Raw genomic sequence first — 56552 nt, 5'->3', positions numbered from 1 at the left:
TCAACGACTCCGCATGCTGCGCGCACAGATCGTAGGAGTGCGGCTCGGCATACGTAGCCAAGGGACCAAGCACCGCCGTGGATTCGGCGTAGACGTACGTCAAAGTGGCCACCGCGGATTGGCGGCAGGCTGATCTGGAACACTGACGAATTGCACCCACAACATCCCAGATTAGCCGCACTTCGCCGCGGCGCGGTGCATTGCCCCTTTGCGGGCATTATGTCGCGTTGGCCGAATCACGGGTCTAAAGTCGATATATGCAGTCACAGCACCACGTTCCGGGCTTTACGGTCCATTTGTCCGACACCGGGGACAGCCAGGAAACGACGACGGCGGGCTCGTCCGCACGCGGCTTCAGGGAGCGCCGCAGGAACCGCCACGGGCGGGGATTGCGGGGCGAAATCATCCTGCCCAACCTTCCGGGCTACCGGACGCGTGCCGAGAGGTTCGACGACCTTGTGCTCGATTCCGCGGAACGGCTGCAGGATATGTGGGGCAAACGGCTCGACGGCGTCGCGTTCGCCGTCGAAGAGATCCCGCCGAACCTTGAACAACTGGTGGCCGAAGGAACCGCGGCGCCGCTGGGTTCCTACACCCCGGCGGCCCACGGTGCCGGACCCGTCATCACGCTCTATCGGCGCGTCGTCGAGCACACTACCGGCGGCCGCGAGGACCTGCAGGACCTGGTGCACGACGTGGTCGTCGAGTACACCGCCGAGATGCTCGGAGTGCCGCCGGAGACCTTGGATCCCGTGTACCGCCGTCGTTATCAGTAACCCAGGGTGACCTGTACTTTTTCGTGGCCGGCAGCGCCGTCCTGGATGGTCAGGACCGAAATCCCGGGCTGATCGCCTTGGCCCAGCACGAGCGCGCCGTAGGCCGCGTCCCCTGACGCCGACACGATGTAGCCCGAAACCGCCGCGCCGTCGGACTTGTCCGGAACGCCGATGACCGAAGTGGTCCCCCCGGCAATGTCCACGGTTTCCGTTTTGTGCACCTTGCCGTCCGAGGTGACGGGCGTGTAACTGACCGTCGCACGGCCCGTCGGCACGCCGAAGCTCAGGAAGCGGGTGCCGCCTTGAGGTACTGCCACCATGTGCTGGCTTCCGAGACGGACCGCGGCCGGAGACCAGGCGAAATCAACAGGATCCGCGGACTTCAGTCCCCGCGTCACGCGTGAGGACGCGGCGAAGGAAACATCCGAGGTGGCGCTCACGGTGTACATGCCGGCCGGGACGCCCGTGAGCGGTACTTCGGTGACCGAACCCGCTTTGGCGGTCACTGCTCCCCCGCCGGGCAACGCGCGCTGGCCGTTCGGCCCGAACAACCGCACATCCACCACGGCGTCGACGGGACCCGGGACCGTGATCTGCAAGGCAGGAACGACCTCGGCAAACCCGGGCTTGTCCGCGAGCGACTTCACGGCGGCCGGGTCCTGGATGTCCACCCCGGTCATGACCTGGGAATCGGCGACGCCGGCACCGGGAGTAATGAGTTCGACGCCACCGGCCGTGAGGCCACGAAGGACGCTTTGCTGGATGGTTGCCGCGACGGGGCCTCCACCGCTGCGCAGATGGACGGAGAGCTGACCCTCGTTCGGGGCCAGTCCGGCCAAGTTGATGGAACGGGTCGTTCCGGGCGAAACCAGCAAGCCACGGCTATCCGGGGCTTGGATCTGGCCACGGGCGCCGAACAAGTCGAGATTGACGGTGGCCGGCGTGCCCGAGGCATTGCTGATGTTCAAAACCGCCGTCCGCCCCAGCGCGGTGTTGGCGCCAAGGAGCCATGCATCGTTGACCGGCTGTTGGCAGGGCGCCGCAGCCAGTCCGCGGAGATCGCCGTCGCCTGCGGTGTAGCTCATCAAGCCCGCTACCGCGGCCTGCTGCCCGCTGATGGGATCGGCGTCCACCACAGTGACGTCGCCCGCGGGCCTCTGTGCCACGACGCCGGCATTCAGGACGGGAGGTCCTGACGCCGGCGGCTGCGCGGCAGCTGGGGGTTTGGCAATGCCGGCGATCGCGGAGCCACCGAGCGCGGCGAGATTGCTCCCTGGGACGGATCCGGTGGCGTCACTGAGGACCACCGCATCGAGGAAGCTCTTTGCCGAGCGTGAAACAGGATTGAACTGGGTGTCGGTGCCCGCCGGGGTTCCTTCGGCGAGGCGGGGAGGTGCCGGGCACACCGCGGTTGTCTTTCCTACCGGGACATCCGCGAGGGACATGTCCAGGGTTTTGTTCCCTGCCGGGGACGGCACGATGGATGCTGCCGACACCATCCCGGCCCCTGCGGCAAGGAGCAGCGTTGCGGAAAGCGCTCCCAACACAACAGCTTTGTTCTTGTTCTGGCCTTTGTTCCGGCCCTGGGCTTTGTTCCGGCTCTCGGCTTTGCGCTGGCCGCGCCTCCGCGACCCCGCGCCGGCCTCGGGGGCCGGGCCTTGGTTGTCAGACACTGCTGTACTCCTCACGGAGAGAGTTTTGTTCCTTCAGGAGGCCCGCCTTCGGCCTGCGGGCGGGCATGGGGATGGCCAGCAGGACGGTCAATCCAATGACCACGGCCTGCAGGATGCTGAGCCAAGGCTCCCAGACGGTGGTGTAGCGGATCTCGATCTGGCCGCCTGCGGGCGGCAAGGTGAACGCTTGCGCCCATCCCGACGTCGTCGGGGTCAGTTGACGCCCATCCAACCAGGCGCTCCAGCCGGAGTCCGCCCGCTCGGCGAGCACTACCTGGCGTCCGTCCGTGCCTGCCGGGATGCTGCCGACGGAAGACGTCCCGAGGGATGGCAAGAGGGCAACAACGGCACCCTTGGCGTCCACCACCCTGGCACGGTGCGCCGTCTCGGCGTCGGCTGCAGCGGCCTGGTTGAGCGGCGTGACCCGCCACAGCCAGCCGGAATCGGTCTTGCCCACGGCGACCAGGCCGGGAACGGAATCGATCCGGTTGGCCGTCAACTGCGCAGCCGTGTCCGACGACTTCAGAACCACGAATCCGGCACCAAGCTGCTCAAGGCCGGGCCGGGGGTCCACGCCCGTTCCCGCGACAATCGTGGCTACGGCGTTACGGATGGACGCGGTGGCGTCGTCGTCGGCCACCAGGCGTTCCTGTCCGGGTGATCCGACGATGGAACGTGCGGCAGCAACAGTGGAGAGCGAATCCAAGGTAGTTCCGGCGCCGCGCATAAGTGAGGACGTGTAGCCACCACTGTCATCCGCGGTGATGACCAGCGTCCGTGTCTGTTCCGGGCCTTGGCCGTGGTCGACGGCGGTGGCAGGCAACGTGCCCTGCCCGGACGGCTGGACAAGCCGCGGCGTGCCAAGCGCGCCGCTGGCCGAAGGCGAAGTGCCGGCGCCGGCCAGGGCATTCTGGGTTGCCCACAGGCCCATGCTGGCCAAGGGCCCGGCAATGAGGAGGAGGGTTGCGACAGCGGAGACGATCCGTACTGCCGCGCGCTGGACCGGGCGGCCGCCCTCTGCCTTGATCTTCAGCTGGAAGAGGTTTTCAGCGCCGATCAACGCCGCTCCGAGGAACGCGAAGCCCGCGGCGGAAACTGCCGGGCCCGTGAAAGGAGCCACGAGCAGGTTGCCGTCCACTCCGGTTGCCACGTGTCCGGCGAGCCATGACCAGGCGAGGAGCACAAGGGCCCCGGCCCAGAGGAAACGTGCGATGCGTGACCGTTTTCCGGGAACAAAGAGTGCGGCAATGGACAAGAGGAGGATCGGCGCACCAAGCAGCAGGGCAAGCGCCAGAGCCCACGGAATACCCGACGGGCCAAACGGCGCCAACCCGGCCAATCCGCCGTTGACGTCGAATTTCAAGGGTTGGCCAAGCAGTTGCTGCCACAGCGGTGCCGCTTGGAACCCCAGCGGGAGGCCTGGATCGGCCAGCATGGCGCGGGGTCGTTCCAGGACCGAGAGGACATACGGCGCAAAGAGCGCGGCGCTCGGAAGCAGCGACCACCAAATGGTCCGCCCGCGCCGCCCCAAGGCGATGCCGCAAAAAACAATGAGGACTACCAACGGAAGCAGCAGGGACGGCGCTGAGGCCGTCACCACCGCCAGCGCCAGGCCGGCCGCGGCAGCAGCCGTCCACGACGGAGTGCCGTTGACGCCCGGCTTGCCGGGGAACGGCTTTGTTGCGGCGTAGCCGGCGGGTTGGACCCGGTGGCTATTCAACGCAGCGTCGCGCCCGAGCGCAGAACCAGTGGCCCGGAAGAGGGCCAGCACCAGCAGGGGCATCGCCACGTGTGCCAGGAGGGCGCCGGCCCGTCCCTGGTTCAGTGCGACCTGGAGGGCCGGTGCTCCGGCCCAGATCAGCGCCGCAATGAAACGGTATCGGCGCAGCGTGGTCATGGCGCCCGCCGCAAACCATGCGCCCAGGCCGGACAACGGCATGGCCAGCAACAACAGCCACACGATGGCTGTGCTGGAGTCTCCTCCCCCGAGCAATGAAACAAGCCACAGGATGTAGGCGAACGGATCACCGTGCCCGGGCAAGCCTGCCCCCAAGTTGATCCACCAACTGGACGCGGACCGCCAAATGTCAGCGGCCGCGGACAACGGCAAGAGGCCGCCGCCGGTCACCGCGCTGGCCCCCAGGAGCCCCAGCAGCCCCACGATGGAGGCGGCCAGCGCAACAAATCCGGCGGCCACTGCGCCCGTTCCGATCCAACCCCGCTCGTTCGTCGCGAGGGCCACGAAATCGTCGCCGGCGTCGCCGCTCGGTTCAGGAGCGAGGGAATCCGTCTCCTGGAATTCGTCGGCGCCAATCGCCTCGATGAGGGAGCGGCGGTGGGCCCGGACCTCGCGGCGCGGGGTCTGAAGGCCCTTGACCATCGAGCGGCGTACGCGTCGCGTCCGGGCGGCGTTCTGCCTGGACCGCCAAATCGCCCGGGGACGGCCGAGGGCCGCGATGGTGGCGCCGAGCTGGGAAATTCCGTAACCGGGCTCTTTGACCAGGATGCTCACGACGAGCCTCACCATGCTTCCGAGCAACGCGCCGAGCGCATGCAGGGGAACCTTCCACGGCGAAGCATGGGTAAGCCTCAAATGGATCTGGCTCTTGCGGGCGGCGGCGGTTGTCGCAAGGCCGTGGGGACGATGCTCGACATGGAACATGCGCGCGGCCGGGACCACGACAACCCTGTTGCCCGCAAGCCAGTTGCGCCAGCAGAAATCGACGTCGTCTCCCACGCCGGGATACGCGGGGTCGAAGCCGCCCAGTTGCTCCCAGGCGTCGCGGCGGATCAACATGCCCGCGGAATTCACCGCGAAAGTGTCCGTGCGCCCGTCGTACTGGCCTTGGTCGAGCTCGTCGGCTTCAATGAGCGTCAGACGCTCGGCCCAGCGGCTCGTGGAAAGACCGGCGTCGATGAGCCTGCGCTCCGCGTCCCAGGCCAACTGCTTGCAACCGGCCACTGTGACCGACGGCGCGCGCTCGACTGCCTGAAGCAGCTCGGCGAGTGCGTCCGGGGCCGGAGCGGCGTCGTCGTGCAACAACCAAATCCATTCAACGGCCCCCGGCTCCCGCGAAGGGGCCGAACGGGCCAGGCCAGCCAGGACGGCAGCACCGAAACCTACTTTGTGTTCGCCGGTGCTGGTGACGTTGGCCGCGCCGAGGGCCCGCTGCAGCAACGCTGCGGACTTGTCGCGGGAGCCCGTATCAATGCCAATGGCGGCATCTGCCGGACGCGTCTGGTCCAGCAGAGCCGCCAGGGTTCTGGGGAGATAGTTACCGCCGTCGTGCGAGACGACGACGGCGGTAACGTGTACTGCCTTGAGAATCAGACCGCTCGCTTCCTCAGCCTGCGGCGTTCACGCTCGGAGAGCCCGCCCCAGATACCAAAACGTTCATCGTTGGCGAGTGCGTATTCAAGGCACTGCGAACGGACATTGCACGCACCGCATACCTTTTTGGCATCCCGCGTGGAGCCGCCCTTCTCGGGGAAGAACGCCTCCGGGTCCGTCTGGGCGCACAAGGCGTCCGTCTGCCAGCCAAGTTCGCCTTCATCGTCGAAGTCACCTTGGCCCGGAAGTCCGATCCACACCGGCTGGGCGGGATTGTCGAGCGGACCGCGCAGCTCCATGGGAGGATCATCGAGATCGTCCTCCGGATCTACCGGCGCTCCTCCCACGAGAGCCTCGTGCGCAGCAAGAAGGGCTGTTGCCTCATCTTCCAGCGACTCCCGAGTGGCCTCGATATAGCGGTCGGCCGCCTGCGGATCTGCCGGGTCAACATACCAATCCCCCGGAACTTCGCGCGACCGGTATTTCACCGACGCATAATCCGCGACGACTGCATCTTCCTGGATACGCAACGCTTGCCCCATGGCGTCCCTCCTGATTTTTGCAGCTGCTGCCGTGCTCATTCGGTACTCGGTTATGTACCCGATACTCCCGCAGCGGCGTTCGATATCTAATTACACGTGTGTAACTACCAAGCCGTCAAGCCGCGCCGGGATAATAATCAACTTTCCGCACTAACCAGCGCCGCGCCACGCCCGGTATTTTTTCGCCCCGCCCGCGCGCCATGGCGGAAAACGGAAGCTTTGCATCACTTAAGATGTATTTTCATTGAATTTCAGGGAAATCGTTTGACCCTTCGAGCGCCGCACCCTCGCCGTCCCACAGCTCCATGTGGCGCAATTCACACGCCCCGGGACCTGATCTGACGCCCCGTGGCAAGATGTAGCCATGAGCACCCCCGCGATGAACCTGATGGCAGCCCTGCGTTCCGGACACGCCACATCCCCCCGCCTGACCTGGTACGGACCGGACGCCGAACGGGTGGAGCTCTCTGGGCGGGTCCTGGACAATTGGGTGGCCAAGACCAGCAACCTGCTCCAGGACGAGTTCGACGCCGAACCGGGCATGAGCCTTCGCCTGGACTTGCCCGCCCATTGGAAGTCCCTCGTGTGGGCGCTGGCCGGATGGCAGCTGGGCATGGAACTCGTGCTCGACGGCGGCAGCGCGGACCTGCTTGTCACGGACACCCCCGACGCCGGCGCCGGAGCCGGCTTCGGCGCCGTGGTCGCCGTGCCGCTCGCGGCACTCGCGATGCGCTGGCCGGGAGAACTGCCGGCCGGCGTCGTGGACTACGCGGCCGAAGTCCGCTCCCACGGAGACGTATTCATGGCGCACGCCGAACCCGACGCGGCACTGCCGGCCCTGCGCCGCCCTGAAACCGGGCACTCGCACGGCGAATTGCTGGACGGCTTCGCCAAGGACCATGACTCCGGCGTACGGCTGCTGGTCCGCGCGGCCGACGGCTTGGAGTCGGCCCTCGCGGACGCCCTCGGCGCATGGAACAAGGACGGTTCAGTGGTCCTGGTGCACCCGGACGTTGATGTCACCCGGCACCTGCTGGAGAACGAGCGCGTCAGCGGCGCTTGACCGCGTCTTCGCCTTCGTCGGAGCCAGCCTCGGAGCCGGCGGCATGCATGGCCTTGGCCTTGGCCCTGTGGTGGGCCTCGATGATCTCGTGGTCATGCGAGAAGGCCTCTTCTTCGTCGAGCTCCTTGTTGAACACCAGGAAGCGGTAGGCGAAGAAGCGCACCACGGTGGCCACGAGGATGCCGACAACCCCGGCTGCGAAAAGGACGTTCTTGTCCTGGATGTTCATGCCGTATTTCGCGATGGCGGTCAGGCCGGTGGAGATACCGATCCCAATGCCGTTGATGACGATGAACATCACGAACTCGCGCACCACGTTTGCCTGGCGGCGGTGGCGGAAGGTCCAGAAACGGTTGGCGACCCAGGAGAACACGGTGGCCACGGTGGCGCCGACGAAACGGGCTTTGGCCTCACTGTCGGACATCGGGCCGTGCATGAGATAGTAGGTCAAGCCGTTATCTATGACGAACGCAACACCGCCGACAGCGCCGAACTTCGCTACTTCGCGCCAAAAGAGCGAGGCGAGCCCGCGCATGCGATCTGCAAGTGTGTTGATCATGACCCTCCATGGCCGTTGTTCTAGGGGGCCGATGGGCCGAGGCTCTATTTTAGCTCCGATTCCTTGGAGCTTGCCGAATTATTCGGCCCCAAGAGCCACGGGCCAACGCTGCATGGGGCCGGCGACGGACAAAATCAAGGAACCGGCCGCTGGTTCGGTAGGCTGAACCTTGTGACTTTTCCTGTAATTGGCGTGGTTGGCGGCGGCCAGCTCGCACGAATGATGGCCCCGGCGGCAACCGCTCTTGGCTTTGAACTCCGGGTCCTTGCCGAAGGCGAGGACGTTTCCGCGGTCCGGGCCGTGGCAACGGCTCCCATTGGCGACTACAAGGACCTCGCGGCACTCCTTGAGTTCTCGGAGGGCCTGGACGTCATGACGTTCGACCACGAGCACGTCCCCACCGAGCACCTGAGGGCGCTGATCGAGGCCGGAGTCAACGTCCAGCCCGGCCCCGATGCCTTGGTGCACGCCCAGGACAAACTGGTGATGCGCGCCGCGATCGACCGCCTGGGGCTCCCCAACCCGGCGTGGGCTGCCGTCACCGGCGTCGAAGACCTGGTGGCTTTCGGCGAGCAGACCGGCTGGCCGATCGTCTTGAAAACCCCCCGGGGAGGCTATGACGGCAAGGGCGTGCGCATCATCCATTCCGCCGACGACGCCCGGAGCACCACGGACTGGTTCGACGCCATGAGCCCGCTCCTGGCCGAAGAGAAGGTCGACTTCAGCCGCGAGCTTTCCGCGCTCGTTGCGAGGACGCCCGACGGCGAATCCCGCGCATGGCCGGTTGTCCACACTGTCCAGGTGGATGGCGTCTGCGACGAAGTGATTGCGCCGGCCCAGGACATTCCCGTGGAGGTCGCTGCGGCGGCCGAAGAGGCCGCGCTGCGGATTGCCAATGAACTCGGAGTCACGGGAGTGATGGCTGCGGAACTCTTCGAAACGCCCGGCGTCGGAGTCGGGTTCCTGGTCAACGAGCTCGCCATGCGGCCGCACAACACCGGCCACTGGACGCAGGACGGCTCCGTCACCAGCCAGTTCGAGCAGCACTTGCGCGCAGTCCTCAACCTCCCGCTCGGTGCTACCGACGCCCTGGGCGCGGTGGTCGTCATGAAGAACTTCCTCGGCGGCGACAACCAGGATCTCTACAGCGCGTACCCGAAGGCCCTCGCCTACGAGCCGGCCGCAAAAGTCCATTGCTACGGCAAGTCCGTGCGGGCCGGCCGCAAGATCGGACACGTGAACCTCGTCGGCAACTCGACGGCGGACGTCGACTCCATCCGACACCGCGCCACCATAGTGGCCGACATCATCCGTGACGGCCGCATGCCGGCCGAGACCACCTCCGAGGAGACCGCATGAGCGCAGAAACAATGGATCCCGGAAACGCGGGGGCAGCGAACGCCTCCCCGATCGTGGGGCTTGTCATGGGCTCCGACTCGGACTGGCCCGTCATGGAAGCCGCGGCCGACGCCCTGGCGGAATTCGGCATCCCCTTCGAAGCCGACGTCGTCTCCGCGCACCGCATGCCCACGGAGATGATCCGCTACGGCCAGACCGCCCATGAGCGCGGTATCCGGGTCATCATCGCCGGAGCAGGCGGCGCAGCCCACTTGCCGGGCATGCTCGCCTCCGTTACCCCGCTGCCCGTCATCGGCGTCCCGGTCCCGCTGAAGACCTTGGACGGCATGGACTCCTTGCTGTCCATCGTGCAGATGCCCGCCGGCGTTCCCGTGGCCACTGTTTCCATCGGCGGCGCCCGCAACGCCGGCCTCCTGGCTGTACGAATGCTGGCGTCCGGAACCGATGACCTTGCCGTGCGGCTTCATGGCGAACTGCTCGAATTCGCGCAGGAGCTCAACAACACCGCCACGGAGAAGGGTGCCAGGCTCCGCGACAAGGTTGCCGAAGTCTTCTCGACGGCGAACGTCTCCGCCCGGAGCAGTCGTTAAGAGCCCGGGCAGCCGCACAGAGGTCATCCCCGGCAATCCCGAATGAACCGTCCCGCAATGACAAGGATCCCCCGCCGTGTACCAGCTTGAGAATGTTCTCCGCCCCTACGCATGGGGATCGACGACGGCGATCGCCGCCCTGCTGGGAAGGCCCGCCTCGGGTGGTCCGGAAGCGGAGTTGTGGATCGGAGCGCACCCGGACTCGCCGTCCGTGGCCACCCGTCCGGATGGCTCTTCCGTCGCCTTGGACGCCTTGATCAGCGTGGATCCCGTGCATTTCCTTGGTGAAACGAGCGTGGCCGAATTCGGTCCCCGCTTGCCGTTCCTCACCAAGCTCCTTGCAGCCGACAAGCCCCTGTCCTTGCAGGTCCACCCTCGCCTGCAGCAGGCCAGGGACGGCTTCGCGAAGGAAAATGCCGCGGGCATGGAAGCGGACTCACCGGAGCGCAACTACCGCGATGACAACCACAAGCCGGAGATGATCTTCGCGCTGACGCCGTTTCACGCCCTTTGCGGTTTCCGCCCGGCCGCCGATTCGCAGCGTGTCTTCGAGCACCTCGCGACCCTCCTGGACCTTGCCGCCGTCGACGTTCCGGACGTCATCGCCGGAGTCATCTCGGACCTTTCCGGCTCCGATGAGCCCTCGGCGCTCAAAGCTGCGTTCACCCGGCTGATTACCGGCGGGGAGGCCGTCTCCGCGGCCACCGATCAGGTGGTTTCCATCCTGAAATCGGGCGCGCCGATGGGGCAGCACGCCGCGGAACTCTCGACGTTGGTGGACATCAACAGCGAGTTCCCGGGCGATCCCGGTGTCCTGATTTCCCTGCTCCTGAACCTCGTGTTCCTGTCCCCGGGCGAATCGGTGTACTTGCCCGGCGGAAACGTCCACGCCTACCTGAAAGGCCTCGGCGTGGAGGTGATGGCGGCGTCGGACAACGTGCTCCGTGGCGGCCTCACCCCCAAGCACGTGGATGTTCCGGAACTCCTGAAGACCATCGAATTCGCTTCCCTCGGCGTCCCGCGCATCGAGCCCCGGATCTCCGGCTTCGGCCAGGATCTCTATGTGCCGCCCTTCAAGGAATTCCAGCTCCAGCGCATCGAGCTGGGACCCGGAGCGGAACCGGTGCCGATGGCCCAGGCGGGTCCCGCCGTCGTCGTCGTGGTTTCGGGTTCCGTGGTGCTCGACTCCCCCAAGAGCGAGCTCGCCGTCGAGCGTGGGGGGAGTGCGTTCATCCCGGCGTCGGAAGAGCCCGTCATGGTGCACCCGGTTGCCGGTGCCACGGGAACCAGCGTCGCCTTTGCCGTGACAACAGGCTTGGGGAACTAACGGTGGAGTACTTCCTGCAGACGCCCGCATGGGCGTCCTTCCAGCGATCCCTCGGACGTAGCGTGCACGAGGAATCCGGGCCGGGGTGGCGTTTCCTCGCAGTGGAGGAAACGAACCCCGCCGGCAAGGTGATCTACACGCCCTACGGACCCGTCGCCGATTCGCTGGAGGCCTTCGACGAAGCCGTAGCGGCCCTCGTGGCGATCGCGCGCCGCAGCCGCGCAGTGTTTGTCCGGATGGAACCGGTCACCGCCGGGTTCGAAGCCGCCGACGCCGGTGCGGTCCTGCGGGAACGCGGCCTGCAGCCGGCGCCGTCCAACCAGCAACCGGAATTGAGCTGGATCGTGGATCTGGAGGGCGACTTCAAGGACGTCCTTGCGGGCATGAAACCCACCAACCGGAACCTGTACCGCAACATCCACAAGAAGGGTGTCACCTTCCGGTCCTCGCAGGATCCCGAAGAGATCTCGGTGCTCCTGGACTTCCTGCACATGACCGCCGCGCGCAACGGCTTCAAGCCCCAGAGCGACGACTACCTCAGCGCCGTGGCCCAATCCCTCATGCCGGCCGGTGCCGGCACCCTGTTCATCGCGGAACTCGAAGGCGAGCCCATCGCGGCGGCCCTGGCGTACGACTCTGCCGACACGCGAACCTACGCCCACGCGGCGCTCGATGATACGCATCGCAAGCTCAGCGCCGGCATTCCGTTGCTGGTGACGCTCATGGCGGACGCCAAGGACAAGGGACTCAAGCACGTCGATTTGTGGGGCGTGGCCCCGGAAGACCAACCTGACCACAAGTGGGCCGGATTCACCGCCTTCAAGAAGTCCTTCGGCGGCCGCGAAATCGCCTACCCGGGCACATGGGACCTTCCGGTCAACAAGCTTCGCTACGGGGCCTACCAAGTAGCCCGGAAACTCCGCGACAAGCTCCGCTAGGGTTCCTCCGCGCGAACTGGCAGCAGATGACCTCAAAATCCGATTGATGTCCCTCTGGTACTGCTCAGCTTCCCCATGGTGCCGCCCGTCGTATTGGAGGGCGACCCGCTCTTTGACGTAAGCGGCATCGGGCGCCGACCCGGGGCCAGGTGAAGGGCCAGCCGGGCCTTACGTACGCCACGCATGCCGGGACGGGCTGACACCATCGCCTTCAAGTCGTCAATGGTCGCCAAGGGCTCGCGGGGCCTGGGAGGGTTGTCGCCGTGCTCGACGACGATCGAGTCGCCCGTCGCGACAGTGTCGTCGATACTCAACAATTGGGCCAGGTCCAGCCACGTCCGGGCAGGCGAGGTGAGCCGGACGCCGTCGAGCACCATCACTTCACCCGGTTTGAACGTAAGTTGGTGCCCTACAACATGCCGTCGCGGACCTTTCTCCCAGTTAGCCCGACGGAAGTCTGCGGACACGCAAAGGGCGGTGGGATCGTGACAGCGGCGTCAGAATCGACAAGGTCCGTGAGGACAAAGCCAGAGATAGCCGCCGAGCGATCGTGCCGCCCTTTTGCACTAAGCCGGGAGTTACTTGCGGGCGTAACCTTCCCACTTGCTGGCCTGGTGCTCGCCGTCGACGAAGCGGATCGTGCCGGACTTGGAGCGCATGACGATGGACTGGGTCAGGACCTTGTCCTTGGAGTAGCGCACGCCCTTGAGCAGGTCGCCGTCGGTGATGCCGGTAGCTGCGAAGTAGCAGTTGTCGCTCGTGACGAGGTCGTTCGTGGAGAGGACGCGCTCGAGGTCGTGTCCGGCGTCGATGGCCTTCTGCTTCTCGTCGTCGCTGGTGGGCCACAGGCGGCCCTGGATAACACCGCCGAGGGACTTGATGGCACATGCGGCAACGATGCCTTCCGGCGTGCCGCCGATGCCCATCAGGGCGTCGACGCCGGTGCCGGAACGTGCGGCGGCGATGGCGCCGGCAACGTCGCCATCCATGATGAACTTGGTGCGCGCACCGGCTTCGCGGATTTCCTCCACCAGCGGGCGGTGGCGGTCGCGGTCAAGGATCATGACGTTGAGCTGGTTGACCTTGACGCCCTTGGCCTTGGCGATCAGGTGCAGGTTCTGCTTCACCGGCAGGCGAAGGTCCACCATGTCGGCGGCTTCAGGACCCGTGACGAGCTTCTCCATGTAGAACACGGCGGAGGGATCGAACATGGTGCCGCGTTCGGCCACTGCAAGCACGGCGAGGGCGTTGTTGATGCCCAGGGCAGTCAGCCGGGTTCCGTCGATGGGATCGACGGCGACGTCGCACTCGGGTCCGGTGCCGTCACCGACATGCTCGCCATTGAAGAGCATCGGGGCTTCGTCCTTTTCACCCTCGCCAATGACAACGACGCCGTTGAAATGGACGGTGTGGAGGAAGGAGCGCATGGCGTCAACGGCCGCGCCGTCCGCCTTGTTCTTGTCGCCGAAACCAACCCAGTGGCCGCCGGCGATGGCAGCAGCTTCGGTGACCCGGACAAGTTCGAGGGCCAGGTTGCGGTCCGGCTCATCGGTCCCGACGGCGAGCGCCGGCGAAATAGTGGAATACTTCTGGGACATTGGCGCTGGAGACACGTGAACCTCTTCTTCGATGACGCGATTCGTGGGACCAGGAATGGCTGGGCTTGGCGGCCTGAATGATTCCTCTACAAGAGATCATAGTCGCGGCGGAGCGGCACGGTCATGGGATGACCAACTCCCGGAACGCCCCTTGCGCGGACCGGCCGATGTGTATTAGCCGCTTGGATAGGAGACTATTGAAGCGTGAGTGAAACGCAAGACAAAGCAATTGCCGCTGTCCCGCCAAGCAACGGAGGCACCAAGGCAGCAGGCAACAATGACGCCGGCCGGCCGGCCGTCAAGCCTGTAATCGCGGCAAAAGCCGCCAAACGGGCCAATGCTTCCGTCATCGGCATGCTCATCGCGTTGCTCCTGTGCGTGCTGGCGTTCCTTCCGATCGTGCTCATGAATCCGGCGCCAAAGAGCAGCGGTTACAAGCCCGACGTCGATGTGGCCGCAACGGCCGCCAATGCGAAAGATGTGGCGGGTTTCACACCTGTGGCGCCGAATACCGGCGACACATTTAGTCCGAACTACGCTCGCTGGTCATCCGGGACCGGCGACGGCGTACCCACGTGGGAGGTCGGCTACGTGACTCCCCAGCAGATGTTCATCGGGCTTGTCCAGACCCGCAAGGCCAATCCAACCTGGATTTTCCAGCAGACCGGCAGCGCTCCGGTCACCGGCACGCGGAGCGCCGGTGGCCATGACTGGGAGCTCCATGACACGGCCAAGGGCAACCGCAGCATGGTGCTGAACTACCGCGGCACCACGATCATCCTGAGCGGGAGCGCAGGACTGGACGAGTTCTCCACGTTGGCCGCCGCCGTGGTCAAGGCGATGGACGCTGCTCCTGTCGCCTCCGCGGACGCGGGCACGAAGCCCGGCGACACAGTTTCGCAGCCTGCCACCCCAAAGCCGTAAAGTAGCGCCGTGGCTACCTATCTGACTCCCGCACTTGCCTGGCGCCGTTTGCGCGAAGGAAACGAACGCTTCGTCGCCGGCGAGTCCCTGCACCCCAACCAGGACGCTTCGCGCCGGCACTCCCTCGTCGAGGACCAGCATCCATTTGCCGTGATCTTCGGCTGCTCGGATTCCCGCTTGGCCGCGGAGATTATCTTCGACCTCGGCCTGGGGGATGCCTTCGTGGTCCGCACGGCCGGGCAAGTGATCGACGACGCCGTCCTCGGTTCGCTGGAATACAGCATCTCCCAACTTCATGTTCCGCTCATCGTGATCCTTGGCCACGACAGTTGCGGCGCCGTGACTGCGACGAAGAGTGCCGTGGAGACAGGTGAAATGCCGGCAGGTTTCATCCGTTCCCTCGTGGAACGCATCACTCCCTCCGTCCTCACGGCAATGCGCAACGAGCAATCGGACGTCAACGAGATGGTGGTGGAGCACGTCAAGCAGACAGCCCGCCGATTGGCCGACAGTTCCCGTGTGATTTCCGACGCGATCGACGACGGCCGGGCCGCCGTCGTCGGGCTTTCCTACAAACTGGACGAAGGCCGCGCGGCGCTTGTTTCCGGGATCGGCAAGCTCTAAGCCGGATGCCGGGCCGCCCCCGGAGGGGCGGCACCAAGCGGCCGTAGCTTTGCTCCTCCGGTTTTCGGTCAAGCGGCTGCTCGCCATAAGCTAGCCCCATGACTTCCACTCAAGAATCCAACGCGGCCGAGTTCCGTATTGAACATGACACGATGGGCGAAGTTCGCGTTCCCGTGAACGCCCTGTACCGCGCCCAGACGCAGCGCGCCGTGGAGAATTTCCCGATCTCCGGCAAGACGCTTGAGCGCGCGCACATCGAGGCCCTGGCGCGGGTCAAGAAGGCCGCGGCCCTCGCGAACGCCGAACTTGGGGTGCTCGACGGCGAGCTCGCCGAGGCGATTGCCAACGCAGCCGATGAGGTCGCCGCCGGAAAGTACGACGGCGATTTCCCCATCGACGTCTTCCAGACCGGTTCGGGCACGTCGTCCAACATGAACACGAACGAGGTCATCGCCGAGCTGGCGACGCGTGCCCTCGCGGCCGCCGGGAGCGACAAAGTTGTCCACCCGAACGACCACGTCAACGCTTCCCAGTCCTCCAACGATGTCTTCCCGACGTCGGTCCACGTCGCCGCGACGTCGGCCCTGATCAACGACCTGATCCCGGCCCTCGAGTACCTGGCTGCTTCCCTGGACCGCAAGGCAGTGGAGTTCAAGGATGTCGTCAAGTCCGGCCGCACCCACCTCATGGACGCCACGCCCGTGACTTTGGGCCAGGAGTTCGGCGGCTACGCCGCGCAGGTCCGTTACGGCATCGAGCGCATCAACGCTGCGCTCCCCCGCGTCGCCGAGGTCCCCCTGGGCGGCACCGCGGTGGGCACCGGCATCAACACCCCGGAAGGCTTCCCGGAGCGCGTCATCGAGCTCCTCGCGGCCGACACCGGCCTGCCGCTGACCGAGGCGCGCGACCACTTCGAAGCGCAGGCCAACCGCGACGGCCTCATCGAAGGCTCCAGCCAGCTGCGCAACATCGCCATCTCCTTCATGAAGATCAACAACGACCTCCGCTGGATGGGGTCCGGCCCCAACACGGGACTCGGCGAGATCTCCATTCCGGACCTCCAGCCGGGCTCGTCGATCATGCCGGGCAAGGTCAACCCGGTCATCTGCGAAGCCTCGATCATGGTCTGCGCCCAGGTCATCGGCAACGACACCGCCATCGCCTGGTCGGGTACCAACGGCGCCTTCGAGCTCAACGTCGGCATCCCCGTGATGGCGGCCAACCTGCTCGAATCCATCCGACTCCTGGCCAACACCAGCCGCGTCATGGCCGACAAGATGATCGACGGCATCACGGCCAACGTGGAGCGCGCCCGCTTCCTGGCCGAGGCTTCCCCGTCCATCGTGACCCCGTTGAACAAGTTCATCGGTTACGAAGCAGCCGCAAAGATCGCCAAGAAGGCCGTTGCCGAGGGTTTGACCATCCGCGAAGCCGTGATCTCCCTTGGCTACCTTGAGCGTGGCGAGCTGACCGAAGAGCAGCTCGACAAGGCCCTCGACGTCACCACCATGACCCGCCCGGCCCACAAGGCCTAGCCTCCCCAGTCCGACTGGCCAGCCCGACGGCGGCCGGCGCCTTCCCCTCGGAAGGTGCCGGCCGCCGTCGTCGTTTCCTCCCGCAGAACTTTTCTTGCACTATTTAACTAAAGGTGCAAAACTTTACTTTGTGGACAATAGTGCAACCAATGACGGTGGGCTCCGGGAGCGCAAGCGCGCTCAGACCCGCGCGGCGATCTCAGCCATCGCCCGCTCCCTGACGGCCCAGCGCGGACTCAACGGCTTCACGGTCGAGGAAGCCTGCGAACAGGCCGGGATTTCGCGGCGGACCTTCTTCAACTATTTCCATACCAAGGAAGACGCGGTGATCGGCTCGTTCTCCGACGAGCTTCCCGAAGAGGCCCTGGAGGCCTTCAACCGCAACCCCGCCCGTGCCGCCGGCACCATCTCGGACTCGTTGCTGTCCGCGCTGCGCCAATTCACCCTGGCGGTCCTCGAGCGGTCCACCGTGAGTCCGTCGGAGATCCGTCAGCTCATCGCGGCAGTCACGGCCGAGCCCCAGCTCCTGGGCCGTTTGACCCGCGAAGGCGAAGTCCGCGAGCGCCAGTTCGCCGAACTCATCGCCGCCCGTGAAGGCCTCCCGGCGGATCACACGGAGGTCGTCATGGCCGCCGCAGCCTTCGGTGCGGTCACCAAGAAGACGAGCAAGCAGTTCTTTTCCGAGGAGAACACGCAGCCATACCGGGAACTGCTGGACCGGAACCTCAACGCAGCCCGCACGCTCTTCGCCCAACCGCTGGACATCAACCCCGTCGAACCCCAGAAGGATCAACCGTGAGTACCACTCTCAAGACCAAAGCGGCCGCACCGCTGCTTTTGACCCAGAGAAGGATCTGGATCATTTTCTCGGCGTTGATCGCCGGCATGCTGCTCTCGAGCCTGGACCAGACCATCGTGTCCACGGCCATGCCCACGATCGTCGGCAAGCTCGGCGGCGTGGAGAACCAGGCCTGGATCACCACGGCCTACCTGCTCGCCACCACCATCGTCATGCCGATCTACGGCAAGTTCGGTGACATCCTGGGCCGTCGGAACCTCTTCCTGATTGCCATCGGCTTGTTCACGGCAGCTTCCATCGGTTGTGCCTTCGCCACCGATTTCTGGGGCTTCGTGATCTTCCGCGCCATCCAGGGCCTGGGCGGCGGCGGACTGATGATCCTCTCGCAGGCCATCATCGCGGACATCGTGCCCGCCAAGGAACGCGGCAAGTACATGGGCCCGCTCGGTGCCATCTTCGGGCTCTCCGCCGTGGCCGGCCCGCTCCTGGGCGGCTTCTTCGTCGATCACCTGACCTGGGAATGGGCCTTCTACATCAACATCCCCATCGGCATTGCAGCCTTCACCATCGCCTGGTTCACGCTCACCCTGCCAAACAAGAAGGCCGAAAAGCGCATCGACATCCTTGGGGTCCTGCTGCTGTCCGCTGCCACGGCATGCTTGATCTTCTTCACCGATTTCGGCGGCAAGAAGGACCAGGGCTGGGACTCCCCCCTTACGTGGGCCTTCGGCGCCGGCATGGTGCTTGCCGCCTTCCTCTTCGTCCTCGTGGAGCGCAAGGCGGAAGACCCCATCATTCCGCTGAGCCTGTTCAAGAACCGGATCTTCATCAACGCAACCGCCATCGGCTTTACCCTGGGGCTGGGCATGTTCGCCGCGATCGCCTTCGTGCCGACGTTCCTGCAGATGTCCTCCGGTACTTCAGCCGCGGTTTCCGGCCTGCTCATGCTGCCGATGATGGTCGGACTCATGGGGACGTCCATCTATTCCGGTATCCGCATCTCCAAGACCGGCAAGTACAAGATGTTCCCGATCCTCGGAGCCAGCCTCACGATCGTTGCCATGTTGTGGCTCACCACGCTCACCGCGGCAACTCCGATCTGGGTCATCTGCATCCAGCTGTTCATCTTCGGCGCGGGCCTGGGCTTGATCATGCAGGTCATCGTCCTGGTGGTCCAGAATGCGGTTCCGGCCGGGCAAATCGGCACGGCAACGAGCACGAACAACTACTTCCGCGAGGTCGGTGCTTCGTTGGGCGTCGCCGTCTTCGGCTCTATCTTCACGACGCGGCTGGCCGAGTCCCTCACCAAGGCATTCACAGGCGCCGGGGCTTCCGCCGCGCAGGCTGCACAGTCAACCAGCAAGCTTGATCCGCAGACCTTGGCCCAGCTGCCAGTCCAGGTCAAGGACGCCATCGTCAATGCCTACGCCGACTCGCTGGCACCGGTGTTCTGGTACCTGATCCCGTTCATCGCGGCAGCCCTCCTGCTCGCCATCACCCTCAAGCAGATCCCGCTCTCCGACACCGCGGGAATGGTGGCCCGGGGCGAGGCTGTCGGAGGCGAGGAGGCGGAACGACTTGAAGCCGAACGCCTCGGAGTTTCCTCCGACGCGACCGTTGACGCGGTCGCCAAGCCTGAGTCCGACCCGGTGGGGCTGGTGGAGCCGGTGGAGCCGGTGGAGCCGGTGGACGACGTGGAGCCGGTGGACGACAATGACGGCGAGCTCGCCCGGCGCTGAGCCCGGGAGATGCCCAGCGTTGGCTCGGACGAGTGGACATATCCGGCACAGAGCCGCGGACATGCCCAGCGTTGCCTCGGACGAGTGGACATGCTCGGCGCTGAGCCCGGGACATGCCCGCCGCAGGCTCGGACGAGTGGACATATGAGGAATATGTCCACTGCCCGAATGCAAAGCCGGGCATGTCCACTGCGCCGCAAGTAGGGCTCGCGGGACATACGCCGGACTCGCGGGGTAGCTGGCCGGGCCAACAGGGGCGCCGCAATCTTATGGGGGTTTGCGGCGTCCCTGTGTTGTACGGCCTTGGCTCGGACGAGTGGACATGCTCGGCGCTGAGCCCGGGACATGCCCGCCGCAGGCTCGGACGAGTGCACATATGAGGAATATGTCCACTGCCCGAATGTAAAACAGGGCATGTCCACTGGGGCGAACGTGGGACTCCATGATCGAGTGGACTTGCGGAGTCTGGCCTAGGCTGGAACCCATGAGTCCAGAGCCCGAAGAATCCGCAACCATCAGTCCCGCCGTTCGATGGGGATTAGGGGCAGTCCTTTTCGGGCTTCTGGCTGTCTCCATTGCCGCCGCCAAGGGCGAATGGTGGACCATCGCCGGCGCTATTGTCTGCGGTGCAACCGCTTTCGTCTTCGCTGCCCGCGCGATCCTTGCGGCCCGTCAATCGCGCTGATACGCGACGGCGGTGCCCGGCTCCAGCGCAAGCCGGATGGTTTCGCGGTGGCCGGCGCTGATCTCAGGCAACTCGTCGAGGGCAAACCAGCCGACGGCGATTGACTCGTCGTCGTTGACGCGGGCCTCCCCCGAGAGATAGCGGCATTTGAAAGCAATATCCAGGAAGTCGCAGACGTCTCCGTTGGGATACGTGACCGGGCCGATCACGCCCACTGCCAGGATGCGCTCGGTTTCGGCGACTACGGCAGTCTCCTCGAAGATCTCGCGGATCAAACCAGGGGCTGGATGCTCACCCGGTTCGAGCATTCCGGTGATCAAGGTCCACCGGCCGTTGTCGGCCCGTTGGCACAGCAGGACCCGGTTCTCCTCGTCCAGGACCACGCCCCGCACTCCGGGCAGCCACAACGGATCATTGCCGATTTTCTCGCGGATTTCACGGATGAATTCCGGGACCGGCACGGCCTAGCCCGCTTTCGCTGAAACAGTCATCACCAACACGAACTCTGCCTCCGTTTCCGGGTCGGATCCTCCAGTAGGGCGAGTATCCCACCGGCGATGCCCGAATGACAGCGGGCCAGGCTGCTCACCCTGTCGTTTCCCGCCGCCGTGGCCCACGGCTCTCCTCACGCGGGCAGTGCAAACATCGCCGCTGCCGCACCGGCAAGCATGAATGGCCCGAATGGAATTGCCGATTTCAAGGTTCCCCTCCGGGCCGCCAGGACTCCCAGGCTCCACAACCCGCCGAAGAGGAACGCCGCAAACGTCCCGGCGAAAACATGCGCCCAACCCAGGTAGCCAAGGTAGAGGCCGAGGACACCGGCCAATTTGACGTCGCCGAAGCCCATCCCGGGCGGATACGCCAAACGCAGGATGAAGTAGAAAACCCACAGCACGGCTCCCCCGGCCACGATGCCCAAGGCGGGCACGCCGAGGAAGGAGGCACCGCCGTCGGGCGTCTTCCCTGCCGCTCCGCCGGCGCGGTCCGTCGCCTCTCCCCCAGCCAAGGTGACGGCTATCGCCGCGCCGAGCAGCAACACGCCGGCGATCGCATAGGACGGGAACACGATCCGGTTGGGCAAGAGGTGGTGGCGGACGTCGATGACGGTGAGACGGGCAGCCATGATCGCAAAGTAAACACATGCTGCCAGCAGGAGCCAGAAGGCCGGGACACTGGTTCCCCACAATTCGCCGAGTCGTCCGATCACCCTCGGATGCTATCGGTTTTCTCAAAGCTGCGCCGGTCACGCACGCTTAGACTGTGGATATGGGGCGCTACAGTGCAGAAATCCAAGGCAATCAGGACGCCGACATGTCCTCCACCTTCCGGAACCTCTGCCGTTCCTCCCCGTGGAAATGGACTAGCCTGAGGTTCGAATACCTCGACCGGCCAGGCACCCCGGAAGCCACGGTGCGCGCCTGGCTGCGCCGGCCGGGAGCGCTTCGGCTCGAAACCGTCGACGGCGCGTTGCTGCATAGCACCACGGGCATCAACGACTCCCGCGACGGACTTTATCTTGGTTCCAAGCGCAAGTCCTGGCTCTTGCCGGCCCACTTGGTGACCCCCGTTTACGATTCCGCAGGCTTGGTCCGCCGGCGCCCCGAGGCTGCGTATGGTGAACCGTCATTCGGGAACGGTCGGCTCGCGGCAGCACTCGATCCTGTCGAGCTCGCGGGCAATGCGCCGGTGCCGATGGAGTTTCCCGAGTCCAACCGGGTGTCGTTCGGGCCGATCCGGGAAGTGGATCACGAGGGGCGCCCGGCCTTGGAGACCATCGCGACGCCGGGACACAGCTACGTGGCGTCCGACGCGGCAACGCCGCTCTGCTTCCCTGGACGCACGCTCTTGCGGGTGGACTCTGGAACGGGCGTGTGCGTTTCCAGCCAATCGCTCGACGGCGACACCACCGGCCACGGGCACTGGATGCGGATACTGGGGGTGGACGAATACATGCTGGACGATCTGTTCCTCGCCGAATCGATGAACCTCACCGACGTCCGGAAGCACATCAGCTGGGACATCGGCCCCCGCGCGTAGTCGCCGGCCCCAAGGAACGCCCGCTCACATATCCGCCCCTCCCGCCCAACCCCCGCTCACATATCCGCCCGTCCCGCCGAACGCCCGCTCACCTAGGTTGCCTGTCGGCTAGGCTTCCCGGATGAACGAGCTAAATGCGATCTGGCCCCTCTTCGGTCTCACCCTGACCACTCCCCGCCTGGAGTTGCATCCTATTCGGGACGCTGACCTCCCCGCAGCGGTTGAGGCCGCACTCAGCGGCATTCACGCCCCTGGCAAGTCGCCCTTCAGCAACCCTTGGACGGAACTGCCCAACGATGAGTTGGGTGCCAACATGGCCCAATGGTATTGGCGCTGCCGTGCGGGAATGAATCCGGAATCATGGACGCTCCTTCTGGGCATCTGGCACCAAGGAGAGTTCATTGGCTGCCAGGATCTGGAGGCGAAGAGCTTCGCATCGTTGAAGACGGTCTCCACCGGCTCCTGGCTCAAGAGAGCCGCGCAAGGCCAAGGGCTCGGCAAGGAAATGCGCGCAGCCGCCCTCAGCTACGCCTTCGACTTCCTGAACGCAGAGGTAGCTACATCGGAAGCTGCCGTGTGGAACAAGCAATCCCTGGGCGTATCCACCAGCCTCGGCTATGAACCCAACGGCACTTATCGCGCCCAATGGGGCGCCGGCGTTGTCGAGGTCCAACGCGTTCGCCTCACCGCCGGCTCCTTCATCAGGCCCGATTGGAAGCTAAAGGTAGAAGGCCACGACGCCGCAGCAAAGTTCCTGGGCATGTGAGCCGGCGTCGATGAAAAACCCCACATACGTGAGCGAGCGTCCGCAGGAAACCCCACATACGTGAGCGAGCGTCCGCAGCAAAGTTCCTGGGCATGTGAGCCGGCGTCGGGGAAAAACCCCACGTACCCGAGCGAGCGTCCGCAGGAAACCCCACATACGTGAGCGAGCGTCCGCAGGAAACCCCACATACGTGAGCGCGCGTTGGGCTGGAAACGCACAAGAATCAGCGGAGGCCGTGGCCGAGGAAACCGGCCACGGCCTCCGCGCGTATGCTGCCTAGATTTCCGCCCCTTCGAGCAGTTCCGTCACGAGGGCCGCGATCGGCGAGCGTTCGGAGCGGGTCAGGGTGATGTGCCCGAACAGCGGGTGCCCCTTGAGGGTCTCGACGACGGCGGCAACTCCGTCGTGCCGACCGACGCGGAGGTTGTCCCGCTGGGCGACGTCGTGGGTCAGGACGATCTTGGAGTTCTGGCCGATACGGCTCATGACCGTGAGGAGCACGTTCTTCTCGAGCGACTGTGCCTCGTCCACGATCACGAAGGCGTCATGGAGCGAACGTCCGCGGATGTGGGTGAGCGGCATGACTTCGAGCATGCCCCGGTCCATGACTTCTTCCACGACTTCCTGGCTGACGAGTGCACCGAGGGTGTCGAAGACCGCCTGCGCCCAGGGGTTCATCTTCTCCGCCTCGGAACCGGGGAGGTACCCGAGTTCCTGTCCACCCACCGCGTACAGGGGGCGGAAGACGATCACTTTGCGGTGCTCCCGGCGCTCCAGGACTGCCTCGAGTCCCGCACACAAGGCGAGGGCCGACTTTCCAGTGCCCGCCCGGCCGCCGATCGAGACGATTCCGACGCTGGGATCCATGAGCAGGTCGATCGCAAGCCGCTGCTCCGCTGAGCGGCCGTGCAGTCCGAAGACATCACGGTCGCCCTTGACCAGCCGCACTTGCTTGTCCGCGCCCACGCGGCCCAAGGCGGAGCCCCGGTTTGAGAGCAGCACCAGTCCCGTGTTGACGGGCAACTCGGCAGCTGCCGGGATGAAAACCGGCTCGTGCCCGTACAGGGTGGTGATTTCGTCCTCGCTGGCCTCGATCTCCGCCATCCCGGTCCAGCCGGAGTCCTTGACGAGTTCATTGCGGTATTCGTCCGCGAACAGCCCCATCGCGGAGGCCTTGACGCGCATGGGGAGGTCTTTGGAGACGACCGTGACGTTGCGGCCTTCGTTGGCGAGGTTCTTGGCGACCGCCAGGATGCGGCTGTCGTTGTCCGCGCCGCGGAATCCCGCCGGCAGCACTTCGGTGGACACATGGTTCATCTCCACGCGCAGCGTGCCGCCGTCGGATCCGATCGGGATGGGTTGATTCAAGCCGCCGTGCTCGATGCGCAAGTCATCCAGGAGCCTGAGGGCCTTGCGGGCGAAGTAGCCCAACTCGGGATCGTGGCGTTTGCCTTCAAGTTCGGTGATGACCACGATCGGGACAATGACTTCGTGCTCGGCGAAACGCAACAAGGCGTGCGGATCGGAAAGCAAAACGGAAGTGTCAATCACATAGCTCCGGCCGGTCGGGGTCCCGGACTGTGCAGTCCGTCCACTGTTGGCCCGCTTGGTGCGAGAGGTAGCTGAACTTTCCCCGTCGGAAACGACTACGGGCAGTTGCTCAGAAATAGCCACATCGACTCCAGCCCCGGGCGAACCCGGCTTATTCGTGAGGCGGCTCGGCCGGAAGGCCGGGCGCGGCCCCCCCACGTAACTGGTGCGATGATCCGCTCCATCTACTGGCCTCCCCGATCAGCAGGCGGTTTGCCTACTGATGGGATTAACGTATTCCCGTGCGATTACATTTCCAGTTAGCCCAAACGGCGATTCGCGTAGACAAAATGTGAACTTCCCGTAAACGGCGCCGCACCGGAAGGTCACGGCGTCAGGAACCGAAGCGGCGCTGCCGGCCGGCATAGTCCCGCAAGGCCCTGAGGAAATCAACCTTGCGGAACGCGGGCCACAGCGCCTCGCAAAAGTAGAACTCGCTGTAGGCGCTTTGCCACATGAGGAAGCCCGACAAGCGTTGTTCACCCGACGTGCGGATCACCAGATCGGGGTCCGGCTGGCCGCGCGTGTAGAGGAAGCGTGAGATGTCGTCCACGGAAAGTTCATCGGCCAGCTCGGTGATGTCGCGGCCGTGCGCGACGGCGTCGTGCAGCAGTTCCCGCACCGCGTCGACGATTTCGCGCCGTCCGCCGTAACCGACGGCCACGTTCACGTGGAGCCGCTCGCGGATCGGAGTGCGGGCCGTGAGTTTGGTGAGCCGATCGGCGAGATAGTCCGGAAGCAGTTCGGGCGCACCCATGGCGTGGACCGAGATATTGGCGTCGTCATCCAGGCGGTCGAGGGTGTTGGCGATGATTCCCATGAGCAGTTCAAGCTCTTCACCAGAGCGGTTCATGTTGTCCGTCGAGAGCATGTACAGCGTGACGACTTTGACCCCGAGTTCCTGGCACCAGCCGAGGAATTCGTGGATCTTGTCCGCGCCTGCTTGGTGGCCTTCGCTGGTTGGAGCGTTGAATTGCCGCGCCCAACGGCGGTTGCCGTCCACCATGACGCCAATGTGCTTGGGAATCTTTTCCTGCTCGAGGGAACGGAGCAGTTTGCGCTCGTAGAAGCCGTAGAGGAAGCCGGGCCACTCCATCCGGACACTCACCTGACTTCCTTTGAACAGCACGTAAAAACCGAATAAAACAACGACGGCGGCCGGCCCGGTGGGCAGTCGGCCTTCAGTCACACAACAATCGCCACCTCCGGACTGCTGCCGTAGGCGCACCACCAAGGCTACCTTCCCCAGCTGGTCAGTCGGCACACCCGGGCAGCGGAAAACGGTCGCACAACGCATTACTCCGCAGTAACTTATCCGGGCGCGGGTTACGCTTTAACGATGTCGGAGCTGCTCACAATCAAGCCAAGCTGGCGGGGCTGGATACATGCTGTGGCCACGCCATTCGCCGTCGCGGCTGGGATCGTCCTTGTAACTTTGGCGCCTACGACAGATCGCAAAATCGCCTCCGCCATCTACGCTTTGACGGGTGTGCTGCTCTTCGGCGTGTCCGCCGTCTACCACCGCGGCAATTGGGAGCCGAAAGCCAGGATGGTCCTCAAGCGCCTGGACCACACCAACATCATGTTGGTGATCGCGGGCAGCTACACTCCGCTCGCGTGGTCGCTTCTGGAGCGTCCCAAGGCCGTGCTCCTGCTGTGGGTGATCTGGTCCGGAGCGCTGGCGGGAGTGCTCTTCCGGGTACTCTGGACCGGCGCCCCGCGTTGGCTCTACGTGCCCATCTATGTTGCCCTGGGCTGCGGGGCATTGTTCTACTTGCCGGAGTTCTTTGCGGCGAACGTGCCAGCCGCAATCCTGATCTGCGTGGGCGGGGTCCTCTACATCGCCGGAGCGGTTTTCTACGGGATCAAAAGGCCCAACTTCAGTCCGTTGAACTTCGGCTTCCATGAGCTCTTCCATGCCCTCACGGTGCTGGCCTTCGCCGCACATTTCGCCGCGATCATGATTGCCGTGCTGAGCTAGCCGGCGGCCTCCGTCATCGCGTCAAGGCGCTGCACGAGTTCCTCGACGGAGCCAACCGGCAGGTCACACACCATCCCCCGGCACAAATACACCTGCGGCGAGCCGTCCCCGGCAGGCGGGCGGGACTCAAGCAGCGGCACCTCCGGTTCCGCGGCGCGGTCGCCGGACGGCGCGCCGTCGTCGGCGGCTGCATCGCCAACCATTTCGAGCTGGACGGCCACCACCATCCCCGGGCTCGGCGAAGCCAAGAGGGCGCGATGGAGTTCCCACTGCTGTTGGCCCGGAGGGCCGGACACAGCCGCCTCTACGGGGCCGGCCGCGGCCGCCTGGGCGGTCGCCAGCAACCATCCGGCAACCCGCGGTGCCCGTCCGGCTACAGGCGGCAGGAGCGACAGGATGTTGCTTGCCATTGCTCGGTGCTCGTGTGAACCGGAGTAGGCCGCATAGCTCAGCAGCACTCCGGCAAAGGCCGCTGCCCCGCTCGGCGCCGCGTTGTCGAAGGGATCCAGGCCTGCGTGCTGGCCCTGCGCGTTGAATACCTGGGCCGACTCCCCCACGGAATCCGACAACCTGCCGTCCACCACGAAGCGCGCGCAGGCTCCCCTGATCAGCTCCTCCGCCAATCCATACCAACGACGCCGGCCGGTCACGGCGTAGAGAGCCAGGAAGCCTTCGGCGCAAAACGCATAGTCTTCCAATAAGCCGGTAATCCCCCGCGCAGCGCCGTCGTGCGAGACCCTGACCAGTACCCCAGCGCCGGCTTTTGCGGGCGCATCGGCCGCCGCACGCCAATGCACGCGCACCAGGTATTCGGCGAGGCTCTCCGCTGCGGTCACCAGTTCCGGCCGGTCCAGGATCGCACCGGCTTCGGCAAGCGCCGCGATCGCCAGGCCGTTCCAGCCTGCCACGACCTTGTCGTCCCGCGCCGGCTGGGGGCGCGCCGAGCGAGCGGCGCGCAAGACGGGCCTGACGCGGTTCCACAACGTCAGTTCCGCCCCGGACAGTTGGCGCCCGGGATGGAGCGCAGATCCAAGCTCCGAGACCGTTCCGGACGGCCCCACATTCATCATGCGGGCCACGGCGGCACCGTCCCCCGGGCCAAGCACGGCGTCGAGGGCCGCCGGAGTCCACAGGTAGGACGCCCCTTCGTGGTGCGCCCCGTCCAGCACGGTATCGGCGTCGAGCGAGGACGCGAGTCCGTCCGGGGCTGCCGGATTATCCACGCCGAGCGAGTCCAGCATCCAGTCCGCCACCCGCGACGCCACACTCGCGGCCTCGCCGGCCGGCAGGACCCAATCACCCTGGAGCCGGACCCAGTGGACGTAGGCGCGGAGGAGCTGGGCATTGTCGTAGAGCATCTTCTCGAAATGCGGCACGGACCAATCCGCGGTCACGGAATACCGCGCGAAACCGCCGTCGAGTTGGTCGCACAGCGCGGAACGGGCCATGGCGGCGAGAGTGCGGCCGGCCATGTCGCGGGCGGCGTCCGACGTGTCCGACGGCACGGCAGCATGCCGTATCAGGAACTCGAGAACCGCCGACGGCGGGAACTTGGGAGCGCCGCCGAAGCCGCCGTCGGGGTCCTCCGAGCGGGCGAGAAGCCGCACGGCTTCGGACAGCAGGCTTTTGTCCAGGCTTTCGAGCGGCCTGTCGAGGAATACCGCCGAGGAGAGCTGGGCATTCGCCATGCCGACGGCGAGCATCCGCGCGTTCTGCTCGACGGCGTCCCGGCGTTCCAGCCACGCCTCGTGGACCGCTTCAAGCACTTGGCGGAAGGACGGCCTCCCGGGCCGGGCCGTTGGCGGGAAATAGGTGCCTGCGTGGAAGGCCAGGCCTTCGGGCGTCAGGAAGACGGACATCGGCCAGCCGCCCTCGCCGCTGATGGCCTGGGTGGCTGCCATGTAGATCGAGTCCACGTCCGGGCGTTCTTCGCGATCCACCTTGATGGCCACGAACCGTGCGTTCAGGTAGTCGGCGGTGTCTTGGTCTTCGAAGGACTCGTGGGCCATGACGTGGCACCAATGGCACGCGGCATAGCCAATGGAGAGAAAGACGGGAACATCGCGGGCCGCCGCGAACGCGAAGGCTTCATCGCCGAACGGCCGCCAGTGCACGGGGTTGTGCGCATGCTGGCGGAGGTAGGCAGACGGTTCCGAGCCAAGGGCATTGGACGCCCCCGGCCATTCCCGGGTGGTTCCCGGGTCAGCGGGCTCCGGAACCGGCATCGCCGTCGGACTCTTCTGCGTCCGGCTTGCCCTGGACGATTCCGTCAGCCTCAGCGCCGTCAGTCCCGCCAACGAGCGCTTCCTCGACCTGGGCGCGGTAGCGGACCCGCCGGATCCGGCGGACCATGTCCACGATCAGGAAGGTCGTGAGCACCACGATGAAGGCAGTCAGGACGAAACCCCAGGTTCCCGGGGTCACCTGGTCTTCCGACAGGCCGGGGCGCAGCGACGGGGTCGGGGTAGGCGACGGGGTCGTGGCCAGGGCGATGAGAAAGTGGTGCACGGTTCAAACCTTCTATGGGAGTTTCCAGCCGGGTGGCGACTTCTACGCTTGATAGAAATCGCCGGCGATCCTATCTTAGCCCTGCGAACAGGTCCTTTTCGGGCAGTTCGGCCGGGATCCGGGAGTCGATCAGCGTGTAGTCCTCCCACGGCCAGGCCCTGCGCTGCATCTCCGGGGACACCGCGAAGAAGAAGCCAAGCGGATCAACCTGCGTCCGGTGGGCCCGGAGTGCGTCGTCGCGGGCCTCGAAGTAGTCGCCGCAATCCACCTGCGTGGTGGTCTGGTGCATCGGCCGCGGCGGAGTGTGCCCTTCCGCATCGGCTTCCAGCCAGGTCGCCAAGCGTTCGGCGTACGGCGATTGCAGTCCGGCCTCTTCGAGCGCGAAATGCAAGGCACGGAAACGGTCGGGGCTGAAGGCGCGGTCGTAGTACAGCTTGCTGGGCGCCCAGCTTTCACCCGTGCCCGGGTACCGCTCCGGGTCTCCCGCCGCGTGGAAAGCTTCGACGGCAACCTTGTGGGCCATGATGTGGTCCGGATGCGGGTAGCCGCCGTTTTCGTCGTAGCTCACCATGACGTGCGGCTTGAAATCGCGGACCAAGCGGACGAGCGGTGCTGCCGCCCGCTCAAGGGGCTGAAGCGCAAAGCAGCCGTTGGGCAGGGGCGGCAACGGATCGCCGTTGGGCAGTCCGGAATCCACGAAACCGAGCCAACGCTGCTTGATTCCCAAGACCGCTGCGGCCTGCTTCATTTCCAAGCGGCGCGCGCCTGCCATGTCCCGCTTCGGGTGCGGAGCCGACTCCATGGCCGGGTTCTGGATGTCCCCGCGGGAACCGTCGGTGCACGTGGCCACCATCACTTCCACTCCGGAAGCCGCATACATCGCCATGGTTGCCGCGCCCTTGCTTGATTCGTCGTCCGGGTGTGCATGGACGGCGAGCAGCCGGAGCTGCGTGTGGGGGCTGGTGGATGTGCTCATCCGGTACGGTTCCTCTTTCCGGGTCATGCTGTTCTGGGCTTGCTCGTGGCTGTGCTGATCAGGTGTTTCCAACGCGTGCGGCTCCGCCGTGTGCAGGGACGCGCCAGAAGCCCACTAAACTAGGTGGGTGACTTCGGAAGACCCCTCGGGCACGGCGCTGCCGGCAACTACCAGCCTAGCCAATCGCTACGGCAGCCAAAAGCGCGCCTTCGGGGGGAAGACCAAACGCAACATCTTCATCGCTGTCCTGGTCGTGGCCATAGGGCTCTTGTTCTGGGTCACCACGTCTTCTTCGCAGTCGTCTGTGTCATTCAAGGACATCGGCTACAGCGCCACCGATGCCACCCAGCTTTCGGTCGATTTCCAGGTCACCAAGAACCCTGGCGCCACCGCAAAATGCGCGGTCAAGGCCATGGACTCCGGGTTCGGGGTGGTCGGCTGGAAGGTCGTCCAGATCGGCCCGAATGCCCCAAAGGACGGCGCCGACGGCGGCCAGACAACCGCCCAGAGGACCATCCTGCGTACCGAGTCCGCGGCCGTGTCCGCTGTCGTGGACAACTGCTGGATTGTGGACAGCGGCAAATAGCATAGGTGTGACCCGCGACTCAGTGAGCTTGGGTTTGTCCACAGGATTGACTACACTGGATCAATACCTTAACCCCGCTGAGTTGGTTGCTGAGTTCCACGAGTGGCCTGCACCGGCGGGGTCTTTGCTTGTCAGATCCATAAGGAGAAGTCCGTGTCGACCACCAACAGCGCGCCTGCAGCTTGGCTTACCCAGGACGCATTTGACCGCCTGAAGGCAGAGCTGGACCACCTTTCCGGCCCTGGCCGTGCGGAGATCGTACAGAAGATCGAAGCCGCCCGTCAGGAAGGCGACCTCAAGGAAAACGGTGGATACCACGCCGCGAAGGAAGAACAGGGCAAGATCGAGGCCCGCATCCGCCAGCTGACCGTGCTGCTGCGCGACGCCCAGGTCGGAGAAGCTCCGGCCGATGACGGAATCGTCGAGCAGGGCATGGTCGTCGTCGCGCGCATCGCCGGTGACGAAGAAACCTTCCTGCTGGGATCCCGCGAAATCGCCGGCGATTCAGATCTCAACGTCTTCAGCGAGAAGTCCCCGCTGGGCGTGGCAATCATGGGCCACAAGGAGGGCGACAAGCTCAGCTACGTCGCCCCCAATGGCAAGGAAATTCCGGTGGAGATCGTTTCCGCCAAGCCGTTCGCCGGCTAATAGCTCCGCAAAAACAACGACGCCGGCCCACCCCTTCGCGGGGCGGGCCGGCGTTTTGCTTTGTGTTCCCCCAACTGACTCGCAGTTGTTGTCGTTTTGAAGGCTCAAAACGACAACAACTGCGAGTCAGTTGGGCTGGGTTACGGCGTCAGTGCACCACGATCGGGTGGAAGCCCTCCGCGCGAAGGGCTGCCAGGACCTGCTCGCTGTGCTCGTGGCCCTTGGTTTCCAGGTTGACGGTGATGGAGACGTCGCCCATGCTGATCGCGCCTCCCACCCGGGTGTGGTCCAGGCCGGTCACGTTGGCATCGTTCTCGGCGATGATGCGGGCGATCGTGGCCAAGGAACCCGGCCTGTCATCCAGCATCATGCGCACGGTCATATAGCGTCCCGCAGCCGAGAGGCCGCGCTGGATCACCTTGAGCATCAGCATGGGATCGATGTTGCCGCCGGAGAGAATGACGGCGGTGGTCCCCGGGTTTTCGATCTTGCCGTCCATGAGGGCAGCGACGCCGACGGCACCGGCCGGCTCAACCACCATCTTGGCGCGCTCGAGCAGGAAGATGAGCGCCCGGGCCAAGGAGTCTTCGCTCACGGTGACGACGTCGTCCACAAGTTCGCGGATGATGCTGAACGGCAGCTGGCCGGGGCGTCCGACGGCGATGCCATCCGCCATCGTGGACACCTTCTTGAGCGGCACCAGGGCATCGGCGGCGAGCGACGGCGGGTAGGCGGCCGCGTTCTCGGCCTGTACGCCGATGATCCGGATCTCGCGTCCCAGCTCCCTGGCCCTCGCTTTGATCGCGACGGCGACTCCGGCCAGCAGACCGCCGCCGCCAACGCCCATGAGGACGGTGTCGACATTGGGGACCTGGTCCAGGATTTCGAGCCCTACCGTTCCCTGGCCCGCCACGACGTCGACGTTGTCGAAGGGGTGGACAAAGACTGCGCCCGTTTCGTCCGCGTAGCGCTGCGCCTCGGCCAGGGCCTCATCGACGTTGTGACCGTGGAGGATGACTTCCGCTCCGTGGCTGCGGGTCGCAGCCAGCTTCGGAAGCGCCACGCCGAGCGGCATGTAGATGCGCGCCTTGATGCCCAGGCTCTTCGCCGCCACAGCAACGCCTTGGGCGTGGTTGCCTGCCGAAGCCGCGACCACGCCGCGCTTTTTGTCCTCGTCCGACAGGCGCGCCATCCGCACGTAGGCACCACGGACCTTGAAGGAACCTGCCCGCTGGAGGTTTTCGCATTTGAAGAAGACCTCGCCGCCTACCATGGCTCCCAAGGCCCGCGAGGACTCGATGGGGGTCTTGGTAATAATGCCCTCGAGCAGCTCCCGCGCCTTAAGGACATCGTCCAGGGTGACGGGCAGGGTATCGAGGGTATTCACGGGTTAGTCTCCTTTGTTGGTGTGCGCTGCGGCATCCTTGGGGAATGTCCGTTCCGCAGCCGCGTGCTGACCTGCGGCGCCTTCACCGCTGTTGGACCGTGCGGCCGCGTTGGCGCCGGGACGGTGGACTTCCTTGATGGTGGGGTCCTCATCGAAGTCCGGTGCTGCAGTCCCTGCGCCGGCGTACGCCGTCATCAGTCCTTCCTCATGTTCCCACGTCCGCGCGGCAATATAGCGAACCGCCGTATTTGCTACGGCGAGGAGCGGAACCGCGAAGAGCGCTCCCGGGATTCCGGCCAGGTATGAACCGGCTGCGACTGACAAGATCACGGCGACGGGATGCAACGACACGGCTTTGCCCATGATGAGCGGCTGGAGGATATGGCTTTCGAGCTGCTGCACGAACAACACGATGGCCAACATGCCGAGCGCGTTCAGGGGACCGTTGGCCACCAAAGCCAGGAGCACGGCAATGGCTCCCGTCACGAGGGCACCGACCACCGGGATAAATGAACCGATGAACACCAGGACACCCAGGGGCAAGGCCAGGGGAACCTGGATGATGGCGGCCCCGACGCCGATCCCCACGGCGTCCACGAACGCCACGAACATCTGGATGCGCACGTAGCTGACCATGGACGACCAGCCGCGCTTGCCCGCACCGTAAGCCGCTGCGCGGGCAGTCCTGGGCAGGAGTCCTACAATGAACCGCCAGATCCGGGATCCTTCCAGAAGGAAGAAGATCAGGATGAAGAGGGCCAGGACCATGCCCGCGGCGAAATGTCCGGCAGAACTACCGAAGGACAGTGCACCGCTCAGGATGCTGCTGCTGTTGTTCTGCAAGGCCGAGGTTGCGCTCTGGATGTATGTGTCGATCTGGTCCGCGGTCAGGTGCAGCGGCCCGTCAGCGAGCCACGCCTGGATTTGCTGGATGCCGGCAAAGGCTTCCTGCCACAGCTCGCCGAACCCCGCGGCAAGCTGCCGCCCCACCAACGCCAGGGCTCCGGCAATGACCCCGAGGAATCCCACCACCGTGATGGCGACGGCCGCTCCTTGCGGCATCTTGAGCGTCCTGAGCCACCCCGTGACGGGGTAGAGCAAGCCGGCCAGGAGGGAAGCGACCATGAGCGGGATGATCAGGAAGCTGACCCTCCCCAACAGCCAGATGAGGGCTCCCACCACCACCATGATGAGGCCCACCCGCCAGGCCCACGCGGCGGCAATCCGCACTCCGTATGGAATGTCTTGCGCGATGTGAAGCTCGGACATTGGTCCGGACATGGCCGAAACGGGGTCGCGTGGAGGGGTGGCGTCCTGTCTTGGCGTCATTTACCCATAATTCCGCAGGGAGTGCCGGATGGGAAACCCATCTACAGCGCGCCCACAATTCCCCACCTCATGGTGAAGGTCTCCCCTGGTCCAAGCCACCGGAGGCCCTCCCCCGAGTTGAAGGCGTTCGCCGGACCGGTCATGGGCTCGATCGCTACCGCCTTGGAGCGGCCGGGAAAAGTGTCCGTGACGAAGACGTGGGCGAAGGCGCAGTTTTCGTCCTGCTCCAGGGAGACGCTGCGGCCGTCAGGCGCCGAGAGCGTTTGGCGGGCGATGCCGCCGTCGAACTCCAGATCGGTGAACGACACATCGACGTCCAGGCTGCCCACGCTCCGGCCGCCGCCAAAATCAAACTCACCGGAAACAGGCACCGAGCTCCGCGGAATGAGCCGCTCGTCGGCCACGAGCCGCGTTCCGGCGTGGACAGTCAGGACCATCTCTTCCGGCGAAACGTCCCCGATGCGCAAATACGGGTGCGCGCCGAGCACGAAAGGCGCGGGCGCGTCCGAATCGTTGATGAAAGTCTGGGAGACCCGTAGAGCGAGCCCGGCGTCGATCTCGTAATGGACCCGGTGCCGGGCCAGGAAGGGGTAGCCGTGCTGCGGGAAGATCACGGCTTCGAGGGTCACGGAGAACTCGTCTTCCGCCACGAGGGCGTACGACGAGTTGCGCAGGAGCCCGTGGCTCGCGTTGTTGCGGGACACCTCGGTGATGTCCAGTTGTTGCTTCTTCCCGTCGAGGTACCAGATACCGTCCTCGATCCGGTTGGCCCACGGAGCCAGGGTGATTCCGGTGGCGCCGGGCGGCAGTTGCCCGTCGCCGTAGCTCTCGGTGAACTGGACGCCGTCGCGGCTGAACAGCCGCAAACCTGCAGCGAGTTCGGTGACGACGGCGAGCGCGTCGCCGCGGATGATCTCGAACTGGCGCCCGCTGGCAAAGCGGCGGGATACGGTCTCGTCGCCCTGCGCGGGAAATGGTGTTGTGGGAGGCATGGCACCACCGTACTGCATCGCCCGCTTTGCCTGCCTCACTCTCAATGTTCCTTTTTGTTAGATATTTTGCCTTTTTGAGCACTCTGTGGCACCATGAATCCATGACTCGCCTTACCAGCACGCGTCTCGCCGATGGCCGGGAGCTGATCTATTTCGACGACGCCGGCTCACCGGAGCGCGACGCCGGCTCACTGACAGATCACCGCGAGCTGCCGCCGCGCGCCGATCCGGGCGAGTTGCGTTTCGACGCCCTGAGCGGCGAATGGGTCGCCGTCGCGGCCCACCGCCAAAGCCGCACCCACCTGCCGCCCGCGGACCAATGTCCGATCTGCCCCACCACTGCCGCGAACCCTTCCGAAATCCCCGCGCCGGACTACGACGTCGTGGTCTTCGAGAACCGCTTCCCCTCGCTGGGACCCGCGGTCGGAACGATCCCCGGCACGCCCGCCTGGGGCACCTCGGGCCCCGCCTACGGCCGCTGCGAAGTGGTCTCGTTCACCCCCAGCCACACCGGCTCCTTTGCCGAACTCGGCGACACCAGGGCCCGCACGGTCATTGAGGCGTGGGCGCACAGGACCGAGGCGCTCAGCGCGCTCCCCGGAATCCAGCAGGTGTTCCCGTTCGAAAACCGCGGTGCGGACATCGGGGTAACGCTCCACCACCCGCACGGACAGATCTACGCCTACCCCTACATCACTCCCCGCGCGGCGAGCCTCGGTGCCGCCGCCAGCCGGTACTTCGACAACTCCAAGGGCCGGGAATCGCTGACGTCCTCGATCCTCAAAGCCGAACGGCTGGACGGGAGCCGAATGGTGCTCGAAGCAGAGCACTTCAGTGCCTACGTGCCGTTCGCCGCCCGTTGGCCGCTGGAGGTGCACCTCGTCCCGCACCGCCAGGTTCCGGACCTCGCGGCCCTGAGCGGCGAAGAACGCGACGAACTGGCCCACGTCTACCTTGAGCTGCTCAAGCGCCTCGACGCCCTGTATCCAACCCCCACGCCGTACATTTCCGCCTGGCACCAGGCACCCTTGGATCCCGCCTTGAGGCCCTCCGGGCACCTGCATCTGCAACTCACCTCCCCGCGCCGTGCCGCCGACAAGCTCAAGTACCTTGCCGGTTCCGAGGCCGCCATGGGAGCCTTCATCAACGACACCACGCCCGAATCCGTGGCAGAACGGCTGCGTGCCGTCGCCAGCGATTCGCAGCGCGCTATTCCGGAAGGGGCCCCAGCATGACTTCCACTCCCGACGCCCCCGCCGTGGGCGCCTTGTCCGGGCTTTTCGAGTCGACTTTCGGTTCAGCCCCCGACGGCGTGTGGCAGGCACCGGGACGCGTGAACCTGATCGGCGAGCACACCGATTACAACGAAGGTTTCGTGTTGCCCTTCGCGATCGACAAGACCGCGAAGGTTGCGGTCCGGATCCGCCATGATTCACGGGTCCGTCTGCTGTCCACTTTCGGCGGGCAGGGCATGGTCGAGGCCGACGTGGACATGTTGGCTCCGAAAGCAGCCCACGGCTGGACGAAGTACCCGCTCGGCGTGGTTTGGGCCTTGCAGCAACGCGGCGTCCTTGTCCCGGGCTTCGACCTCCTCATGGATTCGAATGTCCCCCTGGGCGCCGGGCTGTCCTCCTCGCACGCCATCGAATGCGCAGTCATCTCGGCCCTCAACGAGCTGAGCGGGGCGGGACTCGGAGCCGAAGACATGGTCCTGGCGACGCAGCGTGCCGAAAACGACTTCGTGGGCGCCCCCACCGGAATCATGGACCAGTCCGCCTCGCTCCGCGGGTCAAAGGGCCATGCGGTCTTCCTGGACTGCCGCGACCAAAGCGTGCAACTGGTGCCCTTCGACGCCGAAGAAGCCGGGCTCGTGCTGCTGGTCATCGACACCAAGGTCTCCCACTCCCATGCCGACGGCGGCTATGCCTCCCGCCGGGCTTCCTGCGAACTCGGGGCGCAGGTATTGGGAGTCCCGGCCCTCCGCGACGTGGGGGTCGGCGATCTGGAGGAAGCCAGCGGCCTCCTGGACAGCACGACTTTCCGGCGGGTACGGCACATCGTCACGGAGAACGACCGCGTGCTGCAGACCGTGGAACGCCTCACCACCCAGGGACCCGCCCACATCGGCAGGCTCTTGGATGCGAGCCACGCCTCCATGCGCGATGACTTCGAGATATCGTGCCCGGAACTCGATCTCGCCGTGGAAACGTCCCGCGCCCACGGAGCCATCGGTGCCCGGATGACGGGAGGCGGTTTCGGCGGCTCGGCCATCGCCCTCACCCCGGTGGGCCATGAGCAAGAGGTGCGCGACGCCGTCGTACTCGCCTTCGCTGCGGCCGGTTTCACGACGCCGGACATCTTCACTGTGACCCCGGCCGACGGGGCCGCACGCCTCGCCTGACGTCGGCTCATTCGCCGCCTTCGGCGAGCCGGCCCCGGCGTAAGCTGGGGGCATGACTGAGGCCGTCATCGTTTCCACCGCCAGAAGCCCCATCGGACGGGCCTTCAAAGGGTCCCTCAAGGACGAACGCCCCGATGACCTCGCCGCGGCCATGGTGACTGCCGCGCTGGCCAAGATACCGGCTTTCGATCCGGGAGCACTGGACGGGCGCGGCCTCGATGACCTCTATCTTGGTTGCGCCGAACCCAGCGGCGAAGCCGGTTCGAACATGGCCCGGGTGGTGACCGTGCTGACCGGCCTGGACACCGTCCCCGCAGCCACGATCAACCGCTTTTGCGCCTCGAGCCTGCAGACCCTGCGGATGGCCTTCCACGCCATCCGCTCCGGGGAAGGCCACGCCTTCGTCTCGGCGGGGGTCGAGTCCGTGTCGCGTTACCAGAACTGGGTCGGGGCAGGCGAAACGGACACCAGCCTGCACAACCCCTTGTTTGAGGCGGCGCGTGCCCGCACGACTGCCCGCGCCGGGTCCAACACCCCATGGACGGATCCCCGCCTGGGTGGACGGATGCCGGACGTCTACATCGCAATGGGACAGACGGCGGAAAACGTCGCCACGAGCCGCGGAATCAGCCGGGAAGAGCAGGATCTGTGGGCGGTCCGGAGCCAGAACCGGGCAGAAGCGGCCGTTGCTTCCGGTTTCTACGCCCGCGAGATCACGCCTTACACCCGCAAGGACGGAACCGTCGTGGAGCGCGACGATTCACCACGCTCCGGCGTCACGCTTGAAGCGGTCAGCGCCTTGCAGCCTGTCTTCCGGAAGGAAGGGACAGTGACAGCCGGCAACGCATGCCCGCTCAACGATGGCGCCGCGGCCGTGGTGGTCATGAGCGACGTCAGGGCCCGGGAGCTTGGCCTCGAGCCGCTGGCACGCATCGTCTCGACCGGCGTCAGTGCACTTTCCCCGGAACTCATGGGCATGGGACCCGTGGAGTCCTCGCGCCGGGCCCTGGCCTTGGCGGGCCTTAGCATGGCGGACATCGACCTCGTGGAGCTCAACGAGGCCTTCGCCGTCCAGGTGGTGGCGAGCGCACGTGAACTCGGCATCGATCCGGAGAAGCTCAACGTTCATGGCGGCGCCATCGCCCTGGGGCACCCGTTTGGCATGACAGGCGCCCGGATGACCACCACCTTGCTCAACGGCCTCCGGGAACGGGATGGGACCTTGGGACTGGCGACCCTGTGCGTCGGCGGTGGGCAGGGCATGGCGGTGGTCTTCGAGCGGCTGTCTTAGGTCCCTGGATTTCGCACACGCGTAATGCCCCCAAAGACGCATCTTCGGGGGCATTACGCTGAGCCAATCCTGGGAGGCTAGTCGTCGCCCCGCAGGATCGCCAACAGGCGGATGATTTCCACGTAGAGCCATACGAGCGTGACGGTCAGGCCAAAAGCGGCCGTCCAGGAGTACTTCTCCGGAGCACCGTGCCGGACGCCCTGCTCAATGCTCGTGAAGTCCATGACCAACGAGAACGCGGCCAGGCCGATGGCCAGGATCCCGATGAAAACGCCCAGCGGGATGCCGAAGATGTGCACGCTGCTGCTCAGGCCGAACGGCGACTGGACGGCGCCGGTCCACAACAGGACCATGTTGATCACCGAGAAGACGAGGTAGCCGAGGACGGCGATCATGAAGAAGCGCATTGCCTTGGGGGTTGCGCGCACCTTGCCGCTCTTGAAGAGAGCCAAGGTTACGCCGAACACCGCGAGGGTGCCGATGACTGCCTGCAGGCCAACGCCCGGGAACATACCGTCCAGCAGGCGGGTCAGGCCTCCGAGGAACAAGCCCTCAAGGCCGGCATAAGCCAGGATCAGCGCTGGCGAAGGCTGCTTCTTGAAGGAGTTGACGATGCCCAGCACGAAGCCACCCAACGCGCCGACAACCATGAGGAGGTTTGCCGTGCCGGGAGCAACGAACAAGGTGACGGCTGCGCCAATCAACAGCACCGCGAGGCAGGCCGCGGTCTTCACGATGACGTCGTCGAAAGTCATACGGCCCGTCTCGGCCGGACCGGCCGCGGGCTGGTTGTACATCTGCTGCAGCTGATCGCTCGTCATGGGCTGCTGCGCGGTCCAAGCCGGCTGGCCGTACTGGTTTTGGCCGTACTGGGGCTGGCCGTGGGAGTAGCTGGGAACAGGCGGAGCCTGTGTGGCTCCACGGAAATTCTTTCCGTTGAAGATCGGGTTGCCGCCGAGTGCCATGGTGGGTGTCCTTCTTGCTGTGGGTGCGAAGTGATAGTTCACGCTACCAATTCCCACGCTTGGTCCGCACCGAAAGTTCCACCTCCGTCGATGCCGGCACCCGCTCCTTGAGAGGGTGCCGGCACACGCGGCTATCCGACGCCGAGGTACGCTTCCTTGACCGCCGGGTTGGCAAGCAGTTCCTTGCCGGTGCCCCGGTGCGTAATCGACCCGGTTTCAAGCACGAAAGCACGGTGCGCACGGGCGAGCGCCTGGTTGGCGTTTTGCTCCACCAGGAGCACCGTGGTGCCTTGGTTGTTGATCTCCGTGACAATCTTGAAGATCTGGCGGATGAACTGCGGAGCAAGCCCCATGGAAGGTTCATCCAGCAGCAACAGCTTGGGGTTGGACATCAGCGCCCTGCCAATCGCGAGCATCTGCTGTTCGCCACCGCTCATGGTGCCGCCAAACTGCTTGATACGCTCCTTCAACCGTGGAAACAAGTCGAAGACACGTTCCAGGTCTTCTGCCACCTTGGTCCGGTCCTTGCGGCCGTAGGAACCCATGTCGAGGTTCTCCTCCACCGTCATGCCAGGGAAGATTCCACGTCCCTCCGGCGCTTGCGAAATGCCCTGGACAACACGGATGTGGGCCTTCATCCTGGTGATGTCCTGGCCGGCAAAGGTGATGGAGCCGGCCGAGGGAGCCAGCAATCCGGAAATCGTCCTCATGGTGGTGGTCTTTCCGGCACCATTCGCGCCGATGAGCGAAACGATCTCGCCTTCTTCCACGCTGAATGACATGTCGGAAATCGCCTGGATCCGGCCGTAGTGGACGGATACGTTCTTCAGCTCAAGCAAGGTCATCTTCAGGCTCCCCGAGATAGGCGGAAATAACTTTCGGGTCGTCGCGAATGATCTTGGGCAACGCGTCCGCGATCTTTTTGCCGAACTCCAGGACCACGATCCGGTCGGTGACGCCCATGACCAGCTTCATGTCGTGCTCGATGAGCAGGACCGTGTAGCCGTCGTCGCGGATGGTCCGGATCAGGGCCATGAGCTCTTCCTTCTCCGCGGGATTGAACCCGGCCGCAGGCTCGTCCAGGCACAGGACCTTGGGATCCGTGGCCAGTGCCCGCGCGATTTCCAGGCGACGCTGGTACCCATAAGGAAGGTGCCGCGACAGGAAATGGGCGTGATCGGCGATGCCCACGAATTCAAGCAATGCCATGCCGCGCTCGATCGAGGTCTTCTCTTCCCTCACATGGGTCGGCAGGCGCAGGAGAGCCCCGCCGACACTCGTGCGGTGGCGCGCGTCGAGGCCGACAACCACGTTTTCCAAAGCCGTCATCTCACCAAAGAGGCGGATGTTCTGGAACGTCCGCGCCAAGCCTCGCCGGGTGATCTTGTGCTGGGGCAGTCCGTTGAGCAACTGGCCTTCCAGCAAGACCTTTCCCGAAGTCGGCTTATACACCCCTGTCATGGCATTGAAACACGTGGTTTTTCCCGCACCGTTGGGACCAATCAAACCGAGGATTTCGCCCCGGTTGATATCGAACGTGACGTTGTCCAGGGCGACCAGGCCACCGAACTTGATCGTCAGGTCCTGGACCTGGACCAGGGCTTCGCCCACCTTGGTGGCGATCTCCCTCTCGGGTGCCACCTTCTCGGCGACATCAAGGTCCACACCCTGCTCCTTGAGTGCGTCGACGTCGATATCCGGTTCGATCGCTTCACTCATTTGTCAGCCCCCTTTCCCGGTTCCAGGACGACTTTGCCCGAAGGAGGGATATCGCCCACGGCACCCTTGAGCTTGTTGTAGGCCAAGCGTCCATAGGCGAGGAGGCTCTGGCGTGCCGGCAGGAGGCCGCCGGGACGGAAAATCATGATGATCACCAGCGCCGCCCCAAAGATCAGGTACTTGAACTCCGCAATCGCAGTGAAGCGGAGTGGGATATATGCCACCAACGCACCGCCAAGGATCGCACCCACCTTGTTTCCCGTGCCGCCCATGACGACAGCGGCGACGAACAGGATCGAGGTGGCGATATCGAATTTCTGGTTGTTCACAAAACCTACCTGGCCGGCGAACAACGCACCCGAGAGTCCGCCCACGGAAGCGCCGATCGCGAAGGCCCACACCTTGTACTTGAAGGTGGGGACACCCATGATTTCGGCAGCGTCTTCATCCTCGCGGATGGCAATCCACGCCCGTCCCACCCTGCTGCGCTCAAGGTTTCCGGCAGCAAGGAGCACCACAATGATGATGGTCAGCGTCAGCCAATACCACGGGGTTCCGTTCGAATTCTGGAAGATCGTTTGTCCGCTGGAATCCGTACCAGGCGGGTGGCCGACATTCTGGAAGCCGACCTGGCCCTTCATGGCCGGAATGATGGTGGCCAGAATGCGTACGATCTCACCGAAGCCGAGCGTGACGATCGCCAGGTAGTCGCCGCGGAGGCGAAGCGTGGGAACACCCAGGACCACGCCAAAGAACATGGCGACTGCCATCGCCAATGGCAGCGTCCACAAGTAGGGAATGTGCACATACGGCGAATCCGGACTGGTGAACATCGCTGCGGTATAGGACCCCAGGGCGAAGAAGGCCACATAACCCAGGTCGAGGAGGCCCGCATAGCCGACCACCACGTTCAGGCCGACAGCCACCAGGGCATAGACAGACATCTGCGCGAGTGCGATTTGCCAATTGTTGCCCGGTTCCGTCGTGATCAACGGCGGATTGAGGATAGGAAGCAAATACGCAAGGACAACAACGACGATCAGGATCAGCCACTGGGTCTGGCGCGGGAGCGCATTCCATTTGTCACTGAGCCCCGGGAACCAGCCCTTGCGCTGCCGCATCTTGGCTTCGCGGTCGGCAATCTCCTGTGCAGAAGCATCATCGGGAATAAGTGTGGGGCCGTCTGTTGTGCTCATGCCTTACTCTTTCCTAGCGAGCTACCCAAGACACCTTCGGGTCGCACAATCAATACCAACACCAGGACCACGAACGCGACAACGTCCGTCCATTGGGAACTGCCCAGGAGCACCTGGCCGTAGTTGCCAATCAAACCGATCAGCAGGCCGCCCAGCAAAGCACCGCGGACATTGCCGATGCCTCCAAGGACAGCGGCCGCGAACGCTTTGACGCCCAGGATGAATCCGCCGTTGTACTGCACGCCGGACGGAATTTTCATGACGTAGAACAAAGCAGCCGCGCCGGCCAGGATGCCGCCGATGATAAAGGTGGTCACAATGATTTTTTCCTTGTTGACACCCATCAGGGTTGCAGTATCCGGATCCTGCGCCACTGCCCGGATGCCTCGGCCGGTCCGGGACCGCCTAATGAACTGATCAGTGGCGATCATGAGGATAACCGCGGCGACGATAATCACAACCTGCTGCGAATCGACGATCGTCCCGAAGACGTCGAATATCGCGAGCGGCCGGAACATTGTGAGCGCAGCTTCCGGGCTCGGTCCACGCCACCAGTAGATGGTGTACTGGATGGCGAAAGAAACACCGATGGCGGTAATCAAGAATGCCAGTCGGGGCGCCTTACGTTGACGCAAAGGTTTATAAGCCACCCGTTCCACGATCACTGCCATCAGGGCTGAGGCGATAATGGCGACGACGAGGGCGAGAATAAGGTTTCCCACAATGGCCCAAAAACCCAGCCTAGGAGCGGAGGGGCCGAAATTCAGGGCGCTGAGGGTAAAGAACACTCCGTAGCAGCCCGTGATGAACACTTCCGAGTGGGCAAAGTTGATGAGGTTGAGAACGCCGTAGACGAGGGTATAGCCGAGGGCAACCAAGGCGTAGATTGCGCCGAAGGTCAACCCGTCAAAGGTGGAACTCCAGAAGTTTTGGGTAAAGGAGTTTACGTCGAAGGTGATCCACGTGTCGTCCACGGGAACCGAGTGGAGCAGGGTGGGAATTACTTCACTGATCATGGCACTTTCCTGATGTAATCAAAAGAAATGCTGGGGGTCGGCATGGATGCTAACCCCCAGCATTCATCTGGGCTCGGTGTTATTTTCCGATGACGCCGATGGGAACGATCTTGCCGTTCTCAACTTTGTAGCCGTAGACATCAGGCGTTGCCAGTTCGCCGGTTGAATCCCACTTGTAGTGCTTCGACAGGCCGTCTGCGTCGTAGGACTTGACCCAGGACAGCAGGTCCGCGCGGGACTGCTTGCCCTTGTCGATGCCCGAGAGCAGGACCGTGACGGCGTCGTAACCTTCGATGGAGTACGTTCCGGGCTCCGCGTTGGCCAGCTTCTTGTACTCGCTCTCGAAGCTCGGGATCAGCTCGCCCGGGATGCAGGGGCAGGTGAAGTACGCGTTGGACGACGCATCGCCGGCCAGCTTGATGAACTGGTCATCCTTCACTCCATCGGGGCCCACGAAGGATCCGGTGAATCCCTTTGCGACCAGCTGCTGGTCGAAGGGGGCACCCTCTGCGTAGTAGCCGGCGTAGTAGACCGTGTCTGCCTTGGAGTTCATGATCTTGGAAATCACGGCCGAGAAGTCCTTCTGGCCCGTGACGACCTTGTCGGATCCCACCATCGCGGAGCCAAGGGCGGCGGACGTTGTGGTTCCCAGACCAATGCCGTAATCAGAGTCGTCCTGGACCAGGTAGACCTTCTTTGCCTGCAGCTTGTCCGTGAGGAACTTTGCTGCCGCAGGACCCTGGACGGCGTCATTGCCGAGGGCCCGGAAGAAAGTGGTCCAGCCGTTCTTGGTCAGGCTCGGGTTGGTAGCGGAGGGCGTGATGTGCACCAAGCCCTTCTGCTCGAAGATGTTGCCGGTGGCCTTGGACTCTCCGGAGAACGGCAAGCCCACCACTCCGATGATGTCCGGTTCGGAAACAATCTGCGTCACCGGGCCCGTGGCCTTGTTCGGATCGCCTTCAGTATCGAATTTCTTGAACTGGACCTGGCAGCCGGGGTTCGCGGCGTTGTGCTGGTTGATGGCCAGCTGGATGCCGTTGAAGATGTTGATACCCAGCTGGGCGTTTGGTCCTGTCTCGGCACCGGCATAGGCAAGGGTGGTGGTGGACGGGCATGTCCCCTTTCCATCGCCTGCAGGCAAAACAGCTCCGGCAGGAACGTCGACTTTGGAGATCGCGGGGATATTGACCCTGCTGCCGCCACCCGAGGTTTCCGTGCCGCTGGGAGCGGTCTGGTTCGCACAGCCCGCTACGAGCATGCCAAGGGTGGCTGCTGCTGCAATCGCCGAAATGACTTTCTTCCTGTACATAAATAGCCTCCGCGGTGCGTCTGATTCGTGGTCATTCGCCCGAAGTCACTTTCACTTCGAACATGTTCCATGAGAGTACTACCAAATATGTGTCCTAGAACACATATACGCAGGTCAGGATCTAATAACGGTGTGTCACCGCAGTAACCGGAGAGCTCTTCCCGTGAACGCGGGGTTAAATCCTTGTCACGGCACAGCTTGGCGCAAACAAAGAAGGTGGCGCGGCCCGCATTTCTCGTGCGTGCCCCAGGTGGGACTCGAACCCACAACATGCGGATTTTAAGTCCGCTGCCTCTGCCAATTGGGCTACTGGGGCGCCCGGATAATGGTAACCCAGCGCACTCCCCTCTTTTGGCCTCCTACCGCGCTTGGAAGGGCGCGGCATAACGAAAGGTTCCGCTGGCGCCGTCGGGCCATGCTTTGAGGGGCAAGAGCTGGAAATGGTCTCCCCACCCTGCGTCGGGGGCCGACACGCCCAGCTTGCGGGCGGGAAGAAATCCGAAGCGAGGGTAGTACTCGGTGCTGCCCAGCAGGGCGATGCCCGGCTCCCCCGCCTCCTCGGCCCGCCGGGCCGTTTCCCGCAAAAGCGCAGATCCGATGCCACGCCGCTGGAGGTGCGGCTGGACGCTGATGGGGCCCAGTCCCAAGAGCCGGAGTTCTCCGACCCTGCCGCGGGTGCAGATGACGTGGCCTACGATTTCCCCGCCCATCTCCGCCACGATGCTGAACTCCTGCAGGTACTCATCGGAGTCGAACAGTTCCGTCAGCAGCTTCACTTCGGCCGGGACTCCTTCGACGGGCAATCCGGTGACCGCGCTCGTGGAAAACGCGGCCGCCGTGAGCGCCAGCACCGACTCGCGGTCCGCCGGCCGCTCCGTCCGCAGCACTACGCCTTGGCCCAGCAGCTCCAGCACTTCCATGGCGTGCCGCCGCTCAGTGGACGGAACCAAAAGGTGGTCGTGATGGAACCCGGCGAGGACGTTGCAGCTGATGCCGGCCGCCGTCAGGGCGGAGCTGACTGCCGCGGTGAGCCCCACGGCTTCCAGCGCGGAGTGGATTTGAAGAGTGATCCACGCGGCCACGAAATCGTAGGACAGCCCCAGGCGGCTGGCTTCCTCCCGCCGCAGTACCACGGTGAGGCCTTCCGCTTCGCGGACAGCGGCTTCGATATTGCCTTCAAGCGGTCTGCCGTGCGGCCACAAAGCGTAGACGTAGTCGCCCTCCCGAATCACGGGATGCATGGATCTCAGGAGGGTGGTCAGATCGCTTTCGCCAGCCATGCTGCAAGTCTAGGACCCGGCGTCGCGGAGATGCCGAACCGCCGCCGCGGACCGGACGGCAAGGCACGAGGAATAAAACGACGACGGCGGCCGCCTCCCGCGTGGGAGATGGCCGCCGTCGGCGGGACTGCTTGAGGTGCTGCTACTTGGCGTCAGCCGTGACCGGAGCCTTGGCTTCGGAAGGTGCGGGTGCGGCGGCCGGCTTGGGAGCCGGGGTGGCCGCGGCAACGAAGGCTCCGCGCGGGTTGTCGAGGTCCAGCAGCTGCGTGGTGTCGCGGCCCATGGTCATGCCAAGGATCCAGTTGAAGATCACGCGGACCTTGCGCTCACCGGTGGGGATCGCCAAGCCGTGGTAGCCGCGGTGTGCCAGCCAGGCGAGCCCGCCCTTGAGGCCGATGCGGCCCAGGAGGTTGATGTTGGCAACGCCCTTCCACTCGCCGAAGCCGGCGACCGCACCGAGGTTCTTGTGCTTGTAGTCACCCATTGGCTTGTCCCAGCGGGAGGCCCACAGGTTCTTGGCGAGGCGCTTGGCCTGGCGAAGGGCGTGCTGGGCGTTCGGAACACAGGTGCCGTCCGGCAGGCCGCTGCCCGTGAGGTCCGGAACCGCGGCGATGTCGCCGGCGGCCCAGGCGTTGTCGATGATGCCTTCGTCGCCAGCGATCCGCAGGTCCGGGAGGACGCGGACGCGTCCGCGCGGCTCGAGCGGGAAGTCGGTGGAACGGATCATCGGGTTGGCCTGCACGCCGGCGGTCCACACGAGGGTGTCGGCTTCGAACTCCTGGGCAGGGGTCTTGTCCGGCAGGTTGATGAGCTTGAGGCTGCCCTCTGCGTTGTCGAGGGAGGTGTTGAGCAGGACCTCGATGCCGCGGCTGCGGAGGTGTCCCACAACCCACTCGGCCTGGGCTGCGGTGACCTCGGGCATGATGCGGCCCATGGCTTCGACCAGGACGAAGCGGACTTCCTCCTGGCGGATGCGCGGGTTGTTCTTGACGGCAGCGCGGGCGAGGTCTTCCATCTCGGTGATGCACTCGATACCGGCGAAACCGCCACCCACCACCACGAAGGTCAGGGCCTTGGCGCGCTCGGCGGCGTCGGTCATCGTGGAGGCGACCTCGATGCGCTCAAGCACCTTGTTTCGCAGGGCGACCGCTTCTTCGATGGTCTTCAGGCCAATGCCTTCGTCCGCCAGGCCCTTGATGGGGAAGGTGCGGGTAATGGCACCGGCGGCAACCACGACGTCGAAGTAAGGGATCTCGAAGTTGTCTCCACCGTCGGCCGGAGCAACAACGGCGGTGCGGTTCTGGTGGTCGATGCTGGTGACGCGGCCCTGGATGAGTTCCGTCTGCTTGAGGTGCTGGCGGTGCGAGATGACGGCGTGGCGTGCCTCGATGTTGCCGCCTGCCACCTCGGGGAGGAAGGGCTGGTAGGTCATGTAGGGAAGAGGATCGACGACGGTGACGATGCCGCCGGCGTTCGCGATCTTCTTCTGCAGCTTGAGTGCTACGTACAGGCCGACGTATCCGCCGCCGACAACGAGAACACGGGGACGGTCAATGAGCTCAGGGGTGGTTGCCATAAGAATAGAGTACAGCACCTTGTGAAAATCTTCACTAACTATTTCCCGAAGCTACGCACCTGCGCCGGGGGCTATTTCGGGCCGCCCTGGTCCACGACGTCCACCACGCCGGTCGGGGGCCCGTCGGGCAGTTCGGGGGACGTCCGGTAGGCGCGCCTCAATTGGACGGAGGCGCCCGCAACGATCGCCACGAAGAGCGAACCGAAGCCGATCACCACAGCCGCCGGAACGGCTGTGTCGGGCTGCGAGGGCGCCTTGGCGACGGGAACAGTGGGATCGGCCAAGGTCGCCGCGGGGATGCTCGGCGACGACGCAGCCTGCGGCGTGGGGCTGCTGAGGTCCCCGCGTCGGTGGACCCTGATCCAGTCTGCAATGGATCCCACCGGATTACTCGTCACCTCCGGCACATCGGCTTTCAGGGCCGCCTCGGCGTTGAGGATGCCGTAGCCGTAGATCGGGTCCTTGCCGGGCGCGCCGGCATCCACGGCCGTGGACACTATCCTGTTGATGACCTGCTTGGCGCTCATATCAGGCCATTTCGAGCGGATGAGCGCCGCAACGCCGGAGACAATCGGCGCGGAACCCGATGTGCCTGCCCAATCCTCGTAGCTCCCCCCGGGCAGGCCCCCCACCAGCTTTTCCGCGGGCGCCGAGACGCCGATGCTGATTCCCTGCGATGAAGCATCCACGCTGGCCATGCGGTTCCGGTCGAGTCCTGCCACTGTCAGGACGCCTGGAATCGTGGCGGGGGCGCCCACCTGGACGTTGCCGCCGATCCGGTTGCCCGCCGCGGCCACGATCACCACGTCCTTTTGTTCGGCATAGAGGAATGCCGCGTCCCAGCTTTGGGGCCAATCCGGCGAGGTGCTGCCGAGGGAAATATTGATGACCTTGGCGCCGTTGTCCACGGCCCACCGGACAGCTTCGGGAATCTGTTCCTGGTCCGTCTTGCCCGCCGGGTTCGGTGAACCGAGCCAAGCGGAAACCGACAGGATCTGGGCCTCGGGGGCTACGCCCACGATTCCGTCGGTGCCGACGCCGGAACCTGGCGACGGAGACGACGACGGGGAGGCCGACGGGTTGGGAGCAGCGTGTCCACGCCCGGCAAGGAGCGTGGCCACGAGGGTTCCGTGCTCGGGTTTGGCCCCGATGCTCTTCTGCCCGTTCGGATCGCCCGCGCCGGAAGCGTCGGTTCCGCCAACCACCGCACCTTTGAGATCGGGGTGTTGTCCGTCCACCCCGCTGTCGATGATGGCCACCTTCACGCCCGCGCCCTTGGATACCTGCCAGGCGGCGGTGATGCCGTACTCGGTGAGCCAGTATTCCTTGTCCCGCCACGAGTCGGCGAACGCCGAGGGCGCGGCGACAAGGGCCCCCGCAAGGCTTCCCCCGGCCAGCATGGCGGCCAGCGCGGCCGATGCCGCGCGGCGGCGCCAACCGTGTGGCAACGTCATCAGCGGATACCCATCTTTAGCGGACACCCATCATGAGCGGATACTCAGCGCGATGCCGTCGAGGATGTCATGCTCGCTGGAGATGGCCGCTGTGATGGAGCCGTTTCCGGGCTCGGCCCAACGCTGGAGGATGCGGCGCCAGACGAGGGCTCCGGCTCCGATGACGTCAACACGTCCGGGGTGCATGTAGGGCAGCAGGGCACGCTCTTCGCGGCTCATTTCCAGCAGGCTCGTGGCGGCCTTGCTGATGGTCTCCAGGTCCAGGCTGGCACCGTGGATCAGTGCGGGATCGTACTCGCCCAGGCCCAGGGCGTGCGCCGTGATGGTGGTGACGGTTCCGGCAACGCCGACGACGGCGGTGGCCCGGCCCAGCGGGACCGTGCGGGCGACGAGATCAATGGCTGCGTCGACGTCGGCTTCCGCTGCGGCGATCTGCTCCGGCGTCGGAGGATCGCTGCGGAGGTGCCGTTCAGTCAAGCGCACGCAGCCGATGTCGACGGATTTGGCGGCAATGACGCCGTCGGAGTCGCCGAGGACGAACTCGGTGCTTCCGCCGCCGAGGTCAACCACCAGCACCGGATCCTTGCCGCGTGATGGAAGCACGCTGCTTGCACCCGCGAAGGACAGCGCGGCTTCTTCGTCGCCGGAGATGACCTCGGGTTCGACGCCCAGCAGCTCCCGGATCCCGTCAACGAAGACGTCCCGGTTGCGGGCGTCGCGGCTGGCAGAGGTCGCCACGAAACGGACGCCCCGGGCATCATGACGGCGGATCAGCTCGGCGTAGTCCGCGGTTGCCGCGAAGGTGCGTTCGAGCGCCTCGGGAGCAAGCTCGCCGGTGGCGTCAACCCCTTGGCCGAGGCGAACGACGCGCATCTCACGGACGATGTCCCGCAACGGAGACCCTGTTCCCGCGCCGTTGGAATCCGCAATGAGTAGGCGGATCGAATTGGTGCCACAATCGATGGCGGCTACCCGGTTCATGCGTTGCGCTCCCCTGCGACCGACTCCGCGGACGCTTGTGCTCCGTGGGAGGACGTGGATTTGCGGACAGGTGCGGGACGGCCCACGATGTCCGGCAGGCCCTGCGGTCCGTGGCGGCTGAGGTCCCTGGACGGGGCCTCCCCTGCGCTGTCCCACGCGCCGTCGCAATAGCAGCGGTCCGCGGTCCACCATTCGCTGATCGCCTCGATGGCCTCGTCGCCGAGCGGATTGACGCCGGGACCGGCCGCCAGGGAGTGGCCAACCAGGACGTGCAGGCACTTCACGCGGGTGGGCATGCCGCCGGCAGAGATGCCGGCGATCTCGGGGACGTCCCCGGTACCGGCACGTCCGGCAATCTCGTCACGCGCCTGGAGATAGGCCTCGTGGGCGCCCCTGTAAGCCGCAGCCAAAGGCCCGTCCGCGGTGAGCCGTTCGTTCATCTCATTCATGAGCCCGCCGGCCTCCAGGCGCGACACGGCTGCGGTGATGACGGGGTGCGTCAAGTAGAACGTCGTCGGAAACGGAGTGCCGTTGCTCAACCGCGGAGCCGTCGCGGCGACCAACGGGTTGCCGCACACGCAGCGCGCCGGGATTTCGACGACGTCGCGCACCGGCCGCCCGAGCTGGCGGCTGAGGATTTCGAGATCGTGTGCTGATGGCTTGCGTGACTCCTGCGATGCAGGTGCCGAGGTCTCTTCCACTGGCGCTGCCATCCTTCCTGCCCTGTTTGGTCGCGCCCGTCAGGGCGCGACGGCGGCGGGCACCGCATCTAGTCTGTTGCCGAGCGCCTGATGGATTCCCATAGCCCATCCACCCACGGCAGATTGGACGGGCTTCCGGAAGCCCCTGAGCTGGTGCTTCCACCGGGTGTCCCGGCGGGAACGTCTCCACCAAACACCCAGTAGCCTGCTTCACCCGGCATAACCATGTTAATGCGGTCCCGGGCTTGTTGTTTCACGTAGTTGGGGTCCTGCCACCGCGTGATCTGCTTCTGGAGGCTGGCTTGCTCGGCCTGCTTGCTCGCAATATCGGCTTCCAGGCCCGAGATTTCAGCCTTTTTCTCCAACCAGATCTTGACCGTGGGCGCGAGCATGATGGTGATCGCTATCATCACCACGGCGAGGGCAAGCATGCGGCCGGAGAACGCCTTCGCGGGCACCGGCCGCGCGCCGTGGTCCTTGTCCTGGTGGGTGGAGCCAGCCCCGGACGTTTTGCCGGACGCCTTGCCGACAACCGGCAAGCTTCCCGGCCCGCCCCCATGCGGACGTCCCGGTTTCGGGGCAGCTCCGCCCTTTGTGCCGGACTGGCCCTTGCTTTGGGCGCTGCCTTCGGCTGTGGCATTGGACGGCGCCCTGGACCCGGCGTGAACTTCCTGTTGGGGCGCGGTTGCCTTGCGGGACTCGCCGAAGTCGGCGCGGATGACATGGCCGCTGTCGGGGTTCTTCTGGGGCGAACGGCCGAGGGCATCGGCCCGGGGGACCTTGGGGCGGCGGGTGGCCATGACACTCCTGTAATGCCTGGTGCTTGCCTGGCGGGTTGCTGCGCGTTGTGTGCCTCACGGAGCCTGCGGTTTGCCGAAGTGCTCGCACATTTCGTTAAACAGAACCGGTGGCTATGGTCTTTCCACCATAGCCACCGGTCAGCTGTTTCAGCGGATACTAGCCCTTGAAACGCGGGAACGCGCTGCGGCCGGCGTAGCGAGCGGCGTCGTCGAGTTCTTCTTCGATGCGCAGCAGCTGGTTGTATTTGGCGACGCGCTCGGAGCGGGCCGGGGCACCGGTCTTGATCTGGCCCGCGTTGGTGGCAACCGCGATGTCAGCAATGGTGGTGTCCTCGGTTTCGCCGGAGCGGTGCGAGGTGATGGTGGTGTAGCCCGAGCGCTGGGCCAGGGAAACGGCATCCAAGGTTTCGGTCAGGGAACCGATCTGGTTGACCTTCACGAGCAGGGAGTTGGCCGTGGCGGAGTCGATGCCCTGCTGCAGGCGGACCGGGTTGGTCACGAAGAGGTCGTCGCCGACCAGCTGGACCTTGTCACCGATGGTGTCGGTAAGGGTCTTCCAGCCTTCCCAGTCGTTTTCGTCCAGCGGGTCTTCGATGGAGACCAGCGGGTAGTCGGCAACGAGTTCGGCGTAGTAGGCGCTCATTTCGGTGGCCGAGAGTGCCTTGCCTTCGAACTGGTAGGCGCCGTCCTTGTAGAACTCGGACGAGGCGACGTCCAGCGCGAGGGCGATGTCCTTGCCCGGGGTGTAGCCGGCGTTCTTGATGGCTTCCTGGATCAGGTCCAGCGCAGCGCGGTTGGACGGCAGGTTCGGAGCGAAGCCGCCTTCGTCGCCGAGGCCGGTGGAGAGGCCCTTGGCCTGCAGGACCGACTTGAGGTTGTGGTAGACCTCAACGCCCCAGCGCAGGCCTTCGGAGAAAGTCTCCGCGCCGATCGGGGCGATCATGAATTCCTGGATGTCGACGTCGGAGTCGGCGTGGGAGCCACCGTTGAGGATGTTCATCAGCGGGACGGGCAGGACGTGGGCGTTCGGGCCGCCCAGGTACTTGTACAACGGCAGGTCCGCGGAGGCGGCGGCTGCGTTGGCCACCGCGAGGGAAACGCCGAGGATGGCGTTGGCGCCGAGCTTGCCCTTGTTCGGGGTGCCGTCGAGGTCGATCATGGCCTGGTCGATGCTGCGCTGGTCCGTGGCGTCGAAGCCGATCAAGGCCGGGGCGATTTCGTCGATGACCGCGTCAACGGCCTTCTGGACGCCCTTGCCGAGGTAACGGCCCTTGTCGCCGTCACGCAGTTCAACGGCTTCGTGCTCGCCGGTGGAAGCACCGGAGGGAACTGCCGCGCGGCCGATCTGGCCATCGGAAAGCAGAACTTCAACTTCTACTGTCGGGTTTCCGCGGGAATCAAGGATCTCGCGGGCGTGGATGGCATCGATAAGCGCCATGGACTGCTCCTTATGGTGAAGCGATTTACTGGGAATCTTGAGGGAAATTCTCGACGTCCTCGTCGCCACTAGCCTAGTCGAGACGGGCCAAGGTTACGGAACAGCGTCGGACCCCTCACGTTTTGTGGCATCGCCGTCGCGGCCCTGGTAGCGGCGGACCGCAGCGCGCAGGGCCCGTTCGGCGTCGAAACCCTTCGCCCGTGAGCCCGCGACGACGGCGAGCAGCAAGTCTCCAAGCGCAGCTTCGGAGTCGGGAACCTCCGCCGCCGCGACGGGTCGGCATCTGCGCTCCGGGCCGCCCGAACGCTCGGCGCGCTTGGCACGATCGGCGCGCTCAAGCGACTTTTGCGCCAGGGCGAGGGCAGGAAGGTGCGGCGGGATGCCTTCGAAAGGATCCGAACGCCCGGGCTTTTCGGCCTTCTTCACGGCGTCCCATTTTTCGACGATCTCCTCCACGGTGGCCGGGAAGGAATCCTGCAAGGATCCTTCAGGCCTGAAGACGTGCGGATTTCGCCGCACCATCTTTTCCGTGATGGTGCGGGCGACGTCGTCGAAGGTGAACTGGCCGCGTTCCTCGGCGAGCCGGGCGTGCAGCACTACTTGGAGCAGCACGTCACCCAGCTCGCCGCGGAGTTCGTCGGCCGTGTCGGTGCCGGCCGCGCCGGCTTCGATCGAGTCGACCACTTCGTACGCTTCCTCGATCAGGTACTCGACGAGGGATTCGTGGGTCAGCGCCCCCATCCACGGGCAGTGCTCCCGCAAAGAGGCTATCTTCCCCAGCAGCTCCCCAACCGCGCCTGCAGGGCTTTGTTCAGCCAAGGTTGGCGTAGGCGTCGTTGATGTACTCCACCAACGCTTCTTTTTCGTCCAGCGGCAAGAACGACGACTCGGCCGCGTTGAGGGTCAATTCGAGGAGGTCGTCGAGATCGTAGTCGAAGGTCTCCACGAGAAGCTCGAACTCGTCCGTGAGGGTCACGCCGCTCATGAGCCGGTTGTCCGTGTTGATGGTGACGTTGAAGCCCAGCTGGTACAGCATGTCCAGCGGGTGGTTCTCGATGCCTTCGCCGAAGTTCGCGATGGCGCCGGTCTGCAGGTTGGACGAGGGGCAGATTTCCAGCGCAATCCCGCGATCGCGGACCCAGCCGGCCACCTCACCCAACGTGACCATGCCGATGGTGTCCTCGGCGTCGTCGTCGGCTTCTTCGCCTTCGGCGTCCTCGAATTCAACCGAGATGTCCTCGGCGATACGCACGCCGTGGCCCAGGCGCAGGGCCCGGCCGTCCACGAGTGCGGACTGGATGCTTTCCAGGCCTGCGGCTTCGCCGGCGTGCACGGTAGCCGGAAAATTGTGCTCGGCCAGGTAGGTGAAAGCGTCCTTGAAGCGGGACGGCAGGAAGCCGTCCTCGGCTCCGGCGATGTCGAAGCCGACGGCTCCGTTGTAGCGGTGGCGCACGGCGAGCTCGGCAATTTCCTGGCCGCGGTCCGCGTGGCGCATCGCCGTGATGAGCTGGCCCACCTGGATCTGGCGGCCGGACTCCTCAACGGCGTCCACGCCGGCGTCGAGCCCTTCCTGGACCGCGTCCACGACCTCGTCCAGGGTGAGGCCCTTCTGCAGGTGCTGCTCAGGTGCCCAACGGATCTCGCCGTACACGACGCCGTCGTCCGCGAGGTCCTCAACGAACTCCTTGGCGACGCGCGCCAGGCCTTCCTTGGTCTGCATGACGGCAATCGTGTGGTCGAAGGTTTCGAGGTAGCGGACCAGGGAACCTGAATCCGCGGACTCACGGAACCACTGGCCCAGCGCTACGGGATCCGTGGAGGGAAGGGTGTGGCCGACGGCCTCCGCCAGCTCGATGATGGTGGCCGGGCGCAGTCCCCCGTCCAGGTGATCGTGAAGGGAAACCTTCGGCAGGCTCTTCAGGTCGAAATCAAGGGCAGGGGCGGCATCAACAATAGGCTCAGTCACGTCTCAACTCTAGGGGGACGGAAGAAGCTTAGCCAGCAGGGTGTGAGCGCTCGACGCCGGCCGCCGCGTTAATCGCGGTCCCTTCGTCTGCTGCGGCTGCTTCCGCGGAAGCTGATTCTTTCTTCTCCGCGTCCTTCTTCTCGAGGTGCTTGTGCCACCAACGCAAGGTGTGGTCCACGATGACGCCGAGTACCACGGCGAATGCCACGGCAATCCCCACGCCAAGGAGCGGGTTGTTGTGCACCCAGTGGCCGGCGAGTGATCCGACGCCGATCGAATAGACAACCCACGTGAAGCAGGCGAAGGCATCCAGGAAGAAGAAGGTCTTGTGGCGGAATCCGGTCTGTCCGGCGACGTAGTTCACCGCGACGCGGCCCCAAGGGATGTACCGGGCCGTGAAGATGAGCACGGCGCCGCGTTTGTCCAGCTCGTAGTGTGCCCAGGCGAACATCTTCTGGACCTTGGGCTTGCGCATCCATTTCCAGCGGTCCAGGCCGATCTTGCGGCCCAGCATGTAGGCCATGTTGTCACCGGCCATGGCCCCGACCAGCGCGGTGGCGCCGAGGAGCCACAGGTTGGGCTCGCCGCGGTGCATCGCAAGGGCCGAGAGCCCGACGATGGCCGTCTCGCTGGGAAGGATCGTGGCAAAGCCGTCGATGAAAAAGAAAACCAGGAGCACCGGGTAGATCCACGGTTGCCCGGCGGCATGCTCGAGCATGTGGTTCATGAATTCCACGCAGGCATTGCTCCTCAAGGAAAGTCACGCGGTTGCGCGACACAGATCGCTATCCAGTGTCCCATGGCCGGGACCTCGTTCGCTACGCCCCAGCCGGGGAAGAACACAATTTAAGGCTAGCTCGAAAGGTGGAATGGAAGCATCCCCCTGTGGACGGATCTTCCGGTCCCATGTGAGTCATACCCAGGGAGGAGGCGGCGCCGCCTTGGCCACCCCGTCTCACATGACGGCTTCCTCCTCGGGCTCCCCGGTCTCTTCGTCCTCTTCAGTGATCGGCGTGGCCCCGCGGACTTTGCTGATGATCCGGTCCACGATGATTCCGAGGATGACGGCCGCGACGATCGCGATGGTCGCCCCGAGCAGGTGGTTGTGCTCGAACCACTGGCCGAAGAACAATCCGATGGCCACCGAGTAACTGGCCCACAGAATGGCGGACATGGCCGTGAGGGCCACAAAAACGCGGCGCGGAAATCCGGTTGCACCGGCTGTGAGGTTGACCGCCACGCGGCCGATGGGGACGAACCGGGCCACCATGATCAGTGACGCGGCCCGGCGTCGGAGTTCGCGCCCGGCCCAGCGAAAGGCGCTTTGCATCCTTGGTGAACGCATCCACCCCCAACGGTGGACACCTATCCTGCGGCCGATCGCATAGGCGATATTGTCGCCCGTGAATGCCCCGAGGGCGCCCACCAGGATCAGCAGCCACGTGTTGGGCGTCCCAGCCGTCGCCGAAACGGCCGCGAGTCCCACCACCACCGACTCGCTCGGGATGGGCGGGAAGAAACCGTCGATCACGCAGCAGGCAAAAACCAGAAGCAAGACCCAAGGCTGCCCGGCTGCCGAGAGGATGAAGTCGTTGAT

54 protein-coding genes and 1 tRNA gene (2 of these 55 cut by a window edge) are annotated in these 56552 nt (G+C 65.0%); 20 read left to right on the top strand and 35 right to left on the bottom strand.

All coding sequences use genetic code 11. The features are described from left to right. Positions 1-160 carry the beginning of a DUF3499 domain-containing protein gene (locus OIT41_RS05925; RefSeq protein WP_171983396.1) on the bottom strand. 218 nt of this gene lie to the left of the window's left edge, so only the first 160 of its 378 coding nucleotides appear in the window; it begins with the start codon at positions 158-160; its stop codon lies off the left edge, out of view. A 97-nt stretch (positions 161-257) separates the two neighbouring features. On the opposite strand from OIT41_RS05925, the gene OIT41_RS05920 reads away from it, so the two are divergent. Next, positions 258-776: a metallopeptidase family protein gene (locus OIT41_RS05920; RefSeq protein ID WP_241709507.1), complete on the top strand. Its 519-nt coding sequence runs from the start codon at positions 258-260 to the stop codon at positions 774-776. Here OIT41_RS05920 and OIT41_RS05915 read toward each other — a convergent pair. The 3 genes from OIT41_RS05915 to OIT41_RS05905 are packed head-to-tail and all read right to left on the bottom strand — an operon-like array spanning position 770 to position 6322. After that, positions 770-2449, bottom strand: coding sequence for a DUF5719 family protein (locus tag OIT41_RS05915; RefSeq protein ID WP_264637567.1), 1680 nt, complete (start codon positions 2447-2449; stop codon positions 770-772). The two genes, OIT41_RS05920 and OIT41_RS05915, sit on opposite strands and share 7 nt — an antisense overlap. Beyond that, the gene (locus OIT41_RS05910; protein ID WP_264637935.1) at positions 2442-5777 is read right to left on the bottom strand and encodes a glycosyltransferase family 2 protein; all 3336 of its coding nucleotides are present in this window, start codon (positions 5775-5777) and stop codon (positions 2442-2444) included. The genes OIT41_RS05915 and OIT41_RS05910 overlap by 8 nt, the downstream gene beginning before the upstream one ends. Beyond that, positions 5777-6322 (bottom strand): WhiB family transcriptional regulator, encoded by a 546-nt coding sequence (locus OIT41_RS05905; protein WP_241709529.1) that lies wholly within the window; start codon positions 6320-6322, stop codon positions 5777-5779. The genes OIT41_RS05910 and OIT41_RS05905 overlap by 1 nt, the downstream gene beginning before the upstream one ends. A 364-nt stretch (positions 6323-6686) precedes the next feature. On the opposite strand from OIT41_RS05905, the gene OIT41_RS05900 reads away from it, so the two are divergent. Then, complete coding sequence (locus OIT41_RS05900; protein WP_264637566.1) at positions 6687-7385, top strand: TIGR03089 family protein; 699 nt, start codon at positions 6687-6689, stop codon at positions 7383-7385. On the opposite strand, the gene OIT41_RS05895 is transcribed toward OIT41_RS05900, so the two are convergent. After that, complete coding sequence (locus OIT41_RS05895) at positions 7372-7944, bottom strand: GtrA family protein (protein WP_241709504.1); 573 nt, start codon at positions 7942-7944, stop codon at positions 7372-7374. The genes OIT41_RS05900 and OIT41_RS05895 overlap by 14 nt on opposite strands. A 219-nt stretch (positions 7945-8163) precedes the next feature. Between OIT41_RS05895 and OIT41_RS05890 the strand changes: the two genes are divergently transcribed. From OIT41_RS05890 to OIT41_RS05875, 4 genes are all read left to right on the top strand, one after another. After that, positions 8164-9303: a 5-(carboxyamino)imidazole ribonucleotide synthase gene (locus tag OIT41_RS05890; RefSeq protein WP_241709528.1), complete on the top strand. Its 1140-nt coding sequence runs from the start codon at positions 8164-8166 to the stop codon at positions 9301-9303. Next, positions 9300-9893, top strand: coding sequence for a 5-(carboxyamino)imidazole ribonucleotide mutase (purE, locus tag OIT41_RS05885; RefSeq protein WP_264637565.1), 594 nt, complete (start codon positions 9300-9302; stop codon positions 9891-9893). The genes OIT41_RS05890 and purE overlap by 4 nt, the downstream gene beginning before the upstream one ends. Before the next feature lie 76 nt (positions 9894-9969). Beyond that, positions 9970-11220, top strand: coding sequence for a mannose-6-phosphate isomerase, class I (gene manA / locus OIT41_RS05880; RefSeq protein ID WP_264637564.1), 1251 nt, complete (start codon positions 9970-9972; stop codon positions 11218-11220). A gap of 2 nt (positions 11221-11222) precedes the next feature. Next, entirely contained in the window at positions 11223-12158 is a 936-nt protein-coding gene (locus OIT41_RS05875) for a lipid II:glycine glycyltransferase FemX (protein WP_264637563.1), read from the top strand. A 32-nt stretch (positions 12159-12190) separates the two neighbouring features. Here OIT41_RS05875 and OIT41_RS05870 read toward each other — a convergent pair whose 3' ends face one another. Together OIT41_RS05870 and glpX are read right to left on the bottom strand one after the other, a co-directional pair. After that, on the bottom strand, positions 12191-12535 hold the full coding sequence (locus OIT41_RS05870) for a hypothetical protein (protein WP_264637562.1): 345 nt from the start codon (positions 12533-12535) through the stop codon (positions 12191-12193). A 201-nt stretch (positions 12536-12736) separates the two neighbouring features. Beyond that, positions 12737-13756: a class II fructose-bisphosphatase gene (glpX, locus tag OIT41_RS05865; protein WP_171983398.1), complete on the bottom strand. Its 1020-nt coding sequence runs from the start codon at positions 13754-13756 to the stop codon at positions 12737-12739. 204 nt (positions 13757-13960) lie between these two features. Here glpX and OIT41_RS05860 point away from each other — a divergent pair, with 204 nt between their 5' ends. From OIT41_RS05860 to OIT41_RS05835, 6 genes are all read left to right on the top strand, one after another. Beyond that, positions 13961-14680, top strand: coding sequence for a DUF4245 domain-containing protein (locus tag OIT41_RS05860; RefSeq protein ID WP_413542310.1), 720 nt, complete (start codon positions 13961-13963; stop codon positions 14678-14680). 9 nt (positions 14681-14689) lie between these two features. Continuing rightward, positions 14690-15304 (top strand): carbonic anhydrase, encoded by a 615-nt coding sequence (locus OIT41_RS05855; protein WP_264637561.1) that lies wholly within the window; start codon positions 14690-14692, stop codon positions 15302-15304. A gap of 98 nt (positions 15305-15402) precedes the next feature. Continuing rightward, entirely contained in the window at positions 15403-16839 is a 1437-nt protein-coding gene (locus OIT41_RS05850) for a class II fumarate hydratase (protein ID WP_264637560.1), read from the top strand. 130 nt (positions 16840-16969) lie between these two features. Continuing rightward, entirely contained in the window at positions 16970-17638 is a 669-nt protein-coding gene (locus tag OIT41_RS05845; RefSeq protein WP_264637559.1) for a TetR/AcrR family transcriptional regulator, read from the top strand. Next, on the top strand, positions 17635-19377 hold the full coding sequence (locus tag OIT41_RS05840) for an MDR family MFS transporter (protein ID WP_264637558.1): 1743 nt from the start codon (positions 17635-17637) through the stop codon (positions 19375-19377). Before OIT41_RS05845 ends, OIT41_RS05840 begins: the two co-directional genes overlap by 4 nt. A 484-nt stretch (positions 19378-19861) precedes the next feature. Next, a complete protein-coding gene (locus tag OIT41_RS05835) occupies positions 19862-20062 on the top strand; it encodes a hypothetical protein (protein ID WP_241709496.1) in 201 nt (66 codons plus the stop codon). Here the strand turns inward: OIT41_RS05835 and OIT41_RS05830 are convergent. Both OIT41_RS05830 and OIT41_RS05825 read right to left on the bottom strand, forming a co-directional pair. Further along, positions 20050-20523 carry an NUDIX hydrolase gene (locus OIT41_RS05830; RefSeq protein WP_264637557.1) on the bottom strand — a complete coding sequence of 158 codons (474 nt, stop codon included), beginning with the start codon at positions 20521-20523 and terminating at the stop codon, positions 20050-20052. The two genes, OIT41_RS05835 and OIT41_RS05830, sit on opposite strands and share 13 nt — an antisense overlap. A gap of 164 nt (positions 20524-20687) precedes the next feature. After that, complete coding sequence (locus OIT41_RS05825) at positions 20688-21269, bottom strand: prepilin peptidase (RefSeq protein ID WP_264637556.1); 582 nt, start codon at positions 21267-21269, stop codon at positions 20688-20690. 59 nt (positions 21270-21328) lie between these two features. Here OIT41_RS05825 and OIT41_RS05820 point away from each other — a divergent pair, with 59 nt between their 5' ends. Both OIT41_RS05820 and OIT41_RS05815 read left to right on the top strand, forming a co-directional pair. Then, positions 21329-22099 (top strand): hypothetical protein, encoded by a 771-nt coding sequence (locus tag OIT41_RS05820; protein WP_241709493.1) that lies wholly within the window; start codon positions 21329-21331, stop codon positions 22097-22099. 121 nt (positions 22100-22220) lie between these two features. After that, on the top strand, positions 22221-22865 hold the full coding sequence (locus tag OIT41_RS05815; RefSeq protein ID WP_264637555.1) for a GNAT family N-acetyltransferase: 645 nt from the start codon (positions 22221-22223) through the stop codon (positions 22863-22865). Positions 22866-23141: 276 nt separating this feature from the next. Here the strand turns inward: OIT41_RS05815 and OIT41_RS05810 are convergent, their stop codons facing one another. Beyond that, positions 23142-24416, bottom strand: a complete 1275-nt coding sequence (locus OIT41_RS05810) for a PhoH family protein (RefSeq protein WP_413542309.1) — start codon at positions 24414-24416, stop codon at positions 23142-23144. Between the two features lie 373 nt (positions 24417-24789). Next, entirely contained in the window at positions 24790-25551 is a 762-nt protein-coding gene (locus tag OIT41_RS05805) for an isoprenyl transferase (protein ID WP_264637933.1), read from the bottom strand. 243 nt (positions 25552-25794) lie between these two features. On the opposite strand from OIT41_RS05805, the gene trhA reads away from it, so the two are divergent. Then, positions 25795-26436, top strand: coding sequence for a PAQR family membrane homeostasis protein TrhA (gene trhA, locus OIT41_RS05800; RefSeq protein ID WP_241709490.1), 642 nt, complete (start codon positions 25795-25797; stop codon positions 26434-26436). Here trhA and OIT41_RS05795 read toward each other — a convergent pair. From OIT41_RS05795 to mca, 3 genes are all read right to left on the bottom strand, one after another. Continuing rightward, positions 26433-28661 (bottom strand): thioredoxin domain-containing protein, encoded by a 2229-nt coding sequence (locus OIT41_RS05795; RefSeq protein ID WP_264637553.1) that lies wholly within the window; start codon positions 28659-28661, stop codon positions 26433-26435. The genes trhA and OIT41_RS05795 overlap by 4 nt on opposite strands. After that, positions 28639-28944: a hypothetical protein gene (locus tag OIT41_RS05790; protein ID WP_078105950.1), complete on the bottom strand. Its 306-nt coding sequence runs from the start codon at positions 28942-28944 to the stop codon at positions 28639-28641. The genes OIT41_RS05795 and OIT41_RS05790 overlap by 23 nt, the downstream gene beginning before the upstream one ends. Before the next feature lie 70 nt (positions 28945-29014). Next, positions 29015-29920: a mycothiol conjugate amidase Mca gene (mca, locus tag OIT41_RS05785; protein WP_264637552.1), complete on the bottom strand. Its 906-nt coding sequence runs from the start codon at positions 29918-29920 to the stop codon at positions 29015-29017. A gap of 127 nt (positions 29921-30047) precedes the next feature. Between mca and OIT41_RS05780 the strand changes: the two genes are divergently transcribed. Both OIT41_RS05780 and greA read left to right on the top strand, forming a co-directional pair. Continuing rightward, a complete protein-coding gene (locus OIT41_RS05780) occupies positions 30048-30506 on the top strand; it encodes a DUF4307 domain-containing protein (RefSeq protein ID WP_241709487.1) in 459 nt (152 codons plus the stop codon). A 153-nt stretch (positions 30507-30659) separates the two neighbouring features. Then, a complete protein-coding gene (greA, locus tag OIT41_RS05775) occupies positions 30660-31154 on the top strand; it encodes a transcription elongation factor GreA (RefSeq protein ID WP_078105953.1) in 495 nt (164 codons plus the stop codon). Positions 31155-31302: 148 nt separating this feature from the next. Here the strand turns inward: greA and ilvA are convergent, their stop codons facing one another. Genes ilvA through OIT41_RS05760 form a run of 3 tightly spaced genes read right to left on the bottom strand, consistent with a single transcriptional unit; the run spans position 31303 to position 34862 of the window. Further along, positions 31303-32541 (bottom strand): threonine ammonia-lyase, encoded by a 1239-nt coding sequence (gene ilvA / locus OIT41_RS05770; RefSeq protein ID WP_078105954.1) that lies wholly within the window; start codon positions 32539-32541, stop codon positions 31303-31305. Between the two features lie 3 nt (positions 32542-32544). After that, positions 32545-33870, bottom strand: a complete 1326-nt coding sequence (locus OIT41_RS05765; protein ID WP_372489674.1) for an AI-2E family transporter — start codon at positions 33868-33870, stop codon at positions 32545-32547. Between the two features lie 41 nt (positions 33871-33911). Beyond that, positions 33912-34862: an aldose 1-epimerase family protein gene (locus tag OIT41_RS05760; RefSeq protein WP_241709525.1), complete on the bottom strand. Its 951-nt coding sequence runs from the start codon at positions 34860-34862 to the stop codon at positions 33912-33914. Between the two features lie 101 nt (positions 34863-34963). On the opposite strand from OIT41_RS05760, the gene galT reads away from it, so the two are divergent. Genes galT through OIT41_RS05745 form a run of 3 tightly spaced genes read left to right on the top strand, consistent with a single transcriptional unit; the run spans position 34964 to position 38554 of the window. After that, positions 34964-36097, top strand: coding sequence for a galactose-1-phosphate uridylyltransferase (gene galT / locus OIT41_RS05755; RefSeq protein ID WP_264637551.1), 1134 nt, complete (start codon positions 34964-34966; stop codon positions 36095-36097). After that, positions 36094-37263 (top strand): galactokinase, encoded by a 1170-nt coding sequence (galK, locus tag OIT41_RS05750; protein WP_264637550.1) that lies wholly within the window; start codon positions 36094-36096, stop codon positions 37261-37263. Before galT ends, galK begins: the two co-directional genes overlap by 4 nt. Positions 37264-37315: 52 nt before the next feature. After that, the gene (locus OIT41_RS05745; protein WP_264637549.1) at positions 37316-38554 is read left to right on the top strand and encodes an acetyl-CoA C-acetyltransferase; all 1239 of its coding nucleotides are present in this window, start codon (positions 37316-37318) and stop codon (positions 38552-38554) included. A 77-nt stretch (positions 38555-38631) separates the two neighbouring features. On the opposite strand, the gene OIT41_RS05740 is transcribed toward OIT41_RS05745, so the two are convergent. The 18 genes from OIT41_RS05740 to OIT41_RS05655 all read right to left on the bottom strand — a co-directional run. Beyond that, a complete protein-coding gene (locus OIT41_RS05740) occupies positions 38632-39519 on the bottom strand; it encodes a Bax inhibitor-1/YccA family protein (RefSeq protein ID WP_264637548.1) in 888 nt (295 codons plus the stop codon). A gap of 131 nt (positions 39520-39650) precedes the next feature. Then, a complete protein-coding gene (locus OIT41_RS05735) occupies positions 39651-40358 on the bottom strand; it encodes an ABC transporter ATP-binding protein (RefSeq protein WP_366214758.1) in 708 nt (235 codons plus the stop codon). Then, positions 40351-41238: an ABC transporter ATP-binding protein gene (locus tag OIT41_RS05730; protein WP_078105962.1), complete on the bottom strand. Its 888-nt coding sequence runs from the start codon at positions 41236-41238 to the stop codon at positions 40351-40353. The genes OIT41_RS05735 and OIT41_RS05730 overlap by 8 nt, the downstream gene beginning before the upstream one ends. Beyond that, complete coding sequence (locus OIT41_RS05725) at positions 41235-42434, bottom strand: branched-chain amino acid ABC transporter permease (protein WP_241709482.1); 1200 nt, start codon at positions 42432-42434, stop codon at positions 41235-41237. Before OIT41_RS05725 ends, OIT41_RS05730 begins: the two co-directional genes overlap by 4 nt. After that, positions 42431-43450 (bottom strand): branched-chain amino acid ABC transporter permease, encoded by a 1020-nt coding sequence (locus OIT41_RS05720; protein WP_241709481.1) that lies wholly within the window; start codon positions 43448-43450, stop codon positions 42431-42433. Before OIT41_RS05720 ends, OIT41_RS05725 begins: the two co-directional genes overlap by 4 nt. 79 nt (positions 43451-43529) lie before the next feature. Beyond that, a complete protein-coding gene (locus OIT41_RS05715; protein ID WP_241709480.1) occupies positions 43530-44759 on the bottom strand; it encodes a branched-chain amino acid ABC transporter substrate-binding protein in 1230 nt (409 codons plus the stop codon). 242 nt (positions 44760-45001) lie between these two features. Beyond that, positions 45002-45075: transfer RNA gene (locus tag OIT41_RS05710), tRNA-Leu, on the bottom strand. A 43-nt stretch (positions 45076-45118) separates the two neighbouring features. Further along, on the bottom strand, positions 45119-46039 hold the full coding sequence (locus OIT41_RS05705) for an N-acetyltransferase (RefSeq protein WP_264637547.1): 921 nt from the start codon (positions 46037-46039) through the stop codon (positions 45119-45121). A 142-nt stretch (positions 46040-46181) separates the two neighbouring features. Continuing rightward, on the bottom strand, positions 46182-47615 hold the full coding sequence (locus OIT41_RS05700) for an NAD(P)/FAD-dependent oxidoreductase (protein WP_264637546.1): 1434 nt from the start codon (positions 47613-47615) through the stop codon (positions 46182-46184). A 71-nt stretch (positions 47616-47686) separates the two neighbouring features. Beyond that, entirely contained in the window at positions 47687-49069 is a 1383-nt protein-coding gene (locus OIT41_RS05695) for a S8 family serine peptidase (RefSeq protein ID WP_264637545.1), read from the bottom strand. 30 nt (positions 49070-49099) lie between these two features. Further along, a complete protein-coding gene (locus tag OIT41_RS05690) occupies positions 49100-50050 on the bottom strand; it encodes a Ppx/GppA phosphatase family protein (protein ID WP_241709477.1) in 951 nt (316 codons plus the stop codon). Next, complete coding sequence (locus OIT41_RS05685; RefSeq protein ID WP_241709476.1) at positions 50047-50763, bottom strand: DUF501 domain-containing protein; 717 nt, start codon at positions 50761-50763, stop codon at positions 50047-50049. The genes OIT41_RS05690 and OIT41_RS05685 overlap by 4 nt, the downstream gene beginning before the upstream one ends. 56 nt (positions 50764-50819) lie before the next feature. Then, positions 50820-51551, bottom strand: coding sequence for an FtsB family cell division protein (locus OIT41_RS05680; protein WP_264637544.1), 732 nt, complete (start codon positions 51549-51551; stop codon positions 50820-50822). 157 nt (positions 51552-51708) lie between these two features. Continuing rightward, positions 51709-52989 carry a phosphopyruvate hydratase gene (eno, locus tag OIT41_RS05675; RefSeq protein WP_078105972.1) on the bottom strand — a complete coding sequence of 427 codons (1281 nt, stop codon included), beginning with the start codon at positions 52987-52989 and terminating at the stop codon, positions 51709-51711. A gap of 93 nt (positions 52990-53082) precedes the next feature. Continuing rightward, positions 53083-53730: a MazG nucleotide pyrophosphohydrolase domain-containing protein gene (locus tag OIT41_RS05670; RefSeq protein ID WP_264637543.1), complete on the bottom strand. Its 648-nt coding sequence runs from the start codon at positions 53728-53730 to the stop codon at positions 53083-53085. Between the two features lie 70 nt (positions 53731-53800). Then, positions 53801-54955 (bottom strand): adenosine deaminase, encoded by a 1155-nt coding sequence (locus tag OIT41_RS05665; RefSeq protein WP_264637542.1) that lies wholly within the window; start codon positions 54953-54955, stop codon positions 53801-53803. Positions 54956-54983: 28 nt separating this feature from the next. Further along, positions 54984-55673 (bottom strand): DedA family protein, encoded by a 690-nt coding sequence (locus OIT41_RS05660; RefSeq protein WP_242598812.1) that lies wholly within the window; start codon positions 55671-55673, stop codon positions 54984-54986. 237 nt (positions 55674-55910) lie between these two features. Beyond that, positions 55911-56552 carry the 3' portion of a DedA family protein gene (locus OIT41_RS05655; protein WP_264637541.1) on the bottom strand. It continues 9 nt past the right edge of the window, so the window shows 642 of its 651 coding nt (coding positions 10-651); the start codon falls outside the window, past its right edge; it ends in the stop codon at positions 55911-55913.

It is taken from the genome of Arthrobacter sp. YA7-1 (assembly GCF_025960325.1).
In the GTDB taxonomy this organism is placed as follows: Bacteria; Actinomycetota; Actinomycetes; order Actinomycetales; family Micrococcaceae; genus Arthrobacter; species Arthrobacter bambusae_A.
This window is presented reverse-complemented; position numbering and strand designations above follow the sequence as displayed.

What these genes read in the sequence shown, in the direction of transcription:
- OIT41_RS05795 (WP_264637553.1), bottom strand. Translation starts at nt 28,661, where the DNA reads ATGCCGGTTCCGGAGCCCGCTGACCCGGGAACCACCCGGGAATGGCCG.
- OIT41_RS05660 (WP_242598812.1), bottom strand. Translation starts at nt 55,673, where the DNA reads ATGCTCGAGCATGCCGCCGGGCAACCGTGGATCTACCCGGTGCTCCTG.
- glpX (WP_171983398.1), bottom strand. Translation starts at nt 13,756, where the DNA reads ATGTCCCAGAAGTATTCCACTATTTCGCCGGCGCTCGCCGTCGGGACC.
- mca (WP_264637552.1), bottom strand. Translation starts at nt 29,920, where the DNA reads ATGAGCACATCCACCAGCCCCCACACGCAGCTCCGGCTGCTCGCCGTC.
- OIT41_RS05730 (WP_078105962.1), bottom strand. Translation starts at nt 41,238, where the DNA reads ATGAGTGAAGCGATCGAACCGGATATCGACGTCGACGCACTCAAGGAG.
- OIT41_RS05670 (WP_264637543.1), bottom strand. Translation starts at nt 53,730, where the DNA reads ATGGGGGCGCTGACCCACGAATCCCTCGTCGAGTACCTGATCGAGGAA.
- OIT41_RS05725 (WP_241709482.1), bottom strand. Translation starts at nt 42,434, where the DNA reads ATGAGCACAACAGACGGCCCCACACTTATTCCCGATGATGCTTCTGCA.
- OIT41_RS05690 (WP_241709477.1), bottom strand. Translation starts at nt 50,050, where the DNA reads ATGAACCGGGTAGCCGCCATCGATTGTGGCACCAATTCGATCCGCCTA.
- OIT41_RS05900 (WP_264637566.1), top strand. Translation starts at nt 6,687, where the DNA reads ATGAGCACCCCCGCGATGAACCTGATGGCAGCCCTGCGTTCCGGACAC.
- OIT41_RS05740 (WP_264637548.1), bottom strand. Translation starts at nt 39,519, where the DNA reads ATGGCACTCGGCGGCAACCCGATCTTCAACGGAAAGAATTTCCGTGGA.
- OIT41_RS05870 (WP_264637562.1), bottom strand. Translation starts at nt 12,535, where the DNA reads ATGGTGCTCGACGGCGTCCGGCTCACCTCGCCTGCCCGGACGTGGCTG.
- eno (WP_078105972.1), bottom strand. Translation starts at nt 52,989, where the DNA reads ATGGCGCTTATCGATGCCATCCACGCCCGCGAGATCCTTGATTCCCGC.
- OIT41_RS05745 (WP_264637549.1), top strand. Translation starts at nt 37,316, where the DNA reads ATGACTGAGGCCGTCATCGTTTCCACCGCCAGAAGCCCCATCGGACGG.
- OIT41_RS05850 (WP_264637560.1), top strand. Translation starts at nt 15,403, where the DNA reads ATGACTTCCACTCAAGAATCCAACGCGGCCGAGTTCCGTATTGAACAT.
- OIT41_RS05695 (WP_264637545.1), bottom strand. Translation starts at nt 49,069, where the DNA reads ATGACGTTGCCACACGGTTGGCGCCGCCGCGCGGCATCGGCCGCGCTG.
- OIT41_RS05905 (WP_241709529.1), bottom strand. Translation starts at nt 6,322, where the DNA reads ATGGGGCAAGCGTTGCGTATCCAGGAAGATGCAGTCGTCGCGGATTAT.
- OIT41_RS05720 (WP_241709481.1), bottom strand. Translation starts at nt 43,450, where the DNA reads ATGATCAGTGAAGTAATTCCCACCCTGCTCCACTCGGTTCCCGTGGAC.
- trhA (WP_241709490.1), top strand. Translation starts at nt 25,795, where the DNA reads ATGTCGGAGCTGCTCACAATCAAGCCAAGCTGGCGGGGCTGGATACAT.
- OIT41_RS05700 (WP_264637546.1), bottom strand. Translation starts at nt 47,615, where the DNA reads ATGGCAACCACCCCTGAGCTCATTGACCGTCCCCGTGTTCTCGTTGTC.
- OIT41_RS05705 (WP_264637547.1), bottom strand. Translation starts at nt 46,039, where the DNA reads ATGGCTGGCGAAAGCGATCTGACCACCCTCCTGAGATCCATGCATCCC.
- purE (WP_264637565.1), top strand. Translation starts at nt 9,300, where the DNA reads ATGAGCGCAGAAACAATGGATCCCGGAAACGCGGGGGCAGCGAACGCC.
- galT (WP_264637551.1), top strand. Translation starts at nt 34,964, where the DNA reads ATGACTCGCCTTACCAGCACGCGTCTCGCCGATGGCCGGGAGCTGATC.
- OIT41_RS05685 (WP_241709476.1), bottom strand. Translation starts at nt 50,763, where the DNA reads ATGGCAGCGCCAGTGGAAGAGACCTCGGCACCTGCATCGCAGGAGTCA.
- OIT41_RS05920 (WP_241709507.1), top strand. Translation starts at nt 258, where the DNA reads ATGCAGTCACAGCACCACGTTCCGGGCTTTACGGTCCATTTGTCCGAC.
- OIT41_RS05805 (WP_264637933.1), bottom strand. Translation starts at nt 25,551, where the DNA reads ATGGAGTGGCCCGGCTTCCTCTACGGCTTCTACGAGCGCAAACTGCTC.
- OIT41_RS05760 (WP_241709525.1), bottom strand. Translation starts at nt 34,862, where the DNA reads ATGCCTCCCACAACACCATTTCCCGCGCAGGGCGACGAGACCGTATCC.
- OIT41_RS05820 (WP_241709493.1), top strand. Translation starts at nt 21,329, where the DNA reads ATGGGGCGCTACAGTGCAGAAATCCAAGGCAATCAGGACGCCGACATG.
- galK (WP_264637550.1), top strand. Translation starts at nt 36,094, where the DNA reads ATGACTTCCACTCCCGACGCCCCCGCCGTGGGCGCCTTGTCCGGGCTT.
- OIT41_RS05835 (WP_241709496.1), top strand. Translation starts at nt 19,862, where the DNA reads ATGAGTCCAGAGCCCGAAGAATCCGCAACCATCAGTCCCGCCGTTCGA.
- OIT41_RS05765 (WP_372489674.1), bottom strand. Translation starts at nt 33,870, where the DNA reads ATGACGCCAAGACAGGACGCCACCCCTCCACGCGACCCCGTTTCGGCC.
- OIT41_RS05680 (WP_264637544.1), bottom strand. Translation starts at nt 51,551, where the DNA reads ATGGCCACCCGCCGCCCCAAGGTCCCCCGGGCCGATGCCCTCGGCCGT.
- OIT41_RS05815 (WP_264637555.1), top strand. Translation starts at nt 22,221, where the DNA reads ATGAACGAGCTAAATGCGATCTGGCCCCTCTTCGGTCTCACCCTGACC.
- OIT41_RS05715 (WP_241709480.1), bottom strand. Translation starts at nt 44,759, where the DNA reads ATGTACAGGAAGAAAGTCATTTCGGCGATTGCAGCAGCAGCCACCCTT.
- OIT41_RS05895 (WP_241709504.1), bottom strand. Translation starts at nt 7,944, where the DNA reads ATGATCAACACACTTGCAGATCGCATGCGCGGGCTCGCCTCGCTCTTT.
- OIT41_RS05890 (WP_241709528.1), top strand. Translation starts at nt 8,164, where the DNA reads ATGATGGCCCCGGCGGCAACCGCTCTTGGCTTTGAACTCCGGGTCCTT.